The following is a 46,674-nucleotide window of genomic DNA, read 5'->3' on the forward strand; positions in this document are numbered from 1 at the left end:
CTCTCATATTATGAATATGAGCTTTTGAAATAGCTCTAATTTAAAAGTATTAAGCGAATTGACTTCGCAAATGTTTTTGTCTTAATCAATGATTAAGGACCCTGCACATTTGTGTTTGTCGAAACTTTGTTCAGTTTTCAAAGGTCTACCTTGGCTGTCGCCCTGAGCGACAACACTTAATATCATATCAGCTTGATCAAGCGAAGTCAAGAACTAATTTTAATTAATTTTGAATTCGAATTGAAGCTGAAAGTCGACAACCTCTGTCCTGTCCGAAGTGACAAGCCTTAGCGGCGTCAACGGTTACTAACTATACCGGGAAGACAAGCGAAAGTCAACACCAAAATCAAACTTTTTTGAAGTTTTTTCTCGGAATAAATTCTGCGCCGCCAATTTTGGTTTACCTAAATGCAAGCTATTTTCTCAGATACTAAAAGAGACAGCCCCGCTGAGCTGTCCCTTTCCATATGTAGAATGCTATTTACTTCTTTTGATTCTCATGGCTATCATCCGCTGACTTAACTGCACTAGTTGCCGTCCAGTCATTAAGGTAAGCTGTCCCGTCCAATTGTTCTACTGGCTTAAAGGTGTTGTTGAAGTCAGTGTCCAGCTCATCGTTAACGTAAGTCTGGTGATAGAACTGGGCAAGGGCCATCAAAACAACTGGCAAGTAAGCCAGAACAGCAATCACGCCCAGGACAATCCCAGTCCACATCAACCAGTAAGTGCCAATATAGTTGCCATAGAAGGCAATCCCGCCGAAGACGGCGTCAATAACCAGTAGCGGGATTCCGACCATCGTCACCATCACTTCAATGTAGTTAGCCTTCCGGCCACCCATGTAGCGCCGGCTCGCCGTCAATGCATGCCGCATCGATTGGCCAAGGAAGGATGCCTGACGATCGCGGTAGAGAAAGGCCGACTGACTGTATTCGATCGTCTTCCACAGCACAACCAGATCGTTAGCAATCATCAGAATAATTGCCAGCCACCGCCATTGACCTGTAAAGCGGCTAATGATTGACAGTGGTAACTGCCACAGGAAGATAAACAGGCCGTTGTACAAGGCCAGACGCCACAACTGATTTTTCCGGACGTGTTTGAAGTAAGTCCAAATCGCACTCGCGTTGACCCGCATCCCTGGATGGCGTAGCGCATCGAGATAAGCATAACTGCTGCTCGTAGCAAAGAAGCCTACGAAGAACTCCAGTGCCACCAGCAAGACGGCTAAAATGATCACTTCAAGCAGTGCAAGCAAGATTGCCAGTGGTGACGCCATCCCATACATCATCATCGTCATCGAGATCCGCGACAATCCCAAGAAAAACAGCACTGACAAGGCGAGCATCAGCAAGAAACCACCGGCAACCGGCCAAATAGAACTACTGTACTGGCTCTTGACGTTGTCTTTCAGGTCATTGAAGAACTGCTTAATCGATAAGTGTTTCTTTTTCTTCATCAATATGCCAACTTTCTATATAAATTTACATTATCGCTATCATAGCATAATTGCCCCGAAGCACAAAGAAAAGTCCCAATTTACGGCATTCTTCACGGATTCTTCAAATTTAAAAAATCAGGAAAATAGCCTTTTTCCATCAAATGATCAGCTAGTTCTAGTCCCATTCCCGCCTGCGGTTGAATTTCTAAATAATGGCAATTATACTGGCTTTAGTAATCAGATTCTACAAACGGCCAGCTGCTTTTACTATTATTTTTATGTAATGATTCTAAACTAAATATTTTATTTAGATCGTTTGCGAAACAAGATTTTATCAGTCTGGGCAAAGTGGTAGTTAATTTCATCCATTGAAATAGCATATTAATTTATCATCCTATCAAGTCGGGCCGTACTTGATCATTAATCCCAACAAGCATGGGTAGTGCAGCCAGATACCGATCTAGCCGATTATTCTCGCCCACAGAATGAGGAGTAAAGGAGGTATTGCAAAATGCAACGTATCATGACAATTTTTGGCACGAGGCCCGAAGCCATTAAAATGGCCCCAATCATCAAGGCCCTCGAGGCGGACCTGGCACTAAAACCGATTGTGGTCGTCACAGGGCAGCACAAGGAGATGTTAGCTACCGCCCTAGCCGCTTTCCACATCCGACCGGACTATAATCTCCATCTAATGAAGAAAAACCAAACGCTTACCAACATTACAGTCGGCGCCTTAACTAAACTGGCGCCGATTATCAAAGAGAGCCGACCGGCAGTAACCCTCGTTCACGGCGATACCACGACGACGCTGGCCGCCACAATTGCTGCTTTTTACCAAAAAATTCCCGTCGGCCACGTTGAAGCCGGCCTGCGCACATACTCCCGCTATGATCCTTATCCCGAGGAGATCAACCGGCAAGTCACGGACGTCATCAGCAGCCTCTACTTTGCACCGACCGAAAGGGCCCGGCAAAACCTGCTCCAGGAGCACCATCACGCTGAACACATCTACGTAACGGGCAACACCGCCATCGACGCCCTTCGGCACACCGTCTATCCAGACTATCACAGCTCTGTCCTGGACCAAATCGATCCCGCCAAGAAACTGCTCCTGGTCACCATGCACCGGCGCGAAAATCAAGGAGTCCCGATGCGCAAAGCCTTGCAAGCAATCAAGGAAATACTGCTCTCCCGTGATGATGTAGAGATGATCTTTCCTGTCCATCTCAGTCAACAGGTCCAACATATCGCGCGCGAAATCTTTGCCGACGTTCCTCAGGCACACCTAACTGCGCCCCTCGACGTGATCGACTTTCACAACTTAACAGCCAAAAGCTACCTTATCCTCACTGACTCTGGCGGGATTCAGGAAGAAGCCCCATCGCTGCATAAACCAGTCCTCGTCTTGCGTGATACAACCGAACGTCCCGAGGGGGTCGCGGCCGGCACCCTCAAGTTGGTCGGTACCGACCCGGCCACGATCAAAAAAGCGCTCACCACGCTCCTCGACGACCAGCAACAGTACGCTACAATGGCCCGTGCCCAAAATCCGTATGGTGACGGCCATGCCGCCGAGAGAATCGTCACGATCTTAAAGAATTATCTCAACGGGAGGAAAGCATAATGAAACGCCTATGCCAAGTTGCTATCATCATTGCCCTGCTGGCCTTAACCCTGACCGGCGGCCTCAGTACCACGCGCATCCACGCGTCGCTGAACCCCAAAACCGGTATCAGGATTGGTACTCCACTCAAAGCAGCACCACAGTATTTGTTGCCACTCTCCCAGCATCAAGACCACTAAAAGACTAGTTTTCTCAATCCATTCATTTTCAGCAAAGGCGGTGTTCAACCATCAACCACGTTGCATTCACCATCTCGCTCGTCGGGATGCTCGTCTACACCTTTTGGGTCATCTGCTTGCTCCTCTTTGGGCAAAAGAGTCACAGTTCTGACGAGCAATATCATTTTTCAGACAAGTTTCGGCTCATCATCGTCGTCCCGGCGATGAATGAAGTTGGTGTCATCGGCCAAACAATCAGCCGCTCCATCAAAAGTACTGCCGAACTGCCGATGATCTCAATGGCCATTATCGATGATGCGTCAACCGACGGAACGGCTCGTGCTGCCCAGCAGGCCATCGCCAAGTATAACTGCCAAAATCGCGTTCAGGTGCTCAGTCGGCGTCAGCCACACGCCCAGCAGGGTAAGGGCAGCGCCCTAAATTGGGCCTACCGCCGCTTAATCGATCCCGCCAAAATGAGCGGTCACGATCGGAATCACACCATCGTCGGAATCCTGGACGCCGATGCTTATATGTCAAAACACGGCTACGAACAAGTCCTCGCCAATTTTGCCAACCACCCGCAGGTCTCACTCCTGCAAACCCGGGTGGGCATGATCACAATCCACAACTGGCTACAGCTCTTCCAGGACATTGAATTTCACGTCATCAATGACTGGATCCAAAACACCCGCAACCGGCTTCATAACGCGGCTGCATCCGGCAACGGCCAGTTCATCCGGGTGGCCGACATCAATTCTGCTGAACCATGGGGCAACGCCCTGCTAGAAGATTTCGAATTCAGCACCCGCTTCCTGCTTCGTGGTCAAAAAACCTATTACGCTAGTAACATCATCGTCTACCAGGAAGCTATCAAGCGGATCTTTCCCTTTATCCGTCAACGGGCTCGCTGGACCCAGGGCGGTCTCGACTGTCTCTTCAGCTATTGGCCATGGATCCTGAAAAGCACTCGGATCAGCCGCCTTGCCAAGCTGGAAATGACCTTCTACATGTTCATCCCCTTCATTACCCTCCTCTCCGGTCTGGCAAACCTACTGGTACTGCTTTACGTCTTCGTTAACATTCAGGACTGCTACCCAGTCGTGATCAGTCTATTTTTGCTCAATTGCATTATCAACAACATCATCGTGGCCGATTACCGGCAAAGTGCTGATCTTAACTGGTTATTCAGCTTACTTGTGATCATCTTTCTTGGCATCTATAACTACCTGCTCTACCCGGCGATCATCATCGCCTTTTACAAAAAAATTCGCGGCCAGCATGGTTGGGTCAAAACCATCCACGGTCGCGAAAAGCAGCGTTCCAGTTCTGTTGACTGATCTACTAACAAAACGTCAATAATTCAAAAAGACCCATTCGGCAATTCTCACGAAAAGCCGGATGGGTCTTTTAGTCGGGAAGGACTGTTATCACAGTCCCTTTTCTAGATGACATGATTAGTCAATGTCGTACTTTTCCTTCTTCAGAACATTGAGCTTGTCATCGAAGTCATAAACAACTGGTTGGCCGGTAGCCATTTCCAAGTTCATGATGTCATCGTCAGAGATGTTTTCGATGTACTTGCTCAAAGCACGCAGGGAGTTACCGTGGGCAGCGATGATGACGTTCTTGCCGTCCAACAGTTTCGGCGCAATTTCGTCCTGCCAGAGCGGGATAACCCGTTCCAGAGTTACCTTGAGGTTTTCACCACCAGGAATAGTCCGCGGGTCCAGGTTAGCATAACGACGATCCTTAGCAGCTGAGCCTTCGTCAGTGGCCTTCAGCAGCGGTGGCAGAACATCGTATGAACGACGCCAAATGTGCACTTGTTCATCCCCGTACTTTTCAGCGGTCTTCTTCTTGTTCAGACCCTGGAGAGCACCATAGTGACGTTCGTTCAGGCGCCAAGTCTTGAATTCAGGAATCCAAAGTTGGTCACATTCGTCCAGAGCGTAGTGGAGGGTCTTGATGGCCCGCTTCAGCACTGAAGTGTAGGCGTAGTCGAACTGCAGACCGTGTTCCTTGATAGCCTTCCCAGCAGCCTTTGCCTGTGCAACACCCTTTTCACTCAGATCAACATCGACCCAGCCAGTAAACTGGTTGGACAGGTTCCATTCGCTTTGACCGTGACGAATCAGTACAAGTTTTGCCATGAAATCTAGCCTCTTTCTTCTTAAAAATAATTGTTACACACTCATTTATTTTAATTCAAGTAAGGATAAAAGCCAATAGCATTGCCGAGATTGTTCCAACATTCCCAACGCAATTAAAAAATCCGCAGTTAGGCTGAATTCGCCCCACTGCAGATTTTTATCAATGGTTACTTCAGTGCCCGGGCACCAATGTCGTGGCGGTAGAAGCAGTCCGGCTCGTGCAACTGATCCAGATAGTCATACACCCGTTGTTGAGCCGTCTTCAGGTCTGCGGCTTCCGCGATAATCATTGCCAGCCGGCCGCCCGCGCCATAGAGGTCATCGAGACGACCGGTCACGTTGGCGTAATCAATAGTGATCCCGTCAGCGTCTGGCAGTTTCCCTAGAGCCGGGTAGTAAGCCGGATGGGTCGGATAGCCCTTCGCCGCCAAAACAACGCCGAGTACGGCCCGGTCATTTTCTTGAATCTCCGGCAGTGGCTGGTCATCAACGACTGCCTGCATCAGCTCAGCAAAATCCGTTGCCAACCGCGGAAGGATAACCTGCGTCTCCGGATCACCTAAGCGAACGTTATATTCAATCACTTTGGGACCATCAGCGGTCATCATCAAACCGATGTAGAGAACCCCATGGTAGTGGTAGCCGCCGTCAACCAAACCCTTAACAGTTGGTTCGACGACCTCCTTGACCATTGCTTGCCGGTCTGCCTGGCTCAGCTGCGGCAGGGGGCAATAGGAACCCATGCCCCCGGTATTTGGCCCCTTGTCGCCATCATAGGCCCGCTTGTGGTCCTGAGCCATCGGCAAAATCCGGTACTGGTCATCCGCAATCACGCAGAACAGGGAGTATTCCGGACCCACCAGGCATTCTTCCAGGACAACCGCCGTCTGCGGGCCAGCAAACATTTCGTGAAGCGTCTCTACTGCCGTGTCCCGATCTGGCACGATCGAAACACCCTTTCCACCGGCCAGACCATTTTCTTTCAAGACGACCGGGTAGTCGAAATCATCCAGCCCTTTGACGGCGCTGTCAACATCGGTAAAGGTTTCGTGCTTCGCCGTTGGCACGTGATAGCGGCTCATAAAGCGTAGAGCGTAGTCTTTCGATCCTTCTAGTTGGGCAGCTCGTTTGTTGGGGCCGACAATCTTTTGCCCCGCCGCTTGGAACTTGTCCACGATGCCGGCACAGAGGACGTTTTCCGGACCGACAAAAGTCCAATCGACGTGGTGTTCGATCGCAAACTGCAGCAAGCCGTTCAAATCCATTTCAGCGATATTAACTGGCGTCACCCCAGCCGTCAGCATTCCCACGTTACCGGGTGCGCAATAGACGTTGGCCACGTGCGGACTCTGCTTTAATTTTTTGGCAATGGCAAATTCACGACCGCCTTCACCAATGACCAGCAAAGTTAAATTATCCTTCATCAGTAACCCTTCCCCTCAAAACTAGTGACGGAAGTGGCGATGACCGGTGAAGACCACGGCCACGCCGTACTTATTAGCCATATCAATCGTCTCCTGATCCCGGATAGAGCCGCCCGGTTCAACCACGGCCTTAATACCGTGCTGGCCGGCAAACTCCAGGCTGTCGCCAAACGGGAAGAAGGCGTCTGAAGCCAAGACCGATTTGTCATCCAGAGCATCGCCGGCGTGCTTGACAGCGATCTTCAGGGAATCGATCCGGTTTGGCTGACCAGCACCGACGCCCAGCGTCCGCTCATCGTTAGCGACCACGATGGCGTTTGACTTGGTGTGCTTAACGGCTTTCCAGGCAAACATCAGGGACTTCAGCTGCTCTTCGGTCGGCTTCGTCTCGGTGACACACTTCCAGTCGTGGTAGTCTTCAGTCAGCGTATCCTGTTCCTGGGTCAGCATCCCGCCCATGACGGAAACGACTTCGCGCCGGGTCGGTTCGTTCTCATGGCTGAAGTCGACTTGCAACAGCCGAATGTTCTTCTTCTTCGCCAGCACGGCATAGGCATCGTCATCGTAGCCGGGGGCAATCACGATTTCCAGGAAGATCTTGTGCATTTTCTCTGCCGTCGCCAGGTCGACCTTCTGGTTTAGGGCAATTACCCCACCGAAGATCGAAACCGAATCTGCCTTGTAAGCCCGATCCCAGGCTTCTTCCAGACTATCACCGCGGCCAATCCCGCACGGATTCATGTGCTTCATGGCAACGACAGTTGGTTCCTCTTGGAATTCACGAACACAGCGGATTGCTTCGTCGGCATCCTTAATGTTGTTGTAGGAAAGTTTCTTACCGTGCAATTGTTTGGCTTCCAAAATGGAGAAGGTCTTTGGCATCGCGTCTTCGTAAAGCCAGGCTTTCTGGTGCGGATTCTCCCCGTAACGCATCGTTTCCTTGAGATCATAAGTCAGCGTCAGCTTTTCCGGATCCTCATTACCAACCTGCTTAGTCAGGTACTGGCTGATCAGGGCGTCATAAGCCGCCGTGGTCCGGAAGACCTTGGCAGCGAGCTTAGCCCGGGTTGCCAGAGTTGTGGTACCGCCGTTGGCCTTGATCTCCGCCAGAACTTCCTGGTAGTCCGCCTGGTCAGTAACCACCGTGACGTCCTGGTAGTTCTTGGCAGCAGCGCGCAACATGCTAGGGCCACCGATGTCGATATTCTCAATGGCATCAGCCAGCTTGACGTCCGGTTGAGAAATCGTTTCTTTGAATGGGTACAGATTGACGCAGACCAGGTCGATCGGCGTAATGTGATGTTCCTTTAGAGTGGCCATGTGCTCAGGATTGTCACGCCGGGCCAGTAAGCCGCCATGGACGTAAGGATTCAGCGTCTTGACCCGACCATCCAGAATTTCAGGGAAGTGAGTCACTTCTTCAATCCCGATCGTCTGGATACCAGCATCATCCAAGACCTTCTTGGTCCCGCCAGTGGACACGATTTCGTATCCGGCATCGACTAGCCCCTTGACAAAGGGCACCAGGTTACTTTTATCACTAACGCTAACAATTGCACGTTTCATGGATATCCTCCTATTGCTGATTCATGCGTTCTAAAATTACTTTTTTCAGGGCGGCCGGGAATAAGGTATGTTCCGTATCATGAACCCGGCTTTCGAGACTGGCTTCCGTATCGTCGGCTTTGATTGGGACCGCCTTTTGGGCAATGATCGGGCCGTGATCCAGGTGGGCATCGATATAGTGGACGGTAACTCCCGTCTCCTTAATCTTGCCCTGCTGGTAGTCATCAAAGGCTCGCTGGATCGAATTCAGGCCTGGATAAGCCGGCAACAATGCCGGATGCAGATTCAAAATCGCGTTCGGGTAAGCATTCAGGATTGTCGGTCCGACAACTCGCAAGTAGCCAGCCAAGGCGATGATGTCCACCCGGTATTGCTGCAGCAATTTTAATAAGCGCTGCTCGTACTTTTCCTTACCGCCGCATTCCTTGACCGTAAAGGCCTCGTACGGAACGCCCAATCGCTGGGCGCGTTTGATCACCGGAGCATCCGGATGATTACAAAATAACAGCACTTCCTCGCCAGGAATATCGCCTGACTGGAAGTGGTTGGTCAAAGCTTCAAAATTAGTCCCATTGCCTGAGGCCAGAATTGCCACTCTCATTTTAATTAACCTCACTTAATTACAATCTTGTCGGCATCTTTTGGCCGTGCCTGCAGCCGGCCCACTTCATAGAACTTTTCGTCTGCGGCCGCCAGCTTCTTCTCAACCGCTTCAACTTTTTCTGGTGCTACCGCGAGGATCATCCCCAGCCCCATGTTAAAAGTACCCCAGTAATCAGCCGGCTTGAGATTACCCAACTGAATCAGGTACTTAAAAATTGGCAGTGTCGGCCAAGCAGCAGAATCAATGACGGCCTGGAGGGAATCGCCAAACATTCGCGGTAGGTTTTCGATCAAGCCGCCGCCGGTGATGTGGCTGATCCCGTGCAGGAGATGATCCTGAACCAATGGCAAGACTGCCGGAATGTAGATCCGGGTGGGAGCCAGGATGGCTTCTCCGACGGTCTGCCCACCGAGTTCCGCGGGTTTAGCCGTCAGTTGAACATCATGGTCCTTGAAAAGGATTTGCCGAACCAGAGTGAAACCGTTAGAGTGAACCCCACTGGACGGCAGGCCAATCAAGACGTCGCCAGCTTGGGGCAAAGCCGCCGTCAAGACATCATCACGCTCCACGACTCCCGTCGCGTAACCGGCTAAATCGTACTCCTCCTGACCGTACATGTCGGGCATCTCCGCGGTTTCCCCGCCGATAAGAGCCGCGCCGGCCTGTTTGCAGCCAGCTGCTACACCGTGGACAACGCTGGCTAATCGGTTCGGATCATTGTGACCACAAGCAATGTAATCCAGGAAGAAGAGCGGTTCGGCCCCCTGGGCAAGTAGGTCGTTGACACACATCGCTACACAGTCGATGCCGACCGTATCGTGCTTTCCCATTTTCTGGGCAATCAGCAGCTTGGTCCCCACTCCATCAGTCCCGGAAACGAGAACCGGGTGTTTCACGTGTAACATTCCGAGATCAAACATACCACCGAAACTACCAATGCCACCCATTACGCCCTGGCGCTTAGTTGAGGCAACATCACTCTTGATTTTCTGAACGAGTTTGTAGCCGGCATTGACGTCGACCCCCGCTTGTGCATAACGATTCATTTCTTCTCCAACCGTTCCTTTCGCGCAATCTTTTCTTGTTCGTTCAGCGAAGCCAGGTAGCCAGCCTCATAATCTTCCAGCGGCGTCGGGTATTGACCGTTAAAGTAGGCAACGGTCAAGCCACCAAAGGGTGCATCCCCGGCGTCCGGAACGTCAATCGCCTTGATCAAGCCATCAACGCTGAGAAAACCGAGACTGTCACACCCCAGAATTTCCCGCATCGCGCTGACCGAATAATGAGCGGCAATTAACTCGTGACGCGTTGAAACGTCGATCCCGTAAAAGCACGGGAAGCGGAAAGTCGGGCTGGCAATCCGCATGTGAACTTCCTTCGCCCCTGCATCGTAGAGCATCTTGATAATCTGCTTGGAAGTCGTCCCCCGCACGATCGAATCGTCGACGACGGCGACCCGCTTGCCAGCAACCACTCCGCGAACAGCGGAGAGCTTACGACGCACCCCTTCTACCCGTAGAGCTTGGTTCGGTTGGATAAAGGTCCGGGCAACGTACTGGTTCTTAACCAGGCCCATTTCGTTAGGCACGCCGAGCTCTTCAGCGTAGCCGGACGCGGCCGACAGCGCCGAATTAGGAACCGGCACAACCATGTCAACATCAGCTGGCTGTTCCCGGGCCAGCAAACGGCCCATCCGCTTCCGAGCGTTGTGGACGGTGACCCCGTGGATCACGGAATCTGGTCGCGCAAAGTAGATGTATTCCATCGAGCAAATTGCCAGTTGAGTGTGAGTCGTGTAGTGGTCGATGTGTAGACCGTCGCGATCAACGATGATCAATTCACCTGGTTGGACGTCGCGGATAAATTTGGCGTGGACGATATCCAAGGCACAGGTCTCACTAGCGATGACATAACCGCCATCATCCAATTGACCGATACAAAGAGGCCGAATCCCGTTCGGGTCGAGGGCCGCAATCATCCGGTCCTTTTGCAACATCAGGAAAGCGAAACCGCCGTGAACTTCATTCAGCGATTCCTTCAAGGCCGTCATAAAGCCCTTCTGAATTTTTTCACGAATCAGGTGAATCAGCACTTCCGTATCGGTCGTGCTTTGAAAGACCGCCCCGTTCTTTTCCAGACGCCGACGCAGAGTCGTCCCGTTCACCAAGTTGCCATTGTGAGCGAGAGCGATGTCGCCATCATAGAAGTGGAAAAGGAAGGGTTGCACGTTCTGGATCGAATTCTGCCCCGTCGTACTGTAACGTACGTGACCGATGGCATAATCGCCTACCAGACGTTGCAGGTCCTTCGGGTTGGCAAAGGCCTTGGACAAGAGCCCCCGGTCCCGGTGCTGGTACATCTGCTTGCCATCGGAAGAGACGATCCCGGCCCCTTCCTGGCCCCGATGTTGTAAGTTGTGCAAGCCCAGGTAAACCAGCTGACTAGCATGGGGACTGCCGAAGACGCCAAAGACGCCACATTCTTCGTTTAAGCTTTTGACTTCATAAGGCATGGCAAAGCCTCCTCATAAACTTTTTCCAAGGTTGCGACGTTCTCGTTCAGGTATTGGCCACGCATCTGCGCTTGCAGGCGGTGATCAGCGGTGACCGTGCCAACCTGCTTGGCGTAGTCGCCGAGAGCCTGCTGAACCTCAACCGCGTGTTCAGCCTTGACGGTGATCACAAAGCGATCAGGCGATTCACTGAAGAGCTGGGCAGCGGTCAGGTCCGCGAGATCCAGTTTCATCCCCAGTTCTGTGTGGAAGAGGGTTTCGGCTAAGGCAACACCCAGGCCCCCTTCGCTCAGGTCGTGTGTACTCTGGACCAGCCCGTCTTGTTCGAGCTTCAGCAACTTTTTCAGGTGCTGGTGAACATCCTTAAGGTTCAACGGTGCCAGTGCTCCGCTGATGTCACCCTGCAGCATCTTCTGCAGTTCAGAACCAGCGAAGTCATCCCCGGTCTGGCCGAGCAGAAAGACAACGTTGCCGGCCTGCTGTGCCTTCATCGGGATAACGTGATTGATGTCGTGTACCAGACCAACCATGCCGACCATCGGCGTCGGGTGAATGGCCTTATCATCATTTTCGTTGTAGAGGGAAACATTACCGGAGACGACAGGCGTCTCAAATTCCTTGCAGGCATCAGCCATTCCCATGACGGAGTGGTGCAATTCGTAGAAAATTTCGGGGTCGTTAGGGTCCCCGTAATTCAGGCAGTCAGTGATTGCCAGCGGTTCAGCCCCGCAGGCCACGATATTAGCAGCTGCTTCGGCCATTGCCCGGGCCCCACCGATGTAAGGATCGAGGTAAACGAAGCGACCGTTACCGTCATTGGTCATCGCAATCCCCTTCTTGGTGCCACGTACCCGCAGGACACCGGCATCCGAACCAGGACCGACTACCGTGCTGGTCCGGACTTGGGAATCGTATTGTTGGGTGAAGTAGCGATCAGAGGCAATCGTCGGTTGTTGCAACATTTGCTTGAGCATGGCACCGGCATTAGCAACTTCTGGCACCCAGGCTGGAGCTTGGCGCGCTTGTTGCAGCCGTGCTGGTTCCCGTTCCTCACTTGGTTCTTCTAGCACATCGTCGACCAAGGTGTGGACCGGGATGTTGCAGACAACTTGTCCGTCATGGTGCAGAACATACATTCCGTCGTCCGTGATCCGGCCAATCGTCACTACTTCGAGGTCATAGTAATCAAAGACTTTCTTAACGTCATCTTCGTGGCCCTTCTTAACACAGAGGAGCATCCGTTCCTGGGATTCCGACAGCATAATTTCGTAGGCTGACATGTTCGGTTCCCGTTGCGGAACAAGGTCGAGGTTGAGGTCCATCCCGGACTTACCTTCCGAAGCCATTTCGGCACTCGAGGACACGATACCGGCCGCCCCCATATCTTGAATACCGACCAGCCATTCGGGATGCTCTTCAATAATCTCCAAGCAAGCTTCCATCAGCAGCTTTTCCATGAAGGGGTCGCCCACTTGGACAGCCGAACGCTGGGTAGCGTGTTCCTTAGAGAAATCCTTAGAAGCGAAAGTGGCACCGTGAATGCCGTCACGCCCGGTTTTGGCACCGACGTACATCACCGCGTTGCCGACCCCGCTGGCCTGGCCGCGTTCCATGTTTTTCTGGTCCATGATGCCAAGGTTAAAGGCGTTCAGCAGAATGTTGCCCTGGTAGCAAGGGTCAAAGGTAGTTTCCCCGCCAATCGTCGGGATCCCCATACAGTTGCCGTAGTCACCAACCCCCTTGACGGTTTGTTCCGCCTTGTAACGCATTGTGGCGTCGTGGGCGATTTCACCAAAGTGCAGGGAATCCAGTGACGCAATCGGCCGAGCCCCCATGCTAAAGATGTCCCGCAAGATGCCACCGACACCAGTAGCAGCGCCCTGGTAAGGTTCCACCGTCGTCGGGTGGTTGTGGCTTTCGGCTTTGAAGACGACAGCTTGGCCGTCATCGATGTCAACAACTCCGGCGCCTTCCCCTGGACCCTGCAGGATCCGCTTGCCCTTGTTCGGGAAGAGACGGAGCACCGGCTTCGATTTCTTGTACGAACAATGTTCACTCCACATCGCTGAGAAAAGACCGGTTTCGGTGTAATTTGGCAACCGGTGCAGGAGTTTGTCGGCAATGTAGTTGTATTCGTGTTCCGTCAGGCTCCAGTCGATATAGGGCTTCTTTTCCTTGATTTCTTCTGGTGTCATTGCTTGCTTCATGTTATGCCTCCGCTTTTACCGTGCCGTGGTCCAAAAGTGACTTGAAGAGGGGCAGGCCGTCCGTGCCGCCCAGAATTTCTTCCACCGCCCGCTCAGGGTGTGGCATCATTCCGAGGACGTTACCGCGCTCATTGCAAATCCCAGCGATATCGTTCAAGCTGCCGTTCGGATTTTCGTGAGCGTAGCGAAAGACCACCTGGTGATTTTGTTCCAGCTTGTCGATCGTCGCCGAATCAGCATAAAAACTCCCGTCACCATGGGCAATTGGCAGGGTAATTTCAACATTTTGCTGGTAGCGGCTGGTAAAGGGAGTCCGGTTATTTTCTACCGTTAAGCTGACCGGCTTGCAAACAAATTGCATGCTGTCGTTTTGCTTCAGTGCGCCGGGCAGAAGTCCCATTTCCGTCAAAATCTGGAAGCCATTGCAGGTCCCAAAAACCAGCTTGCCTTCCGAAGCCATCTTCTTGATTGCCGGAATGATGTTGGCAAAACGAGCGATCGCACCACAACGTAGGTAATCGCCGTAAGAAAAGCCCCCCGGCAGCATTACTGCGTCAAAGCCGGTCAAACTGGTCGCTTTGTGACTGACGTATTCAACCTGGGCGCCACAGACCGAGTGCAGTGCCTCATAAATGTCGACGTCACAGTTGGAACCAGGAAAAACAATTACCGCAATCTTCATTATTTGTCAGCCTCCAGCACTTCGTACTTGTAGGTTTCCATGTTAAAGTTCACCAGCAATTTCTCAGCGATGTCCTTGACGGCCGTCTCTAATGACGTCGTCGTTTCGTCAAAGGTGACGTCAAAGAACTTGCCGACCGTCACTTTTTGAACTTCATTGTGGCCGAGGGTGTGAATCGCATCCTGGATCGATGCGCCCTGGGGATCAAAAACTGAGGGTTTGTAGGTCACGTAAATGCGAACGGTCTTCATAATTAGTCCTCCTCTGCCAGTGCTTCCTGAACCCGGGACAGCACTTTTTCGTAAGTGTCAGTCAAACTGCCGAGGCCCCGACGGTAAACATCCTTGTCCATGTGGGCATTAGTCTTGATATCCCACAGCCGGCAGTTGTCTGGACTGAATTCATCGGCCAGGACGATTGAGCCATCGCTCAGCTTGCCGAATTCCAGTTTGAAGTCAACCAACCGCATCCCAGCGTCGGCAAAAAGCGGTTTTAACAAGCTGTTGACTTGGCGGGTCATGTCCCAAATCTTGTCAACTTCTGCCTGACTGGCAATCTGCAAGGCCAGGATGTCAGAGGTGTTGATCATCGGGTCGCCCAGTTCATCGGACTTGTAGAACATTTCTTCCACCGGTTGAGCAAGCGGGGCGCCTTCCTTAAGACCGTAGCGGGAAGCAAAGTGGCCGGCACAAACGTTACGTGTGACAACTTCCAGTGGGAACATCTGGCACTTCTTAACCAGTTCTTCGGTGTCGTTCAATTTCTTGATAAAGTGGGTCGGAATTCCCTTCTTCATCAAGTATTGGAAGATCAGCGTCGAAATTTCGTTGTTGAGTTCACCCTTGTCCTTGATCTGGTCGTGCTTCTTACCGTTTAAAGCAGTCGCCTGGTTGGTATAAACCACCTTCAGCACTTCGGGATCGTCAGTCTGATACATCTTTTTTGCCTTGCCAGTGTAAAGTAACTTGTCCATGATGAAACTCCTTTTGGTATAATCCGAACTTTAACATAAATGTTCGCCATATAAGTTCGTAAATTTACAGTTTCAGAATAACAGGTCGGTCAATTTTTTGCAAGAACAAATCCGAACTATTATTGGATATTTGGCAAAAGGAGTTACGATTTTGCTGACATTTAACAAGTAAAACGTTCAATCAGAATTAATGTTCGCTTTTTCCAAATAGAAAAGTTAAAAAAATAGCGGAAGATCACTTCCGCTATTCTTATCTTATTTATCTAGTCGGCTTAACAACCACCGGCTAGTCGCAATCGACAAGCCTGCAGCGATGCAAAAAGGCAAGAGGGCTGAAAAGTCCAGGTGGCAGACCTCAAAGAGCATAAAGAGGGCCATCAGCGGAGCCTGCTGTGAAGCCGCCAAGAAGGCGACCGCCCCAACCAGTGCACACTGGGTCAGATTGACCCCCGGGACGACCAAACCATAGAGCATCCCCAGTAAAACCCCGGCGGTACTGCCGAGCGCAATCGAAGGAGTCAGCACCCCGCCATAAGCTCCTCCCTTAATCGTCAGCAGTGTCACCACCAGCTTGGCCAAGAAACCGAAGAGCAGGAGGGCAATCGTCAGCCGGGAAACATGGCTGGTATTCATCGCCAACTGGGCAACTCCCCGGCCATTGCCGGCAATCTGGGGAAAGAAGGTGGCCACCAGGCCGGTCAAGAGCCCCACCAGTGGCAGCTGAATGAGCACGTGCCAGTCCACTGCCCTGCGTGCGCTCACCTGCTGCAGGGCTTGGCGGAACAGGGTCCCGCTAATTCCCAGTAATGGTGCCAGCAGGATCAGTAGCGGCAAGATTTGGTGGGGAAAAAACTTGGCATCTTGGCTGATGTAATAGTATGGCTGCCAGCCCTTAAAAAGCCCACCAACAAGGGTTGCAATCGCCGACATGGTGAAACTGACGGCCACCGCCCGCTTTGAAACTTTTTGATAGAGGATCTCCAGGCAAAACATCGCCCCCGTGATCGGAGCAATGTAGACCCCAGCAAAACCTGCCCCGGCCGCAGCCGCTACCAGCAGCCGGCGGTCATCGCCACTCAGCCGCCAGTGGGGATGGCGATCCACTAGTTGCTCCCAGTGCTGAGCAAGCATTGCTCCGGCCTCCCGCGGAGCCAATTCGCGTCCGATTGAGCCGCCTGTACCGACGTAAAAAATCTGGGTCAGAACGTGCAGGATGGTTTGGCAAAAGGGCATCATCTGCCCGGCAACTGCTTTTTTTAACTTCACGGGCCGGTAATGCCGCTGCATCCAAAACCAAATGACGGCAGCAATAATTGCCCCGATCGTGACAGCCAGCAAGCGCCGTTGCGCCGAAGTTCCCGTTGCCACCGGCATCAGGTCGTTCTCGCGAAAATGCAGGAAAAAGGATTCCACCAGGTCCAGCCATTTACTGAGCAGTCCCGAGCTAAGGCCCACGACAGCACCCATGATTGGCGTTGCCACTAGCAGGCCAGCCGTATTGTTGTTCTTTTCTGTATCCATGATCGTCCTCTCAAATGCCAGGGACTGTCTCCGCCCCTCGTTAAAGCACATCCAATTGCCTATTACACAAATGGCCCCCACCGTTGGGTTATCCCAAACGCTGCGAGCCAGGAAGTCGAGGTAGCACCAAGCTGTCAGTTGCGATGACGGGGTGATGCTCCCTTCTTAGCTATTATTGATTTTAGCCTATTTGACGCCGTAATCAAGGTCAGCTCCGTTGCTTTCAATCACGTGCTGGAACCAGTAGAAGGAATCCTTGCGGGAACGCTTGAGGCTTCCTTCGCCCTTGTCGTTCTTATCAACATAGATAAAGCCGTAACGCTTGTCCATTTGACCAGTGCCGGCGGAAACGAGGTCAATGCAGCCCCACGGGGTATAGCCCATCAGGTCAACCCCATCAAGGACGACCGCCTTCTCCATCTCACTGATGTGCTGCCGCAGGTAGTCGATCCGGTAATCATCGTGGATCTTGCCATCGGCGGTCACCTTGTCATAGGCGCCCATCCCATTTTCAACGATGAACAATGGCTTGTGATAGCGGTCAGTCAGCCAGTTCAAGCCGTAACGCAGGCCCTCGGGATCAACTTCCCAGTGCCAGTCCGTCTTCGGCAGGTTGTCGTTCGGCACGCCCGCGCTGTGCAGGTCCGTCAGTTCGTCAACCCCGACTTTATCAGCAGAAACTGTCATCGAACTGTAGTAGCTGAAGCCGACATAATCGACGGTCCCTTCCCGCAGGATCATTCGGTCAGCCGTCGTGATGTCTTGACGGTAGCCTTTCCGCTGGAGGTAAGTCTCCACTTCCCGTGGGTATTCACCGTTAGCCTGGACGTCACTAAACCAGTAACGCCGCTGAGCTGCCTCCTGGGCCAGCAGCTGGTCGGCCGGTTTGGCCGTCGCCGGGTAAATCGGCATGTAGTTGATCATGCAGCCGATCTGGAAATCAGGGTTGATCTGGTGACCAATCTCGACCGCCAGGGCACTGGCAACGACTTCATAGTGAGCTGCCTGGTACATCGCCGCTTCCCGGTTTTCACCCTTGCGGAAGAGCAGCCCCGAGTTAGTCGCCATCAGGAAAGGATTGTTGAAATCGCTCTGGTTATCGATTTCGTTGAAGGTCATCCAGTACTTCACCTTGTCACGGTAACGTTGGAAGCAAACCTTCGCAAACTTCGTAAAGAAGTCAATCATCTTCCGCGAACGCCAGCCGCCATACTGGTGGACCAGGTGCAAAGGAATTTCGAAGTGGGACAGGGTGATAACCGGTTCGATGCCGTACTTGTGGCAACAGTCGAAGAGCTTGTCATAAAATTCCAGTCCCTTCTCGTTTGGTTCGGCTTCATCCCCCTTTGGGAAAATCCGCGTCCAGGCAATCGACGTCCGGAAGCACTTGAAGCCCATCTCAGCCATCATCTTAATGTCTTCGGGATAGTGGTGATAGAAATCGATCGCGTCGTGGTTCGGGTAGATCTTGCCTGGCTCCACCGTGTCCGTAATCTCCCGCGGCTGATCAGCACTACCGACCGTCATCACATCAGCAACAGACGGTCCCTTACCGTCAACATTCCAGGCTCCCTCCAATTGGTGGGCAGCAACGGCGCCACCCCAGAGAAAGCCCTTGGGCATTTTTTCTTCAAACATCAAATCTTCACTCCTCGAAATGGAATTGCGATCAGTTTTCAGTCCTCATCAATCAGGCAATCGCTAATGTCTCTACTTTACCTGCCGAACTCTAAAAGCACAATGGAAACGCTTCCTCATTTTTAAAATTCCCTTAGCCGGCCAGCCATATATAAGAAAAGGCCGGTGAAACATGCTCACCAGCCCGTCAATTATTCAATTTTAGTCCAAACCAACCCGGTGGAAGATGTAGTCCACCCGCCGCAAGTGCCAGTGGTAATCAAAGGCGTCGTCGATGTCTTCCTTACTCAACTGCTTGGAAATCACGGGGTCCGCCTCCAACAACGGCCGGAACGGAACGTGTTCGGCCCAGCACTTAGCCGTCAGTGGTTGGATCGTGTCGTAAGCCTTTTCCCGGCTGAGGCCACTAGCAACCAGCTTGTTGAGCACCCGCCCGGAGTAAATCAGGCCATGGGTCAGATTCATGTTCTGGATCATCCGTTCTGGGAAGACGTCCAGGTTCTTCACAATCTGCCCAAAACGATGGAGCATGTAGTCCAGCAGAATGGTGGAATCCGGCAGGATAATCCGTTCCGCACTGGAGTGGGAAATATCACGTTCGTGCCACAGTGAGATGTTTTCGTAAGCGGTAACGATGTGACCACGCAGCACCCGTGCACACCCACAAATGTTTTCGGAACCAATCGGGTTTTTCTTGTGTGGCATTGCTGAGGAACCCTTCTGACCCTTGGCAAAATGTTCTTCAACTTCGTGGATTTCAGTCCGCTGGAGGCTCCGAATTTCCGTGGCGAATTCTTCCATACTCGTGGCGATCAGGCCGATCGTCGCGATGTATTCGGCATGGAGGTCCCGCGGCAACACTTGGCTCGAAATTTCCTGAGCACGCAGCCCCAGTGATTGACAAACCAGTTTTTCAACGCGGGGGTCAACCTGCGCAAAGGTGCCGACCGCTCCGGAAATCTTGCCGGCTTCCACACCCTTAGCAGCGTGGATAAAGCGTTCCCGATTCCGCTTCATTTCAGAATACCAGCGCGCCAGCTTAAGGCCAAAGGTTGTCGGTTCGGCGTGAACCCCATGGGTCCGGCCCATTTCCACCGTGTACTTGTACTTGCGAGCCTTATCAGCGACGATCTTCATGAACTCGTCGATGTCCTTGAGGAGGATTTCGTTAGCCTGCTTAAGGCGGTAACCCTGAGCGGTGTCAACTACGTCTGTACTGGTCAGGCCGTAGTGAACCCACTTCTTTTCTGGTCCCAGCGACTCAGAAACGCAACGGGTAAAGGCGATGATGTCATGGTGAGTCACGGCCTCGATCCGGGCAATTTCATCGACGTCAAACTTTGCGTTTTGCCGAATCTTTTCCACATCTTCAGCCGGGATCTTGCCCAACTTGCACCAAGCTTCATCAGCGGTAATTTCGACCTTGAGCCAGCTCTGGTACTGGTTTTCCAAGGACCAAATCTTACTCATTTTGGGGCGGCTATAGCGATCAATCAATGTTTATCCCTCCATACATTGGTATCATCAATTTCTTGCAGTGTTTTGTCGACGTCATCGGTCAGAATCGTGATGTGACCCATCTTCCGGTTGTGACGCACCTCGGCCTTACCATAATCATGGAAGTGCCAGTTGGGCTTTTCCTGGCTGAGCTTCCGGGCGCCAGCCACGTGCTGGCCCAAAACGTTGACCATCACTACCGGACTCAGCAGTTTGATCTTGGGCAGCGGCCAGTTGCAAATTGCCCGGTCATGCACGTCAAACTGGCTGAAATTGCAGGCTTCGATCGTGTAATGGCCGGAGTTGTGCGGCCGCGGAGCCAGTTCGTTGATATAGATGTCGCCATCTTCGGTCACGAACATCTCAACCCCCAGGATGCCCCGCAAATTAATCGCGTGAGCAATTTTAACGGCATCGTCCTGGGCTAACTGGGCAGTCTGGTCGCTGATCCGGGCTGGCACGATGCTTTCGTGCAAGATTTCATTCCAGTGGATGTTTTCACTCACCGGGAAAACTGCAACCTGGCCATCCGCGTTGCGGGCCACCATCACCGAACATTCGAGCTTGAAGTCAACCCAGCCTTCGAGAATGTCGTCGCCAAAGTCAATGATCTTGGCAACTTCTGGGTTTGCTAAGTCAGCATCACTGTGCAAAACCAGCTGGCCGTGGCCATCGTAGCCACCTTCTGAGGTCTTGAGAACACAAGGATAGCCCAGGTCGGCAATCGCTTTTTTCAGGTCCGCTTGGCTCTTGACCGCCCGGAACGGGGCCGTCTTCATCCCCGCCTGGTCGCGCAGAAAGGTCTTCTCCCGAATTCGGTTCTTGGTCGTGTACAGGAGATGAGTCCCTTGGGGCACACTAACCTTGTCTGCCACGTCCTCGAGGGCCTTCAAGTCAACGTTTTCAAACTCATAGGTCAAAACGTCCGACCGCCGGGCCAGTTCTTCGATGGCCTTGACGTCGGCATAAGGAGCAACGATCTGGTCGTCAGTAACTTGCCCCGCCGGACAGTGCGGCGTCGGGTCGAGCACGATGACCTTCATCCCACCATACTTGGCTGACAGCGCCATCATCTGGCCGAGCTGGCCCCCACCGATGATCCCGATGGTCTTTCCCTGCTCAATATATTGTTTAGTCAAGGTCAGCACTGCTTTCTACTGAATCATTATGCATCTGTTGCCGATACTTCTCAAGCTGATCTTGAAGGTCCGGCTGACTCGTCCCGAGGATTTCAAGCGCCAGCAAAGCGGCATTCTTTGCCCCGGCACTGCCGATTGCGGTCGTAGCAACGGGAATCCCTGTCGGCATCTGAACGATCGAAAAGAGGGAGTCTAAGCCACCAAGGGCCTTGGTCTGGCCAGGAACCCCGATGACGGGCAGAACGGTATTAGCCGCCGTCATCCCTGGTAAGTGGGCCGCCATCCCGGCACCAGCAATGATCACTTTGAGTCCCCGCTCCTTTGCCTTCTTAGCAAAGTCGAACATTTCGTTAGGCATCCGGTGAGCCGAGATGACGTGTTTTTCGTACTGCACGCCGAATTCATCCAGAATCTGGCAGGCGCCCTTCATCGTCGGCCAATCGGACTTACTTCCCATGATGACAGCAATTTGACAAGTCAATGTTAGTTCCTCCTCAGAGATTTTTACGATTTCATCATACCAAATCATCATTCTAGTGGCAAGACAATTTACGAACTTATTTAGGAAACGTTTCTTTTATTGTTCGCTTTTTCGTTTTGACAGTCTTAAGAGTAATTTAACTTGCCTTCAGCCAACCGGTAAGATATGCTATTGCTCAAAGGATGGTGAGGAACGTGATCGGCTTGTTAGTTACGCTGGCAGTCATTTGGCTGCTTTGGAAATTACTAAAGCTGTCGGTAATCCTTCTTTTCTGGCTGACCGTGATCGCGGTAGCGGCTTTCTTTATCAAGGCCTTCTTGATTCCCGCAATCCTCCTGATCGGCGGTATCCTCGTATATGGGTTTAACAGACTGTAGACAAACAAAACGGTTGCCCTTATGGACAACCGTTTTATTAATATGCAAGATTGAGGTTGGCAGTCTTAGAACAGACCCCGAATCGTCTTCCCATCATCGCTGATGCTCATGTCGACAGCGGCCGGGTGCTTGGCCAAGCCCGGCATGGTCATCATGGATCCAGAGAGAGCCACGATGAAGCCGGCCCCCATCTTCGGAACCAGCTCCCGAACATGGAAGTCAAAGTCCGTTGGTGCTCCCAGGACATGCTGGTCATCGGAGAAGCTGTACTGGGTCTTGGCAATGCAGACCGGCAAAGCCCCCCAGCCAAGGTCCTGGTAACGTTTCATCTGCCGCTGGGCCTTCTTGGAGAAGACGACCCGCTTGGCGCCGTAGTACTTAGTGGCAATCGTCGTGATCTTGTCAGCAATCGATGCCTGGTAATCGTAAAGCGGCTTGAATTCGTGATGCTGGTCCGCCAACTTGACGACTTCCTTCGCCAAGTCCTGACAGCCTTCGCCACCCTTGGCCCAGGCGTCAACCAAAGAAACCTTCACGCCGAGCTTTTGGCAAGTCTCTTCGACGGTCCTAATCTCCGCCTCTGAATCGGAGACAAAGTGGTTGATGGCAACAACCAGTGGCAAACCGTATCCCTGGATGTTCTTGATGTGACGTTCCAGGTTGGCTAAGCCCGCCTTCAATGCCGGGACGTTTTCTTCGGTCAGATCCTTACGTGCCACCCCGCCATTGTACTTAAGGGAACGAATCGTGGCGACGAGCACAACCGCATCCGGTTCCTGCCCCAAGACGCGTCGCTTGATGTCCAGGAATTTTTCGGCTCCGAGATCAGCACCGAAGCCGGCTTCCGTAACCGCGTAGTCAGACAGCTGCAGGGCCGTTTTCGTTGCCAGAACGGAGTTGCAACCATGGGCAATGTTGGCAAATGGTCCCCCGTGAATGATCGTCGGGGTATGATCAAGGGTTTGGACCAGGTTAGGCTTGATCGCGTCCTTTAACAGGATGGCAATAGCGTCGGTAAAGCCGAGTTCCTCAACCGTCACCGGCTTCTTGGCGTAGCTGTAACCCACAACGATCCGGCCGATCCGCTTCTTCAGATCGGCAAAATCTGCTGCCAGACACAGAATCGCCATCAGTTCGGAAGCAGCGGTAATGTCAAAGCCAGTCTGCCGGGTGATTCCCTGTGTGCGGCCGCCCAAGCCGGTCACCACATTACGCAGCACCCGGTCATTGACGTCTTCAACCCGCCGCCAAATAATCCGTTCCGGATCTAGCTGCAAATCATTGTCCCGCATGACGTAGTTATCAATCAGAGCGGCCAAAGTGTTGTTGGCACTGGTCAGAGCGTGCAGGTCACCAGTGAAGTGCAGGTTGATATCCTCCATCGGGACTACTTGGGAGTAGCCGCCACCAGCAGCACCACCCTTGATCCCAAAGACCGGTCCCATCGACGGTTCCCGCATTGCGATGGTCGTCTGGTGGCCGAGTTGGTTCATCCCGTCAGCAAGACCGATCATCACGGTCGACTTACCTTCGCCCGCCGGCGTCGGGTTCATCGCCGTCACGAGGACGAGCTTATGCTTCTTGGCTGGCGCCTCCTTGATTGGCAAATCAATCTTGGCTTTATACTTGCCATATTGTTCAATTTCATCAGCTTTAAGACCGAGTTTGGCAGCAACCTGCTCAATTGGAAGCATCTTGGCAGCATCGGCGATTTCAATATCAGTAGGCATCAGATTCATCCTTTCATAAAACACGAACGATTAAATTGATTTGTTGTCTATATCAGCTTATAACAAGAACTTACTAATAAGATATAGCTAATATTGCCGAATGTAAAGGCAGATTCCGAACTAATTTGCCTTTTTCGGTGTCTTTTTTGGGGATTCTTTCTTGACCTGGTCCCGCTGAACACCGAACACGTCTAAGAAGAAGGTAAAAATCGGCACCCCAACGATCAAGCCCCAGCCACCAAAGAAATGTTCACTGAAAACTAAGATGACAAAGGTGTAGAAAATCGGCAGCTCGGTCCGGCTCGACATGAACTTCGGATTCAGTACATAGGATTCCAGCATATGGATGCAGGTGATCATGATCAGAATATAAATTACATCCCGCCAACCGCCGACGGTAAAGGCCACCATCGACAGAGGAAAGAGCGAAATAATCACTCCAGCCACCGGAATCAGACTCAGGACGAAGACCATGATGCTCAGAGCAAAGATTTGCGGCATCTTCATAAAAATCAAACAGATCGTCGTGATCGCCGTATTGCAAAGAGCGATAAAGAACTGGGCTTCGATAACTACCCCAAAGGTATTGACAAAAATCTTACCAAAGTAGTGAACATCCTTGAACAGCCATGCCAGCTTGCTCTTCAAAAAGAGCCGCGAAAAACTATTCATCTGTTCCAACTCGATGGTGTAGAAAAAGCTGAGGATCAGCGACATAAAGAACGTCACTGTCAAGGCCCCAACATTGGTTAGCGTCGTCACGAGAATTCCCATCCAATGGCGGGTTTGACTAACGATGGTCGCGTTGCTGACGTAGTGATGGACGTATTTGATGATCGTCCCTCCGTTGTGCTGATAATATTTCACCATACTGTTGACAATTTTAGTAATCTGATTCACCAAAACGGGCAGATACCTGGTAATCGTTAAGTAGACCAAAATGATCAGCACCACATAAGTCAACAGGACGATGATCCATGACGGAACTTTCGTAAAGCAGCGTTGGATCAGCCGCACCCACTTGACGATCAAAAAAGTAAAGATAAAAGTAAAGAGGATCAAGTTCATCATCGGCCGCACCCAGTACAAAATGGCAATAATCCCCACTAACACTAACATGCGCCGGACAAAGTCGTTTCCCTTGATCTTCTCCCAAACGTTTGTCACAAGATCACTCCTCCGTATAAATTCCTTCAATATTATACACCGCGTCCCTTGTGACCAAGGCCAAACACGGGTGTATAATAACTACTATTACGAGTAGCAAAGGAGAATTTATCGATGCTCGAAAAAACGTTTTTGAAGTCCATTCTGAAGCACTCCTTTAACATTCCCGTACGAGTTGTTTTCTGGGATGGCAGTAGCGTAGACTATGGCAAAGGTGATCCGGAAGTTACCATTCGCTTCAATGAGAAGATTGCGATTCGCGATATCACCAAGAATGCTTCAATCGCCCTCGGTGAAGCATACATGGACAAACGGATTGAAGTCGACGGCAGTCTTCAAAAGCTGATCACTTCAGCCTACGAAAATGCTGGTGGCTTTATGCGCAACTCGAAGCTGCGCCGCATCCTGCCCAAGCAGGGTCACTCCGAAAAGGAAAGTGAAGAAGATATCCAAAGCCACTATGACGTCGGCAACGACTTCTACAAGCTGTGGCTAGACGATACTCTGACCTATTCGTGTGCCTACTTCAAAGATGGCAACCATTCTGACCTGACCCAGGCCCAGAAGGACAAGGTTGATCACATTTTGAAGAAATTGAACCCCCAGCCAGGACAAACACTCCTGGACATCGGCTGCGGTTGGGGTACTTTGATGCTAACGGCTGCTAAAAAGTACGACATGAAAGTCACCGGGGTAACGCTCAGTGAGGAGCAGTACCAATTCGTTCAGGACCGGATTAAGAACGAAGGTTTGTCCGATGTAGCTGAGGTCAAGCTGGTCGACTACCGGGAGCTCGGTGATCGGCAGTGGGATTACATCACTTCTGTCGGGATGTTTGAACACGTCGGCAAAGAAAACCTGGGTCTCTACTTCAAAGATGTCAGCCGTTACCTGAAGGATGACGGAATCGCCTTAATTCACGGGATCACCCGTCAACAGGGTGGCGCTACCAACGGCTGGATCAACAAGTATATCTTCCCTGGCGGCTACGTCCCTGGCTTGGCTGAAATCATCGGCCGAATCACCGAAAACAACCTGCAGATCTGCGATGTTGAAATGCTCCGGCGGCACTACCAACGGACCCTCGAAATCTGGGATAGCAACTTCAACAATAATCGTGACGAAATCACCGACATGATGGGTGAACGCTTCACCCGAATGTGGGATCTCTACCTGCAAGCCTGCGCCGGTTCCTTTGAATCTGGTAATATCGACGTTGTCCAGTACCTGCTGACCAAGGGTCCTTCAGGCCGGCACCTGCCAATGACGCGGGACTACATGGTCAAATAAAGAATTATCGTATACAGCAAAAGCGATCTGCCAACTACTGACAGATCGCTTTTTGTGTCTCATTAATTTTACAAGACCAGCGAGATCAGAAATACCATAACCAGACCGGTAATCACGGAAATCGACATCGACCGGGTAATATAGGCCGCAATGACGACGAAAACGGCCGCAATGATTTGGGCAACGTGACCTAGGGGAACGAAGTGGTAGCCCTCAGTCGTGATAAAGATCCCTTTAACCACCAGCGAGGTAAAGAGGCTCACCGGCACGTACTTCATCCACTCGTTGAACCATTCCGGAATCTTGCGCTTCGTAAAGATCCGCATCGGGAAGTAACGGGGAATAAAGGCCGCAATCCCGCCAAGAATGATGAGAAGCAAGTGATAGCTGATTCCCTTGTCATTGGTTACGGCAGTCAGCAACGGCAAAGTAGTTAAGAATTGTGACATCATCGTACCTCCCCGTTACTTCTGCGACTGATGCGAACCCGGCTGACTCGCTGTGCTTGTTGGTGCCGGTCTGCTAACTTTCTTCGCTTTGACCACCAGACGTTCGCCGGTCGATACGTCTTCGCCTGGAACGTCCTTTTGTTCGGCCGCGAATTCCTTCTTTGCTTCACTGTCTTCGACGGTGTCGCGCGTCTTTTCGGGGCGGATCATCCGTCCCAAAATCCAAGTATGATTCGGGTGCTTGGAATGCTTGCGCACCTGGTTTTCAACCAGAAAGCCGACGAACGATGCCAGCAGGGTAGCCACCACAATCCCAATCGTACTCTTCAGCATGGTCAGGAAAATGACTGACAAGACCGCTGACAAAAGACAGATAATGAAGGTCAGGTGATTGCGGACCTGCATGACAATCATGTACAAAAAGAGGGCCGTTAAGGCAAAGTCCACGATTTCCAAGTTGATCGACAGGGCACTGCCGATCAAAGCCCCAACCATGTTCGACACAGCCCAAAAAAGCAGGGAGTAATGTTCTACTAAAAGCGCCTGCTTCGGTTGCCACTTTTTATCCGTCGCAAATTTTAAATAGTTGATTGCGTAGTTTTCATCATTCATCGAAACAGCAAACAACAGGATAAAATGTTGGTTTTCCCGGCTCAAGTACTTTGACAAACTGGACCCCAGCAAAGCGTAACGCAATTCCAGGAAAAACAGCATCGTCAAAATGGAGAGTAATGGTGCATTAATGGTTAGCATGGAAGCAATCAGGAACTGAGCCCCACCGGAAAAAACTACCACTGATACGAGGAATGCCAGCACAAAGTTAAATCCGGCTGCATGAAGCAGGATCCCACACGCTAATCCAATCGGGATGTAGCTCAAACATAGCGGCATCGCGATGCCGAGTACGTATAACCATTCCGGTTCTTGCCTTGCTCTTTCTTTCGCTTCTTTACCCAATCAAGGTACCTCCATGGATCACGAAATTAGTGACAATTTGTTGAACGATTTTCTGTTAATTAGTCTACCACATTTACGAAATGGACGATACCACCCATCTAGCAGCAAATTCGGCTGAATGTCCTTTTTTAAGCCGCCAGTAGAACGATTAGTGCCGGTGGATTGCCCGCCAAGTCCGGACGAACCAGTTAGCTCGAGCCACACTCGTCTGCGCGGCAACCGGTACCTTGACTGAAGAAGAGCCGTCCAAGCACTCAAAACCACTCATACTGTAATTGACGGTTCCGACCGTTTCGCCCTTCTTTACCGGCGCGATCAGCCCGCCGTGTTTTGTACTCCGACTAGCTTTTAAGTCCAATGAGGTCGTCCACTGACTAATCTGTTGGCTGTTCTTCATCCAAATAGTTGTCGGCTTGGCAACGGCCAGGTTGGTCGCTGTTTGGTTCTTGCCATCCGGCACTACGACGGAGGCAACGCTGGTTGGCAAAGTCGAAACCTTAGTTAAAATGACCGGCTTGTAGTTGGTGAAGACGTTCTTATAGAGGTTAGCAGTCTGCGTAAAGCGAGCATCCCCGCCGCCATTAGCGTGCATCACGACGGTAATCAACTGGTGACCACCATAGTTGCCGGTGCTGACGAAACACGCTCCGGCCTTGTCGGAAGTCCCGGTCTTAAGGCCGTTGATTTTAACACTCTTGGGTGCTTGGGACTGGCCCGGCAGCATCTTGTTGAAAGTCTTCATCTGGGTCGTCTTTTGCTTGGTGGTCGGGAATTTTTCACTGGTGATCTTCGTGATCTTGAGCACTGACGGGTACTTGCTGATCAACCCGGCAGCCACCTTGGCCACATCCTTGGCGGACATCTCGTTTTCCAGCGACTTCTTCTGTCCCTTTAGACCGATAGTGCCGATCTGGCCGTTGGTTAATCCGCAGGCATTGTAGATCTTCGCATCCCGAACACCCATCTGGCGGGCCGTCTTCTGCATCTTGTTATTAAACTGAGCGGTCGTTTCACCCCGTGCTTGAGCAAGTGCCAGGGCCGCGCCGTTAGCCGACTGGATTAAGGCGGCGTCAGTGAGCTGCTTGACCGTGTACTTATGACCCGCAGCGAGGGGGACGTTGCTGAAGTCCTTCTTCTGCGACAGCTTGGCAATCGGCTGCGTCACTTTGACCTTGGTCGACCACTTCAGCTTACCGTCGTGAATCTCCTGTTCAATCACCGCTACCGTCAGCAACTTGCTCATCGAAGCAATTGCCCGCCGCTGGTTGGCGTTCTTTTGATAAATAATCTGGCCCGTTGACCGGTCAACCGCAATCGCGGCCTTGGCGTCAACCTGGGTGTCGGTGCTAGCGGCATTGGCCGACACCGACCCCGCAAAGCTAAAGCCAGCCGCCACCATTACCACCGTCGTGATGACAGTGAAAAATTTCTGCAAACCTTTTCTCATGCTTTCTCCTCCGTTGTTGTCTTTTGTTGGACTGGCAAATTGACGATAAAACTCGTTTCGTCGTCATTAGACTGCGCTGAAACTTCCCCATGATGCAAGTCCACGATGCTTTTGACAATGGCAAGGCCAAGCCCCGTCCCACCAGTCTTTTGTGAGCGTGAGCGTTCTACCCGGTAAAAGCGCTCAAAGAGGTGGGACACAGATTCAGGTGGAATCTGCTCCCCGTCATTAGCCACTTTGATTTGGACCATTGAACCGTGCTCGTGGGCTCGCAGGTGAATATAACTGGCGCCGTTACCATATTTCAACGCATTGGCTACCAGGTTGCTGAAGACCCGGCCGAGTTTCTCGGGATCGGCCTCAATTTTCAACGGCGATGGTACAACCCGTACGTTCAGCTCAATTCCTCGTTTGCAGGCTTCCAATTCAAAGCTCGCCGCCACTTGTTCAAGCAGTTGGCCGAGGTCAACCTGCATCATCGAAACCGGTGCCCCGCTTTGTTGAACCTTGGTGTATTCAAAGAGGTCTTCAACCAAGTTCTTCATCTGTTTTGCTTTTTCATAAGCCGTGTGAGTGTACTTGAGGATATCCTCCTCACTGCGGTACTGACGATCTTCGACCAACCCCAGGTAGCCAATGATGGATGTCAACGGAGTCCGCAGGTCGTGGCTGACATTCGTGATCAGCTCGTCCTTGGATTTTTCCATCTGTCGCTCATCATTCATCGAACGCACCGTGCTGTCCACCAGGGCATTCACGCTAACAATCACGTGCTGGGCATCACCGCGCAGCTTAAAAGGGATTCGGTGGTCCAGATGGCCGTTGGCAATGTAGTGCAGCTCGTTAATAATGTGGTGCATCTGATATTGCCGGTAACGGCGCACTAACCGCCAGGCGAGAACAATCAGATCAAGGACCACTAGGACCCCGATAACCCAGCCCTGGTAACTCCAAATCCGGATGTGGGTCGGGCTAAATACCAATGACTTCTTAATAATGTAGATACCGACAGCCACACCGGGGTTGGAACGGACAACATCCTGCAAGATGGTAATCACCGCCAAATCCAGCATCGCCAGTAAAATAATCGTAATAACCGCTTCAAAGAACAACGAGGTCTTTTCGCGGGTTGTCAGTTTCACAGTACTGCCTCCCTTCCCACAATCTTATTTATTTTAACATTCAAGTCCTGACCAGAAAAGCCAGGCTGCCAAATAAGAAAAAGGGCTGGAATCGTCATTAAACCCCAACCCTTCATCTCAATGTTATTCTCATTTATCCCTAATGAGCCTCGACTTTGTAGCCGACACCCCAAACGGTTTCAATCACCTTTTCACCACCGGTTGCGGCTTCGATCTTGTCGCGCAAGTGACTGACGTGTACCATGACCGTTTTAGCTGATACGACAGATTCCTGCTGCCAAACCCGCTCGAAAATGTCATCAGCACTAAACACGCGATTTGGGTGACTGGCCAGCAGGTAAAGGATCCCAAACTCCAGGGCCGTCAGCTGAATCGTGTTGCCGCTGATCGTTTTTACCTCGTGAGAATCCTTGTTAATCGTCAATGGACCGACTTCAAGAACGTCCGGCTGATCATTTGTCACGTCACCTTTGCTGCGCCGCAACAGTGACTTGACCCGCGCCATCACCTCAAGTGGGTTAAAAGGCTTGGTGACATAGTCATCAGCACCGGTGACCAACCCCTGAATCTTATCCATATCGGTAGTTTTCGCCGACAAAACCAGGATCGGGATCCCTGAATCTTTACGGACCTGCTTGATGACAGCCATCCCGTCCATTTCGGGCATCATAATGTCCAAAATGATCAGTGCAATATCAGGATTCGTGTTAAGTTTGGTCATCGCTTCTTTGCCATTATAAGCGGCGACTGGCTCGTAGCCCTCATTGCGAACATAAATTTCCAGCAATTGCACAATTTCTTTATCATCATCGACAATTAGTATCTTCACGCTTGAACCCCCTTAACCTGGAATTAGAAAGAAGGCCAGGCGCCAATGCCCGGCCCAATTGAATTCATCATTAGTAACCCGGACCAACCGGACCACCATTTTGCTGTGGCGCTTGCTGAGCCGGCCGACTCGGCGTGTAGCTACCGCCACCACCGCCAGTTGAACGGGCAGGCCGGTAAGTGCTGGTCGAGCCGCCACCGCCACCCGAAGTGCCGGTATTGGATGAACGGCTGCCGCCATTGTTGCTACCACCGTTATTGTTGTTACTGTTGTTACTGTTGTTATTATTGTTTGAACTGCTCTTGCTGCTGGATGACGAAGCGCTGCTGGACGAGCTGCTGGAGCTGTTGCTACTCGAGGATGAACTGCTAGAGCTAGACTCTGAACTAGCGTTGTGGACCCGCAAGTGGTAAGTCTTCTTGTCACCATTCTTAGCAATGCAGATGATATCATATTCGCCGGCATCACCAAAGGTGTACTTAGCCGTCCGCTCATGGTTAACCCGCTTGAAGACCCGGTATTCACTGCCATACTTGTGACCCACGATCCGAACCTTGTATCCCGCTGGAATAATAAAGCGCACCTTAGCCTCGCCATTGTCGTTCAGACGAACTCGCTTCGGCGACCAAGTGACCCGATCGCTTTCGGTCGTGCTTGCCACCGGAGAAGATGATGACGAGCTGGACGAACTGGATGAGCTGGCAACTTGGTCAGAGTGATTTTGACTCTGGAACGCATACGGGTTTACAAAACTATAAACCAAACCAGCCAAACTACCCACGAACACAATAATTAGAACCCAGTTTGAAAGGACGCCCAATCTCCCTGGATTCGCATTCCGGCCGCGCCGAATCCGTCCCATCTGGAACAAAAGTTTTAGGATAAAGATTACTGCTGAAGCAACCAGCAATATCCACAAAATGGTTTTCACTGTTATTTCCTCCACCGTTGTTTGCATCAATTATTACTAGTTTAGCATTGATAAACCATCCTGAACAACTCAAATCAAGCCCCAGATAGAAATATTAGCATCTTTTCCCGGGAAATATTGACCATAAGAAAAGCTCCCGTTCGTCAGTCAAAACTGAGGAACGGGAGCTTTGTATTTTGATCTCAAGGTCCAACTAGAATTCGCGCTTGTAGTTTGGTGCCTTCTTCGTAATTTGAACGTCGTGTGGGTGAGATTCACGCAAGCCGGCGTTGGTAATTTGGACAAATTGCGCTTTGTCAATCAAAGTTGGAATGTCTGGAGCCCCAACGTAGCCCATACCGGAACGTAGGCCACCAATCATCTGGAAGATTACATCGGCAACGTCACCCTTGTATTCTTCACGGCCTTCGATCCCTTCTGGAACCAGCTTGTTGGCTTCATTGACCCCGCCTTGGAAGTAACGGTCAGAGGAGCCATGTGACTGGGCCATAGCTGCCACAGAACCCATCCCCCGGTACATCTTGTACTTCTTGCCATTTTCTTCAAACAATTCGCCAGGAGCTTCGGTCGTCCCGGACAACATTTCACCCATCATGACGGCGTTACCACCAGCGGCCAGGGCTTTGACAATGTCACCTGAGTACTTGATCCCGCCATCGGCAATGATCGTCTTGCCGTATTCGCGAGCCACGGAAGCAGCATCGTAAACAGCAGTGATTTGAGGAACCCCTACACCAGCGACAACCCGGGTCGTGCAAATCGAACCAGGGCCAATGCCAACCTTCACGATGTCAACACCAGCATCGTAGAGAGCCTTAGTCCCTTCCGCCGTAGCAACGTTCCCAGCAATCAGCGTTACGTCTGGGAAGTGGTCACGAATTTCAGCGATCTTGCGCAGTACCCCAGCGGAGTGACCGTGAGCCGTATCAATAACGATCGCGTCAGCCCCTGCCTTCAGTAAAGCTTCGGCCCGTTCAAACGTGTCACTGGTAACCCCGACAGCCGCTGCAACCAGCAACCGCTTCTTATCGTCAACGGCAGCCTTTCCAAATGATGCTGGCAGTTCGACGCCCTTTACCGTAGAAACTTCGCCAGCTTGAGCCTGGATGGACATGTTCTTGTGAATAACACCCATCCCGCCTTGCAGGGCCATTGCGATTGCCATTGAGCTTTCCGTGACGGTGTCCATTCCGGCACTGATAAACGGCACGTTCAGCTTGATATTCGGTGCCAGGGTGGTACTTAAATCAACCTGGTTTGGCAGTACGTGGCTTTCGGCTGGAATCAGTAAAACATCATCAAAAGTTAAACCTTTTTTGGCAAACTTTGTATCCCAATTCGACATGTTTGAAGACACTCCCTTATTTAGATTAGCTACTACCTTACTATTAATACTGGCAGTGGTCAATATCCTTGGAGAATTTACTTGCGGCTTTGGCGCCTATTCGGCTGACGCGTACTAAAGGCACTGCCAACGATGTGGTATTTACGCCGGTAGTAGATGTCACCAAGGATGGCAACGACCCCGATGACCAATTCGATCCAGCTGTTTAAGACTGGGTTGATGACGTTTGGCAACAGGTTGACCAGCAGGTAAGCCAGTAGCCAGATCACGAAGGCGGCAATCGTTAACCCAATTCGCATTCCAACAGGACGCTTCTTCCAGCGGCCGGTAGTTTCGTCCTTAACTGGTTCCATCAACTTGGTGATGTAGCCAAAGGTCAACCCGCCGACAACCGAGATAATGACAATTGCCGTAATTCCGGCGGCCCCATTGACTTTCAGCTTGCCAATCGAGTTGTTCGGCAGCAGACCCATGATCCCGTACATGATCGTAAAGATTGCCAGCAGCATGATCGTGTTATCCAGGGCTAATTGCGGGAAAGAAGAAGTCTTCAGTTCATCTGGCTTTTTATTAGTGTCCGGGTGAATCAGCTGATGGGCATAGTGGGTTGGCGTTCCGTACATTGCCCGTGCCGTCTTGCCGCTCTTCTGGCCTTCCTGGAGGGACTTCACCGTTTCCTGAATCATTCCCGGAATTTTATCAGCTTTGGCTCCTTGTTCTTTCAGTTGCTTTTGCAGCTGGTAGATAAAGTCCTCGTTCTTCCGGGTCAGCTGATAGTTAGAAATTTCACTGGCAGCGGCCTGGTTGGCCTCTTTGATTTTTCGTGCCTGACGCTGCTTGGCATCAGCATTTTTCTTTTGCAGATCCTCGCTCATTATCGAATTCTCCTCTCTAGTTTTGACCATTAAACATTGAAGCGGAATTCAACAATGTCGCCGTCCTGCATGACGTAATCTTTGCCTTCCAGGTGGAGCTTGCCAGCATCCTTGACAGCTTGCATGGAGCCCAGCTGATCCAGGTCATCATACTTCATAATTTGGGCTGCGATGAAGCCCCGTTCGAAGTCAGAGTGGATAATCCCGGCCGCTTGCGGTGCCTTGGTGCCACGCTTAAAAGTCCAGGCACGGGTTTCGGGACCACCAGCAGTGAAGAAGGTTTCCAGACCCAGCAGCTTGTAAGCTGCCCGGATCAACCGATTCAAGCCAGGTTCCTTCACACCTTCCATTTCTAGGAAGTCGGCCTTGTCAGCATCGTCCATCTCGGCAATTTGCTCTTCGGCCGCCGCGGCAACACCGATGACTTCTGCCCCTTCATCCTTGACATGGTCGCGAATCTGGTCGATGTACTTGGCATGGTCAGGATCTGCCATTTCGTCTTCAGCGATGTTGGCCACGTAAAGGACCGGCTTAGTAGTCAACAAGAAGAGGCCCTTAACGATCGGCTTTTCGTCGTCACTGAAGTCGATCGTCCGCGCCGACTTACCAGCTTCCAGGACCGGCTTGATCTTTTCCAGCACGGCCAGTTCAGCGAGGGCTTCCTTGGAACGTCCCTTCGCTGCCCGCTTGACCTTGCCGAGGCGGTTGTTGACCGCATCTAGGTCTGCCATAATCAGTTCCAGGTTGATCGTATCAATATCATCGACCGGATCAACCTTCCCGGTCACACTGGTGATGTCATCGTCGTCAAAGGCCCGGACCACGTGCACGATGGCGTCAGTTTGCCGAATGTTTTCCAGGAACTTGTTGCCAAGACCTTCACCCTTGCTGGCCCCCTTGACGATCCCAGCAATATCGGTGAATTCAAAGGTTGTGTGGACGATCTTCTTGGCCGGAATCAGTTCTTGAATCCGGTCCAGACGCTTATCTGGCACCTCAACCATCCCGACATTCGGGTCGATCGTTGCGAATGGGTAGTTGGCCATTTCAGCCCCTGCCTTCGTAATTGCGTTAAACAGCGTTGATTTACCGACGTTCGGCAAACCGACAATCCCTGCAGTTAAAGCCATTGTTAATTAATCCTCCTCATTGTCAGCCCGTTCTAGGACTTTCTTCATACGTTTATCAAAGTTGTGGCGTGTCATCATAACGATGTGCCCGCAGCCGGTACACTGGATTTTAATGTCCGCCCCGACCCGGATGATCTGCCAGCGATTTGTCCCGCACGGGTGCGGTTTCTTCATCATCACGATATCGTTTAGTTTGTAATCAGCCATTTGGCACCCCCGTTAATCATCATATTTAATGCCCAGCAATTCTAAGACCCGCGTCAAGTCCGCATTACTGGTGTAAGGAATCTCAATTTTACCACGCCCCCGTTTTCGTGACGGGGCGACAGTGACCTTGGTACCAAAGCGGTTCTGGAGTTGGTTTTCGGCATCTCGCAAAAAGACCGACTTCTGCGGCGAATGACGCTTATGCACTTCCTTATTGGCACTGTTCTGGCGATTGACGATGTTTTCCAGCTGACGCACCGTTAAGTTGTCGGCCACCACCTGTTTAGCAATTTTCGCAAGCTGGCGCTCATCTTTTAAGCCTAGCAAGGTCCGGGCCTGGCCCATCGACAGCTGCCGGTTATCGACCATTTTTTTGACCTCTTCCGGCAAACTCAGCAGACGCAAATAATTGGCGATATAAGGCCGGCTCTTGCCCAGCCGTTTAGCCACCTGGGCCTGGGTCAAATTGAGTTTATCCATCAAAGTGGCGTAAGCCTGGGCTTCTTCCAGCGGCGTCAAGTCTTCCCGTTGCAAGTTTTCCAGGACGGCCACTTCCATCATCTGCTCATCGCTCATCTGCCGAATAATTGCCGGGATCGTCGCCTTACCGGCAATCTTTGAAGCCCGGAAACGGCGTTCCCCCGCAATCAGCTCATAGCGGGACAGCTGCGGATTTGGCTGCCGGAGGATCACCGGTTGGAAGACCCCTGACTTTTTAATCGAGCTCGCAAGCTCATTCAGGGCTTTCTGGTCAAAGTCGCGCCGTGGTTGGTAGGGATTGGGACGGATCTTGGCTAGCTCAATTTCCTGGACCGTTTCATCGTTGGAATCAGTTACGTCATTTTCCGCGAAGAGCGCTTCAATCCCGCGCCCCAACCCTGTTTTCTCATTCTTTGCCATGAGCAGCCAACACTTCCTTTGCTAGTTGACGGTAAACCTGGGCGCCAGTCGAATGCCGGTCGTAATCGACAATCGCTTCGCCATGACTAGGTGCTTCGGACAAGCGCACGTTGCGGGGCACGATCGTGTGATAAACCTGAGAGCCGAAGTATTTCTGAACTTCCGCATTGACTTGCTTCCCCAGCTTAGTGCGCCGGTCGTACATCGTCAGCAGGACACCTTCGATCTTCAACCCCTTATTAAAGTGCTTACGGACCAGCTGAATCGTGTTCATCAACTGGCTCAGCCCTTCCAGGGCGTAGTATTCACTCTGAACTGGGATCAAAATCGAATTTGCTGCTGTAAAGGCATTGATCGTAAGCAAGCCGAGTGACGGCGGGCAATCGATCAAAATGAAATCATAGTGGTCGCTCACATCCCCGAAAGCATCCTTCAGCCGTGTTTCCCGGGCCATCAGCGAGGTCAACTCCACTTCCGCCCCCGAAAGAGCAATCGTGGTCGGAACGATGTCTAACCCCGGATGGCTACTCTTGGTAATGACGTCCTTGAGCGGAACGTCATTAATCAAAACATCGTAAACGTTTTGGCCAATTTGGCGTTTATCGATCCCGAGGCCACTCGTCGCGTTGCCCTGCGGATCCAGATCGATGAGCAAAACCCGCTGGTGCAGGTCGGCGAGACAAGCCCCCAGGTTAATGCTAGTCGTCGTTTTTCCGACACCGCCTTTTTGGTTGGCCAGTGCAATCACATTTGCCATTGGGCTACTCCTCCTTTTTCGGAATCGTAATAATGAACTTGTAGGAATCGGCGTCGTTTTGCTCAGTTGCTTCAATCTTGACACCGCTTTGGTTGACCATGCGGATCGACTGACGAATGGTGTTCAGAGCGATCTGCGGATCAGTGGTCTTGTTGGTCTTCTTCGTCCGCCGGCGCCGCGACCGTTTTTTCGCTTTGGTCTTACCAGCACCGTTTTCCCCTGAGCTCTTCTTCACTGAAGTCGGGGCGTCAGCTGGGCTTTCATCCGGGGCAGGCACCGTCGTCTTACCTAATAAGACGTCAACGTATTCTTCCGTCTGCCGGACTGTCCAGCCTTCGTTGACGATGTCCATCAGCACATCGCGCTGTTGCTCCTCGTTCAGCCCCAGCAAAGCTCGCCCGTGGCGTTCGGAAATCCGGTGATCCAAAATTGCGTTTTGCACCGGCGGGATCAGCTTGAGGAGCCGCATTTTGTTGGCAATGGTTGATTGGCTCTTGCCCATCCCCTTAGCAAGATCCTTCTGGGTCAATCCATTCATCTTCATCAGCCGCTGATAAGCTTGGGCTTCTTCAACAGGACTCAAATCGGCCCGCTGAAGGTTTTCGACAAGCGCAAGGGAAGCACTCTCCTTGTCGCTCATCTTTTCCACGATGGCTGGGGCCTTCTCCCATTTCAGTAGTTTCATTGCCCGGAAACGCCGTTCGCCCGCGATGATCTCGTACTTGCTCGGTTCGTATTCCCGTAGCACAATTGGCTGGAGCAGGCCGTGCTCATCGATAGTTTGGGCTAATTCTTGGATTTCTTCTGGATTAAAGACCTTCCGCGGTTGGTAACGATTTGGCTCGATCTGATCAAGGGATACCGAAACCACTTGATTTTGTACATTCTTATCTCCGTGGTGCCTATTAAAACCAAACAAAGAAAATGCCATTCAAGATCCTCCCTTTTCTCTAGGCAAGCGGCTTCTTGGCCGGGATGCCCGGGCGCCGCGGATATTTACCTAGCGTCTTGTCTACTTTCTTTACAACAATGATCTGGCGCGGCTCTCTTTCGATTGGCAGTGCCAGCTTAGCCACTTGCTGGACCTGGCCACCGAGCTGTTTAATCGCACCCTGAGCTGCGGCCAACTCATCCTCGCCCGCTGATCCTTTGTAGGCAAGGAAAAGGCCGCCCACTTTCACCGCCGGCAAACAGAGCTCGCTGAGAACGCTCATCCGGGCTACCGCACGGGCGGTTACCAGGTCAAACGATTCGCGAGCAGCGCTTTTCTTGCCGGCAAAAGTCTCTGCCCGCTCATGCACCAGCTCCACGCCGGACAAACCAAGCTGATCCACCAGTTCACTCAGAAAATTGATCCGTTTTTGGAGTGAATCAACGATCGTCACCCTTAACTGGGGAAAGGCAATCTTTAATGGTAAGGAAGGGAAACCGGCACCAGCACCGACATCGCAAATTCTTAGCGGGCTCGTCTGTAACTGGGGTACAACCAAGGCTCCCGTCAACGAATCATAAAAATGTTTGAGGTAGACCGCCGATTGCTCAGTAATCGCGGTCAGATTAACATGCTGGTTAACTGTCACCAATTGCCGATAATACAAAGCAAACTGTTGCAATTGCTCGGCATTTAAATCAATTTGGTGTTTCAGTAAGGTATTCCGAAATTCATCCGGATTCATTCATTATCGCCCCTCTATGTGAAACATTATGATTGTTTCACGTCAGTTCTACTTTACCCTAAACGGCACTTGAATTCAACATTAGCGGGCCGATCAATCGACTAATAGGAAAAGGCTCCTAAGGTTGATAGAGCCGACCTTAGGAGCCTTGGTGAGAATTCATTATGATTGCTGCTTACAAGCCTGGGATAATTTGTAAAGCCGGGAAATTAGGGCACTGTGATTGTTCACTTTGAGTTTTGCATGCATATTTTCAATGTGTTTGTTGACAGTGTATTTGCTAATATCTAACTCCCGCGCAATACCTTCGTTCGTCAATCCCCGCAAGAGCAGTGCTGCCACTTCCCATTCCCGGGGCGTCAAAACGTTCTTCACCGGTTGGGATGAATCGGTAGCCGATAAATTGCCGGTCACGTTGATATAAAAATTTCGAAAGAGGTTATTGATGTGTTTAAAGACAATATCAGCGGTCTCCATCTCATCATCAGTGTACTTCTGGCCATGAATGCGGCTGATAGCATAGATGGTCATCAATGTCCCTGAATCATCCCAGAGGCCGAAGCCCATCGACCATTTAATTCCCCGCAGTTCGGTCGCTTTGGCGAGGCCGTCCAGATGCATCTTTCGCAAATCTTCCGGGCCAATCATCATCCGTTGGCGTCCTGATAGCTTTTGGTAGACGATGTTACCCGCTTCTTGAATCGATTTGACGTCGCCCAGGCCAGTCCACACATAGTGGTCACTTAATTTATTGCCGACGCGGGCTCCTTCACCCCACTCGTCAATCCATTTAATTTTACCGTCAGGATGCAAAAAAATAACCATTCCCGTATCAAAGTTGAGCAGGCGAATCAAATTGTTAAGTACGAAGCGCGCTAATTGTTCGGGATCGGCAATTGCACCGCAATTGAGTACAAACCGATCGATCCTTTCATAATCTATCATTATAAGCATCCCTCTTTAAATAGTATCCTAGGCTACTACACACCAAGCTGTTATTGTAGAAAAATAGCTACCTATCAATGAATATTATATGCTATTTGTAGTACTTATCGTTCGCTTAAAATAGTAGTCAAAATCATTTGAATAGTACTTCTTACTAACTGTGTAAAGTAGACGCTCCCAAGAGCCCTAACTCTAAGCCCTCGTTTTTAGCAATGAGTACGTCAGTAGTTACCCACTGTACTTAGTTAATAATAACACATACTCAATTATCTGGCCCGAAATATCCGGACAGCCACCAGCAAAATCACCCCATCAGCGACCAATTAATTTCAAAAAGCGGAATTTTACCACTGATTGCCCTTCATCGTTCGCCGCTAATTAAAAAGGCTTGGCCGCCGCAGCTAGCCAAGCCCCCTGATTTTATAGTTTTGCTTTACATCTTAATCTTGCTAACCTCATCTAAGAACCACTTATTGAAGTAATCAGCATCAATGTCGACGCAAACCTTTGCGTTTGTCTTGCCATCATGGTAAGCACCACGAATGTCGCCGACCAGCGCACCGATGGCCGGGCCATCAGTTTGGACATCCACCCACATGTCCTTCGTCTTAATCGCTTCAGGATGCAGGAGGTAGAAGATCGTGTTGACATCGTGCATCGGCCGGCCGGTGTTACTGCCGTCATTGTAATGAGTGATCAGCCCGTGCAGCATCTTCCCAGCTTCGTTCATCTGACCCAGCTTTTCAATTGTTTCAGCCGTCAGCAATGCCTTCAGCGTGATGTCCAGGCCAACGGTAACGATCGGAATACCGGAATTGTACATGATCTTGGCAGCATCCGGGTCGGTAAAGACGTTGAACTCGGCAGTACTAGTCATGTTACCGCCGGAAAGGGAGCCGCCCATCGCAACAATTTGCTTAATGTGAGACTTCACTTCAGGATATTCACTGAAGAGCAGGGCGATGTTAGTGTAGGAACCAGTTGGCACCAGGGTGATCTGGTCTTCAGCCATGATCGCATCGTGAAGTGCTTCGACGGCCGACTTATCAATAGCGTGGCCGTAATCGTTGCCAAAGTCGTAACCAGGCATCCCCGATTCGCCGTGAATGCGGGCCGCATCTTCGAATGGTTTGATCAGCGGCTGTTCAGCCCCGGCAGCTACCGGGATCTGGCCGCTCTTTCCAAAGAAGTGGACGATCTTTAGGGCATTAATCGTCGTCTTGTCGACGGTTACGTTCCCGGCCACAGTCGTCACCAGTTTCAGATCGATCTGCGGATCATTGATTGCCATCGTCAAAGCAGCAGCATCATCGATCCCCGGGTCAGTGTCCATAATAATTTTAGTTGCCACAGTAATTCCTCCTCAATTATGTAATCGCTTTAAATTACTTGTGTAGAAAAAGGGGCTTAGTGGGCAAGAATGCCGCTTCGCCCCTCAAATTAACTTTTACCAAACAAAGAGTCCAACAAAGGCAGCTGACAGCAGCGATACCAGGATCCCTGACAGCAGCAGGTAGCCAACGTTTTGGGAAATGTAGTCGTTGTGTTCTTTACCAACCAAGCCCTTGAAGGCACCGATGATCATCCCTAAGGTCCCGAAGTTGGCGAAGGAAGTGACGAAAGTCGTCAGAACAGCAACCAAGTGCGGGCTCATTGAGGCAATCTTGCCAGTAACGGAACCCATGACAACGAATTCGTTAGTAACCAGCTTCATCCCCATTTGCTGTGACAGGAACCATGCTTGGTGAACAGGCAGCCCCAACAGCCATGAGAATGGGAACATTACGACACCCAAGATGCTTTCCAGCGACAGTGGCTTCCAGAACAGACCAAGGATCTTGTCGATCAGGGCAGCCAAAGCAACGAAGGCGATGACGTTGGCAATGATGATCAAGATCAGCCGACCGGCACCCAGAATCGAGTCACCCAGGAAGGAGAAGAATGGTTCCTTCTTGCCGCTGTCACCTTGGTTACCAACCTTTTCAATCGTGTCGTCTTCTGGTGCAACCGTTACCGGGTTCAACAAACTAGTAGCGATCAGCGAGTTGACAATGTTAATCGGCACCGCCGTCAAAATGAAACGGGCAGGCATCATTTGAATATAAGAACCAAGAATCGAAGCCGTCACACAAGACATTGACATCATGGCCAAGGTCAAGTCACGTTCCTTCGACATCTTCCGTAATTGCATCCCAGAAACAGCCAGAACTTCAGTGTTGCCTAAGAACATCATTTCAACAGCAAAGAATGATTCGAACTTCGGCTGACCAGTAATGAAGGAAAGTCCACGGCCGATCCACTTGATAATCCACGGCAGTAAGCCAATGTAAGTCAAAATGTCGAATAGTGGAACAATCATCAGAATTGGCATCAGTGCGGAACAGATGAAGTTCAGATTCTTCGGATCGTACCACTTGCCAAGGGCGAACACCGTCCCCTTAGCGGAAACATCAACAATCCAAACGAAACCGTCAGCAGCGGCCTTAACACCAGCCCGGCCAGCTGCCGATGAGGTCAAGAACCACGCAAGCAAGAGGTTCAGAACAATCATAATCCCAATGGCTTTCCAATGAATGTGCTTGCGGTCCTTAGAAAAGAGGACCCCGATTGCCAGAAAGACAACCAGACCAATGATATTGATTAAAAGATACATGATCTTAACACCTTTCTATAAATGCTGTTCCTTTGGCAAGATAAATTGAAGAATAATTGCATCATACCTCTGTGAACTTAATAAAATTTACAATTTAAATATACCGCGTCAACACTGCTTTGTAAAACCTTTTACAAGAATTCTCTCCCTTAAATACCAAGTGAAAGCCGACCGTTGCTGATTCCATACCAATTTAAAAAAAGTCCAGCCAAGCCTTGCGGGGCTTTACTGGACTCAACCAATTTATTTTGCTCGTGATTTTTTCAACAACGGGTAAGCAATGAACAGAACGATGAACCAGATAACTGAGATAATCAAGGACGTCCGCGTCGACGCGTCAAACAAGAGCACGATGAGGACGGCGCAGAAAAAGATTAAGGTCAGCCAGCTGGTCAGCGGGTAACCAGGCATCTTAAAGGCAGCCAGGCCCGCAGGATTTTGACGCCGGTATTGGATGTGGCACCAGAGGATGATCAGCCAGACAAAGACGAAGTTGATCGTTGACACCCCGGAGACAATATTGAAGATTCCAGCCGGCATGATGTAGTTCAAAATCACGATGATAAAGAGGATCGCTGAAGAGAACTGCAGGGCTGCGTTCGGAACCGCCTTATTGCTCAGCTTGGTGAACCGTTGCGGGGCGTTCCCACCTGCCGCCAACGAATAGAGCGACCGGCTCGTACTGAAGATGGAACTATTGGTTGCTGATAAGGCGGCGGTCAAGACAACGAAGTTCAAAATGCCGGCAGCTCCGGTAATACCAATCGCCTTGAAGACCTGAACAAAAGGACTGGACGACGTGACGATCTGATTCCACGGGTAAACCGACATAATCGCGATCATTGAACCGATGTAAAACAGTCCGATTCGTACAGGAAGAGCATTGATGGCCTTTGGAATATCACGTTGTGGATTCTTGGTTTCCCCCGCGGTTAAACCGACCATTTCAATGCCGACGAAGGCAAAGACAACCATCTGGAAGGACATCAAAAAGCCGAAGGGACCGGTCGGAAAAAAGCCGCCGTGACTGACTAAGTTGGCAAAGCTGGCGTAGTTGCCGCCCGCAACGTGTGTGTGAAGCAGCACCATAGCCAAACCGATAACGATCAAAGCCAGGATAGCTAGCACTTTGATCATTGAAAAGGCACTTTCGAATTCCCCAAAAAGCCCGACGTTAATCATATTAATCAGCATCAGCAGAACAATGATCACCAGCGGCCCGATCCACTGGGGTAAGTTCGGGAACCAGTAACGGAGGTAAATCCCCGTCGCGGTCAAGTCGGCCATCGCCAAGCTCAACCAGCATGACCAGTATGTCCAACCGGTAATGAACTCCATCCGGTCACCCAAATACTGCTTAACGAAGTCGATAAACGAATGCTTGCTGGTGTCGGACATGATCAGTTCACCGAGTGCCCGCATCATAAAGAAACAAAAAATCCCGACAATTAAATAGGACAGGATAATGGATGGTCCGGCCTTGCGAATCGCACTGCCGGATCCCAGAAACAGTCCGGTCCCGATCGCACCACCGATGGCGATCATCGTAATGTGCCTGCTCTTCAGCGAGCGCGATAGTTTCTGTTGTTGTTCTTGATCTGCCATGTAGAGACCTCCTTTGATTAAAACAAAAAACGCCCCTGGTTCAACATACCAGGGACGTTCTTTCAACGCGGTTCCACCCATCTTCGCGGCCATTGTGACCGCCTCGTCGGTTGATACTGGAACCACCCATTCCACAACTGCCATTTGGGATTTGGCTGCCTTTCACCAATGTCAGCCTCGCTGCTCAATCCCTTAAGATTGTTATTTATTATACCTTGTTTTGTCTTATTGTCAAACGTTAGATAGCGTTTTCTTCATAAAAGTTCGTCTTTGGGAACAATTAACCGCCCTAGTTGACAAAGAGGCGGCGGGGTGACAAAATAATGCCAGATTAATAATTGGTGTGACGAAGGGCCCCTAGTAGGCACGTGTTCCCCGTTCTCAGAGAGTTGGCCGGCTGGAAACCAACACAGAGCACGTTGCTGAATTACTCCCTTCTTGTTCGTCACATACAAGACAGAGGTACGTTTAACGTACGAAGCTGGGTGGTACCACGAGTTTTCGTCCCAGGGTTGAGCAATCAGCCCCGGGATTTTTTAGTCACTGAGGAGGAAATAAAAATGGACATTATCGAAGATTTAAAATGGCGCGGCGCAATTAACCAGACGACCGACCAAGAAGGCCTGGAAAAACTGGTCCAGGATAAGCACATCGGTCTTTACTGCGGGGTTGACCCGACGGGTGACAGTCTCCACATCGGTCACTTAATCCCCTTCATGCTGCTCAAACGCTTCCAGCTGGCGGGCCACCATCCGGTCATCGTCATCGGTGGAGGAACTGGGGCTATCGGTGATCCTTCCGGCAAGAAATCCGAACGGGTATTGCAGACGATGGACCAGGTCAAGCATAACGAACAGTGCTTAACGGAACAGATGACTAAATTGTTCGGAACTGACAACTTCACAATCGTCAACAACCGCGACTGGTTAGGCCAGATCAGCCTGCTCGACTTCCTGCGCGATTATGGCAAGCTCTTTAATGTCAACACCATGATCCACAAGGAAATCGTGGCGAGCCGGCTGGAAGTAGGGATCTCCTTCACTGAATTTACCTACCAGATTCTCCAGTCAATTGACTTCCTCCACCTCTATCAAAAAGAAAACGTGCAATTGCAGGTCGGCGGGGCCGATCAATGGGGCAACATTACCGACGGGATCGATCTGATTCACAAGGTCGAAGGTTCTAAGGCCCAGGCTTACGGCTTGACCATCCCGCTGATGCTGAAGGCTGACGGAACCAAGTTCGGGAAGACTGCCGGCGGCGCCGTTTGGCTCGACCCGAAGAAGACCTCTCCGTACGAGTTCTACCAATTCTGGATCAACCAGGATGACCGTGACGTCGTCAAATACTTGAAGTACTTTACCTTCCTGAGCCACGACGAAATCGCGGCTCTGGCAGAGAAGGTCAAGAAGGAACCATGGAAGCGGGAAGCCCAACGCCGCCTAGCCGAAGAAGTTACCAAATTCGTCCACGGCGAAAAAGGGCTCAAGGAAGCCCAACGCATCACCAAGAGCCTCTTCTCCGGTGATATCGCTGATCTTAGCGCCGACGAAATTGAACAAGGGATGAAGAACATGCCGTCCGCCAACGTCAGCGCCGAGAAGAAGAACATCGTCCTCTGGTTAGTGGATGACACTAAGTTCGAACCTTCCCGTCGGCAAGCACGGCAGGACATCACAAACGGCGCGATCCGCATCAACGGCGAAAAAGTCACCGACGTCGATGCCGAGATCGACCCAGCGAGTCACTTCGACGGCAAGTTTGTCGTTGTCCGTAAAGGAAAGAAGCACTACTTCTTAGCTCGCGTCACTAAGTAACCAATTTTTCTTAAACAGTAAAACCGCTAGTGCCGGCTTGGCATTAGCGGTTTTTTGGGTACTTAGTCCGTGGAGAGAGTTAACTTATCATTAATGTGCTCAACGTTGATTGCTACGCTTTTTTGAATTTGGGCAAGGAAACACGTTCTTTTAGGGGCGCGATGAATTGCCCTACTTTTTGGCCGTATGTCATATGGATGACCTATAATGTGATATGATTGTGGGTATGAAAGACATAAACAGACTTACATATGGGAGGACATCAGTCTACAATCTGAATTACCATATCATTTGGGGAACTAAATACCGTAACAAGGTTCTAAAAGGTCATATTGAGGAGGTATTTAAACGTTTAGTAAATGAAATTGCTAAACAATATGGCTTTAAGATTGCTCATTTGGAAATCGGTAAAGATGATCATGTTCACCTATTAGTCAGCGCACCACCCAAACTATCAGTTACTAATATTGTTCGTTGGCTTAAAGGAATTACGGCATATCAGTTATTCCGCCAATGTCCAGAACTAAAAAACAGCTATTGGAAACGACAAGGACGACACTTGTGGTCGCCTAATTACTACGTAGAAAGCATTGGTGCCGTTAATGAGCAAGCTGTTGCTAAGTATATTGACGATCAGCGTAAAAAGGAGGTGAAATGAGAATGGTCAAGATTAATAAGGGGATTAAATTACGGCTATATCCAACAAAAAAGCAAACTGACCAGTTATGGCAAATGTTTGGTAATGACCGCAAGGTTTGGAATTTAATGCTGGGTATGGCTCAAGCGCGCTATCAAAATAACCCCAGCAGTTCTTTCGTGAAT

Annotated in this window: 44 protein-coding genes; 7 read left to right on the plus strand and 37 right to left on the minus strand. The window is 50.9% G+C overall.

The window, feature by feature from the left end:
- Positions 1–481: 481 nt before the first annotated feature.
- Positions 482–1,459 (minus strand): hypothetical protein, encoded by a 978-nt coding sequence (locus QOR82_RS03430; RefSeq protein ID WP_283583370.1) that lies wholly within the window; start codon positions 1,457–1,459, stop codon positions 482–484.
- 493 nt (positions 1,460–1,952) lie between these two features.
- Between QOR82_RS03430 and wecB the strand changes: the two genes are divergently transcribed.
- Positions 1,953–3,068, plus strand: a complete 1,116-nt coding sequence (wecB, locus tag QOR82_RS03435) for a non-hydrolyzing UDP-N-acetylglucosamine 2-epimerase (protein WP_283583371.1) — start codon at positions 1,953–1,955, stop codon at positions 3,066–3,068.
- A gap of 44 nt (positions 3,069–3,112) precedes the next feature.
- Here the strand turns inward: wecB and QOR82_RS03440 are convergent, their stop codons facing one another.
- Positions 3,113–3,295 carry a hypothetical protein gene (locus QOR82_RS03440; protein WP_283583372.1) on the minus strand — a complete coding sequence of 61 codons (183 nt, stop codon included), beginning with the start codon at positions 3,293–3,295 and terminating at the stop codon, positions 3,113–3,115.
- A 38-nt stretch (positions 3,296–3,333) separates the two neighbouring features.
- On the opposite strand from QOR82_RS03440, the gene QOR82_RS03445 reads away from it, so the two are divergent.
- Positions 3,334–4,566, plus strand: a complete 1,233-nt coding sequence (locus QOR82_RS03445; RefSeq protein WP_283583373.1) for a glycosyltransferase family 2 protein — start codon at positions 3,334–3,336, stop codon at positions 4,564–4,566.
- Between the two features lie 117 nt (positions 4,567–4,683).
- Here QOR82_RS03445 and QOR82_RS03450 read toward each other — a convergent pair whose 3' ends face one another.
- From QOR82_RS03450 to purE, 15 genes are all read right to left on the minus strand, one after another.
- Positions 4,684–5,379, minus strand: coding sequence for a 2,3-diphosphoglycerate-dependent phosphoglycerate mutase (locus QOR82_RS03450; protein ID WP_283583374.1), 696 nt, complete (start codon positions 5,377–5,379; stop codon positions 4,684–4,686).
- A gap of 167 nt (positions 5,380–5,546) precedes the next feature.
- Positions 5,547–6,803 carry a phosphoribosylamine--glycine ligase gene (gene purD, locus QOR82_RS03455; protein WP_283583375.1) on the minus strand — a complete coding sequence of 419 codons (1,257 nt, stop codon included), beginning with the start codon at positions 6,801–6,803 and terminating at the stop codon, positions 5,547–5,549.
- Between the two features lie 21 nt (positions 6,804–6,824).
- The gene (gene purH, locus QOR82_RS03460) at positions 6,825–8,369 is read right to left on the minus strand and encodes a bifunctional phosphoribosylaminoimidazolecarboxamide formyltransferase/IMP cyclohydrolase (protein WP_283583376.1); all 1,545 of its coding nucleotides are present in this window, start codon (positions 8,367–8,369) and stop codon (positions 6,825–6,827) included.
- Positions 8,370–8,379: 10 nt separating this feature from the next.
- Positions 8,380–8,970, minus strand: a complete 591-nt coding sequence (gene purN, locus QOR82_RS03465) for a phosphoribosylglycinamide formyltransferase (protein WP_283583377.1) — start codon at positions 8,968–8,970, stop codon at positions 8,380–8,382.
- A gap of 11 nt (positions 8,971–8,981) precedes the next feature.
- Positions 8,982–10,019, minus strand: a complete 1,038-nt coding sequence (purM, locus tag QOR82_RS03470; protein ID WP_283583378.1) for a phosphoribosylformylglycinamidine cyclo-ligase — start codon at positions 10,017–10,019, stop codon at positions 8,982–8,984.
- Complete coding sequence (gene purF, locus QOR82_RS03475) at positions 10,016–11,485, minus strand: amidophosphoribosyltransferase (protein ID WP_283583379.1); 1,470 nt, start codon at positions 11,483–11,485, stop codon at positions 10,016–10,018. Before purF ends, purM begins: the two co-directional genes overlap by 4 nt.
- On the minus strand, positions 11,461–13,692 hold the full coding sequence (gene purL, locus QOR82_RS03480; RefSeq protein WP_283583380.1) for a phosphoribosylformylglycinamidine synthase subunit PurL: 2,232 nt from the start codon (positions 13,690–13,692) through the stop codon (positions 11,461–11,463). Before purL ends, purF begins: the two co-directional genes overlap by 25 nt.
- A gap of 1 nt (position 13,693) precedes the next feature.
- A complete protein-coding gene (gene purQ, locus QOR82_RS03485; RefSeq protein WP_283583381.1) occupies positions 13,694–14,374 on the minus strand; it encodes a phosphoribosylformylglycinamidine synthase subunit PurQ in 681 nt (226 codons plus the stop codon).
- On the minus strand, positions 14,374–14,625 hold the full coding sequence (gene purS, locus QOR82_RS03490; RefSeq protein ID WP_283583382.1) for a phosphoribosylformylglycinamidine synthase subunit PurS: 252 nt from the start codon (positions 14,623–14,625) through the stop codon (positions 14,374–14,376). The genes purQ and purS overlap by 1 nt, the downstream gene beginning before the upstream one ends.
- Before the next feature lie 2 nt (positions 14,626–14,627).
- Positions 14,628–15,347 (minus strand): phosphoribosylaminoimidazolesuccinocarboxamide synthase, encoded by a 720-nt coding sequence (purC, locus tag QOR82_RS03495; RefSeq protein WP_283583383.1) that lies wholly within the window; start codon positions 15,345–15,347, stop codon positions 14,628–14,630.
- Between the two features lie 255 nt (positions 15,348–15,602).
- Positions 15,603–16,868 carry a chloride channel protein gene (locus QOR82_RS03500; RefSeq protein WP_283583384.1) on the minus strand — a complete coding sequence of 422 codons (1,266 nt, stop codon included), beginning with the start codon at positions 16,866–16,868 and terminating at the stop codon, positions 15,603–15,605.
- A 186-nt stretch (positions 16,869–17,054) separates the two neighbouring features.
- Positions 17,055–18,506, minus strand: coding sequence for a 6-phospho-beta-glucosidase (locus QOR82_RS03505; RefSeq protein ID WP_283583385.1), 1,452 nt, complete (start codon positions 18,504–18,506; stop codon positions 17,055–17,057).
- 201 nt (positions 18,507–18,707) lie between these two features.
- Positions 18,708–20,003 carry an adenylosuccinate lyase gene (purB, locus tag QOR82_RS03510; RefSeq protein ID WP_283583386.1) on the minus strand — a complete coding sequence of 432 codons (1,296 nt, stop codon included), beginning with the start codon at positions 20,001–20,003 and terminating at the stop codon, positions 18,708–18,710.
- A complete protein-coding gene (gene purK / locus QOR82_RS03515; protein WP_283583387.1) occupies positions 20,000–21,142 on the minus strand; it encodes a 5-(carboxyamino)imidazole ribonucleotide synthase in 1,143 nt (380 codons plus the stop codon). Before purK ends, purB begins: the two co-directional genes overlap by 4 nt.
- Positions 21,135–21,623 carry a 5-(carboxyamino)imidazole ribonucleotide mutase gene (purE, locus tag QOR82_RS03520; protein ID WP_408612912.1) on the minus strand — a complete coding sequence of 163 codons (489 nt, stop codon included), beginning with the start codon at positions 21,621–21,623 and terminating at the stop codon, positions 21,135–21,137. The genes purK and purE overlap by 8 nt, the downstream gene beginning before the upstream one ends.
- Before the next feature lie 194 nt (positions 21,624–21,817).
- Here purE and QOR82_RS03525 point away from each other — a divergent pair, with 194 nt between their 5' ends.
- On the plus strand, positions 21,818–22,000 hold the full coding sequence (locus tag QOR82_RS03525; RefSeq protein ID WP_283583388.1) for a hypothetical protein: 183 nt from the start codon (positions 21,818–21,820) through the stop codon (positions 21,998–22,000).
- 65 nt (positions 22,001–22,065) lie between these two features.
- Here the strand turns inward: QOR82_RS03525 and QOR82_RS03530 are convergent, their stop codons facing one another.
- Positions 22,066–23,730, minus strand: a complete 1,665-nt coding sequence (locus QOR82_RS03530; protein ID WP_283583389.1) for a formate--tetrahydrofolate ligase — start codon at positions 23,728–23,730, stop codon at positions 22,066–22,068.
- A 120-nt stretch (positions 23,731–23,850) separates the two neighbouring features.
- Positions 23,851–24,897: an AI-2E family transporter gene (locus QOR82_RS03535; RefSeq protein WP_408612913.1), complete on the minus strand. Its 1,047-nt coding sequence runs from the start codon at positions 24,895–24,897 to the stop codon at positions 23,851–23,853.
- 114 nt (positions 24,898–25,011) lie between these two features.
- Here QOR82_RS03535 and QOR82_RS03540 point away from each other — a divergent pair, with 114 nt between their 5' ends.
- On the plus strand, positions 25,012–26,187 hold the full coding sequence (locus QOR82_RS03540; RefSeq protein ID WP_283583390.1) for an SAM-dependent methyltransferase: 1,176 nt from the start codon (positions 25,012–25,014) through the stop codon (positions 26,185–26,187).
- Between the two features lie 68 nt (positions 26,188–26,255).
- Here the strand turns inward: QOR82_RS03540 and QOR82_RS03545 are convergent, their stop codons facing one another.
- The 18 genes from QOR82_RS03545 to QOR82_RS03630 form a co-directional block, all read right to left on the minus strand.
- The gene (locus QOR82_RS03545) at positions 26,256–26,636 is read right to left on the minus strand and encodes an AzlD domain-containing protein (RefSeq protein WP_283583410.1); all 381 of its coding nucleotides are present in this window, start codon (positions 26,634–26,636) and stop codon (positions 26,256–26,258) included.
- Positions 26,637–26,651: 15 nt separating this feature from the next.
- Entirely contained in the window at positions 26,652–27,527 is an 876-nt protein-coding gene (locus QOR82_RS03550) for an AzlC family ABC transporter permease (protein ID WP_283583411.1), read from the minus strand.
- A 214-nt stretch (positions 27,528–27,741) separates the two neighbouring features.
- Positions 27,742–29,040 (minus strand): D-alanyl-D-alanine carboxypeptidase family protein, encoded by a 1,299-nt coding sequence (locus QOR82_RS03555; RefSeq protein ID WP_283583391.1) that lies wholly within the window; start codon positions 29,038–29,040, stop codon positions 27,742–27,744.
- A complete protein-coding gene (locus tag QOR82_RS03560) occupies positions 29,037–30,182 on the minus strand; it encodes a sensor histidine kinase (RefSeq protein ID WP_283583392.1) in 1,146 nt (381 codons plus the stop codon). Before QOR82_RS03560 ends, QOR82_RS03555 begins: the two co-directional genes overlap by 4 nt.
- Positions 30,183–30,321: 139 nt before the next feature.
- Complete coding sequence (locus QOR82_RS03565; protein ID WP_283583393.1) at positions 30,322–31,011, minus strand: response regulator transcription factor; 690 nt, start codon at positions 31,009–31,011, stop codon at positions 30,322–30,324.
- Positions 31,012–31,081: 70 nt separating this feature from the next.
- Complete coding sequence (locus QOR82_RS03570) at positions 31,082–31,942, minus strand: hypothetical protein (protein WP_283583394.1); 861 nt, start codon at positions 31,940–31,942, stop codon at positions 31,082–31,084.
- Between the two features lie 193 nt (positions 31,943–32,135).
- Entirely contained in the window at positions 32,136–33,287 is a 1,152-nt protein-coding gene (gene guaB, locus QOR82_RS03575) for an IMP dehydrogenase (protein WP_283583395.1), read from the minus strand.
- Between the two features lie 77 nt (positions 33,288–33,364).
- Positions 33,365–34,162 (minus strand): DUF1129 domain-containing protein, encoded by a 798-nt coding sequence (locus tag QOR82_RS03580; RefSeq protein ID WP_283583396.1) that lies wholly within the window; start codon positions 34,160–34,162, stop codon positions 33,365–33,367.
- A 29-nt stretch (positions 34,163–34,191) separates the two neighbouring features.
- A complete protein-coding gene (gene ychF, locus QOR82_RS03585; RefSeq protein ID WP_283583397.1) occupies positions 34,192–35,292 on the minus strand; it encodes a redox-regulated ATPase YchF in 1,101 nt (366 codons plus the stop codon).
- Positions 35,293–35,298: 6 nt separating this feature from the next.
- Positions 35,299–35,499: a DUF951 domain-containing protein gene (locus QOR82_RS03590; RefSeq protein WP_283583398.1), complete on the minus strand. Its 201-nt coding sequence runs from the start codon at positions 35,497–35,499 to the stop codon at positions 35,299–35,301.
- Between the two features lie 12 nt (positions 35,500–35,511).
- Positions 35,512–36,399, minus strand: a complete 888-nt coding sequence (locus tag QOR82_RS03595; protein ID WP_283583399.1) for a ParB/RepB/Spo0J family partition protein — start codon at positions 36,397–36,399, stop codon at positions 35,512–35,514.
- A complete protein-coding gene (locus tag QOR82_RS03600) occupies positions 36,386–37,156 on the minus strand; it encodes a ParA family protein (RefSeq protein WP_283583400.1) in 771 nt (256 codons plus the stop codon). Before QOR82_RS03600 ends, QOR82_RS03595 begins: the two co-directional genes overlap by 14 nt.
- Before the next feature lie 4 nt (positions 37,157–37,160).
- Positions 37,161–38,087 carry a nucleoid occlusion protein gene (noc, locus tag QOR82_RS03605; RefSeq protein ID WP_283583401.1) on the minus strand — a complete coding sequence of 309 codons (927 nt, stop codon included), beginning with the start codon at positions 38,085–38,087 and terminating at the stop codon, positions 37,161–37,163.
- A gap of 19 nt (positions 38,088–38,106) precedes the next feature.
- The gene (rsmG, locus tag QOR82_RS03610; RefSeq protein ID WP_283583402.1) at positions 38,107–38,832 is read right to left on the minus strand and encodes a 16S rRNA (guanine(527)-N(7))-methyltransferase RsmG; all 726 of its coding nucleotides are present in this window, start codon (positions 38,830–38,832) and stop codon (positions 38,107–38,109) included.
- Between the two features lie 162 nt (positions 38,833–38,994).
- The gene (locus QOR82_RS03615) at positions 38,995–39,777 is read right to left on the minus strand and encodes a helix-turn-helix transcriptional regulator (protein WP_283583403.1); all 783 of its coding nucleotides are present in this window, start codon (positions 39,775–39,777) and stop codon (positions 38,995–38,997) included.
- 433 nt (positions 39,778–40,210) lie between these two features.
- Positions 40,211–41,128, minus strand: coding sequence for a ribonucleoside hydrolase RihC (rihC, locus tag QOR82_RS03620; protein WP_283583404.1), 918 nt, complete (start codon positions 41,126–41,128; stop codon positions 40,211–40,213).
- A 96-nt stretch (positions 41,129–41,224) separates the two neighbouring features.
- A complete protein-coding gene (locus QOR82_RS03625) occupies positions 41,225–42,430 on the minus strand; it encodes a NupC/NupG family nucleoside CNT transporter (RefSeq protein WP_283583405.1) in 1,206 nt (401 codons plus the stop codon).
- Positions 42,431–42,673: 243 nt separating this feature from the next.
- The gene (locus QOR82_RS03630) at positions 42,674–44,035 is read right to left on the minus strand and encodes an amino acid permease (protein ID WP_283583406.1); all 1,362 of its coding nucleotides are present in this window, start codon (positions 44,033–44,035) and stop codon (positions 42,674–42,676) included.
- A gap of 560 nt (positions 44,036–44,595) precedes the next feature.
- Here QOR82_RS03630 and tyrS point away from each other — a divergent pair.
- The 3 genes from tyrS to QOR82_RS03645 form a co-directional block, all read left to right on the plus strand.
- Positions 44,596–45,852 (plus strand): tyrosine--tRNA ligase, encoded by a 1,257-nt coding sequence (tyrS, locus tag QOR82_RS03635; protein WP_283583407.1) that lies wholly within the window; start codon positions 44,596–44,598, stop codon positions 45,850–45,852.
- A gap of 226 nt (positions 45,853–46,078) precedes the next feature.
- The gene (tnpA, locus tag QOR82_RS03640) at positions 46,079–46,510 is read left to right on the plus strand and encodes an IS200/IS605 family transposase (RefSeq protein WP_283583412.1); all 432 of its coding nucleotides are present in this window, start codon (positions 46,079–46,081) and stop codon (positions 46,508–46,510) included.
- Between the two features lie 2 nt (positions 46,511–46,512).
- Positions 46,513–46,674: helix-turn-helix domain-containing protein (locus tag QOR82_RS03645; RefSeq protein WP_283583413.1), on the plus strand; the 162-nt coding region annotated here is incomplete at its 3' end.

The sequence above is a fragment of the Limosilactobacillus difficilis genome (genome assembly GCF_947387495.1).
GTDB lineage: Bacteria > Bacillota > Bacilli > Lactobacillales > Lactobacillaceae > Limosilactobacillus > Limosilactobacillus difficilis.

Bases quoted from the DNA above. Each gene is read 5' to 3' on its own strand.
- QOR82_RS03430 (WP_283583370.1), bottom strand. From the start codon at position 1,459: ATGAAGAAAAAGAAACACTTATCGATTAAGCAGTTCTTCAATGACCTG.
- wecB (WP_283583371.1), top strand. From the start codon at position 1,953: ATGCAACGTATCATGACAATTTTTGGCACGAGGCCCGAAGCCATTAAA.
- QOR82_RS03445 (WP_283583373.1), top strand. From the start codon at position 3,334: ATGCTCGTCTACACCTTTTGGGTCATCTGCTTGCTCCTCTTTGGGCAA.
- QOR82_RS03450 (WP_283583374.1), bottom strand. From the start codon at position 5,379: ATGGCAAAACTTGTACTGATTCGTCACGGTCAAAGCGAATGGAACCTG.
- purD (WP_283583375.1), bottom strand. From the start codon at position 6,803: ATGAAGGATAATTTAACTTTGCTGGTCATTGGTGAAGGCGGTCGTGAA.
- purH (WP_283583376.1), bottom strand. From the start codon at position 8,369: ATGAAACGTGCAATTGTTAGCGTTAGTGATAAAAGTAACCTGGTGCCC.
- purN (WP_283583377.1), bottom strand. From the start codon at position 8,970: ATGAGAGTGGCAATTCTGGCCTCAGGCAATGGGACTAATTTTGAAGCT.
- purM (WP_283583378.1), bottom strand. From the start codon at position 10,019: ATGAATCGTTATGCACAAGCGGGGGTCGACGTCAATGCCGGCTACAAA.
- purF (WP_283583379.1), bottom strand. From the start codon at position 11,485: ATGCCTTATGAAGTCAAAAGCTTAAACGAAGAATGTGGCGTCTTTGGC.
- purL (WP_283583380.1), bottom strand. From the start codon at position 13,692: ATGAAGCAAGCAATGACACCAGAAGAAATCAAGGAAAAGAAGCCCTAT.
- purQ (WP_283583381.1), bottom strand. From the start codon at position 14,374: ATGAAGATTGCGGTAATTGTTTTTCCTGGTTCCAACTGTGACGTCGAC.
- purS (WP_283583382.1), bottom strand. From the start codon at position 14,625: ATGAAGACCGTTCGCATTTACGTGACCTACAAACCCTCAGTTTTTGAT.
- purC (WP_283583383.1), bottom strand. From the start codon at position 15,347: ATGGACAAGTTACTTTACACTGGCAAGGCAAAAAAGATGTATCAGACT.
- QOR82_RS03500 (WP_283583384.1), bottom strand. From the start codon at position 16,868: ATGGATACAGAAAAGAACAACAATACGGCTGGCCTGCTAGTGGCAACG.
- QOR82_RS03505 (WP_283583385.1), bottom strand. From the start codon at position 18,506: ATGTTTGAAGAAAAAATGCCCAAGGGCTTTCTCTGGGGTGGCGCCGTT.
- QOR82_RS03530 (WP_283583389.1), bottom strand. From the start codon at position 23,730: ATGCCTACTGATATTGAAATCGCCGATGCTGCCAAGATGCTTCCAATT.
- QOR82_RS03540 (WP_283583390.1), top strand. From the start codon at position 25,012: ATGCTCGAAAAAACGTTTTTGAAGTCCATTCTGAAGCACTCCTTTAAC.
- QOR82_RS03545 (WP_283583410.1), bottom strand. From the start codon at position 26,636: ATGTCACAATTCTTAACTACTTTGCCGTTGCTGACTGCCGTAACCAAT.
- QOR82_RS03550 (WP_283583411.1), bottom strand. From the start codon at position 27,527: ATGCCGCTATGTTTGAGCTACATCCCGATTGGATTAGCGTGTGGGATC.
- QOR82_RS03555 (WP_283583391.1), bottom strand. From the start codon at position 29,040: ATGAGAAAAGGTTTGCAGAAATTTTTCACTGTCATCACGACGGTGGTA.
- guaB (WP_283583395.1), bottom strand. From the start codon at position 33,287: ATGTCGAATTGGGATACAAAGTTTGCCAAAAAAGGTTTAACTTTTGAT.
- QOR82_RS03580 (WP_283583396.1), bottom strand. From the start codon at position 34,162: ATGAGCGAGGATCTGCAAAAGAAAAATGCTGATGCCAAGCAGCGTCAG.
- ychF (WP_283583397.1), bottom strand. From the start codon at position 35,292: ATGGCTTTAACTGCAGGGATTGTCGGTTTGCCGAACGTCGGTAAATCA.
- QOR82_RS03590 (WP_283583398.1), bottom strand. From the start codon at position 35,499: ATGGCTGATTACAAACTAAACGATATCGTGATGATGAAGAAACCGCAC.
- QOR82_RS03595 (WP_283583399.1), bottom strand. From the start codon at position 36,399: ATGGCAAAGAATGAGAAAACAGGGTTGGGGCGCGGGATTGAAGCGCTC.
- QOR82_RS03600 (WP_283583400.1), bottom strand. From the start codon at position 37,156: ATGGCAAATGTGATTGCACTGGCCAACCAAAAAGGCGGTGTCGGAAAA.
- noc (WP_283583401.1), bottom strand. From the start codon at position 38,087: ATGGCATTTTCTTTGTTTGGTTTTAATAGGCACCACGGAGATAAGAAT.
- rsmG (WP_283583402.1), bottom strand. From the start codon at position 38,832: ATGAATCCGGATGAATTTCGGAATACCTTACTGAAACACCAAATTGAT.
- QOR82_RS03615 (WP_283583403.1), bottom strand. From the start codon at position 39,777: ATGATAGATTATGAAAGGATCGATCGGTTTGTACTCAATTGCGGTGCA.
- QOR82_RS03625 (WP_283583405.1), bottom strand. From the start codon at position 42,430: ATGTATCTTTTAATCAATATCATTGGTCTGGTTGTCTTTCTGGCAATC.
- QOR82_RS03630 (WP_283583406.1), bottom strand. From the start codon at position 44,035: ATGGCAGATCAAGAACAACAACAGAAACTATCGCGCTCGCTGAAGAGC.
- tyrS (WP_283583407.1), top strand. From the start codon at position 44,596: ATGGACATTATCGAAGATTTAAAATGGCGCGGCGCAATTAACCAGACG.
- tnpA (WP_283583412.1), top strand. From the start codon at position 46,079: ATGAAAGACATAAACAGACTTACATATGGGAGGACATCAGTCTACAAT.